Annotated in this window: 55 protein-coding genes, 5 tRNA genes and 2 riboswitches (2 of these 62 running past the window's edge); of the genes, 52 read left to right on the forward strand and 8 right to left on the reverse strand. The window is 69.3% G+C overall.

The features are described 5' to 3' along the window. From ACW9PK_RS11730 to ACW9PK_RS11795, 14 genes are all read left to right on the forward strand, one after another. On the forward strand, positions 1–1757 hold the 3' portion of the coding sequence (locus tag ACW9PK_RS11730; protein ID WP_457015960.1) for an Rne/Rng family ribonuclease. It extends 1579 nt beyond the left edge of the window; 1757 of the gene's 3336 nt are visible here — the last part of the coding sequence; the start codon falls outside the window, past its left edge; the stop codon is at positions 1755–1757. 80 nt (positions 1758–1837) lie between these two features. Next, positions 1838–1933: riboswitch (TPP riboswitch) on the forward strand. After that, positions 1921–3474 (forward strand): bifunctional hydroxymethylpyrimidine kinase/phosphomethylpyrimidine kinase, encoded by a 1554-nt coding sequence (locus ACW9PK_RS11735; protein WP_457015962.1) that lies wholly within the window; start codon positions 1921–1923, stop codon positions 3472–3474. It overlaps the preceding riboswitch by 13 nt. A gap of 237 nt (positions 3475–3711) precedes the next feature. Beyond that, positions 3712–4023: a 50S ribosomal protein L21 gene (gene rplU / locus ACW9PK_RS11740; protein WP_064846154.1), complete on the forward strand. Its 312-nt coding sequence runs from the start codon at positions 3712–3714 to the stop codon at positions 4021–4023. A gap of 46 nt (positions 4024–4069) precedes the next feature. Then, positions 4070–4324, forward strand: coding sequence for a 50S ribosomal protein L27 (rpmA, locus tag ACW9PK_RS11745; protein WP_035962177.1), 255 nt, complete (start codon positions 4070–4072; stop codon positions 4322–4324). Positions 4325–4475: 151 nt separating this feature from the next. After that, positions 4476–6077: a GTPase ObgE gene (obgE, locus tag ACW9PK_RS11750; RefSeq protein WP_457015963.1), complete on the forward strand. Its 1602-nt coding sequence runs from the start codon at positions 4476–4478 to the stop codon at positions 6075–6077. Positions 6078–6126: 49 nt separating this feature from the next. Continuing rightward, positions 6127–7350, forward strand: a complete 1224-nt coding sequence (gene proB / locus ACW9PK_RS11755) for a glutamate 5-kinase (protein ID WP_457017218.1) — start codon at positions 6127–6129, stop codon at positions 7348–7350. A 68-nt stretch (positions 7351–7418) separates the two neighbouring features. Next, positions 7419–8726: a glutamate-5-semialdehyde dehydrogenase gene (locus ACW9PK_RS11760; protein ID WP_457015964.1), complete on the forward strand. Its 1308-nt coding sequence runs from the start codon at positions 7419–7421 to the stop codon at positions 8724–8726. Positions 8727–8805: 79 nt separating this feature from the next. Then, positions 8806–9063, forward strand: coding sequence for a hypothetical protein (locus ACW9PK_RS11765; protein WP_035962170.1), 258 nt, complete (start codon positions 8806–8808; stop codon positions 9061–9063). A gap of 104 nt (positions 9064–9167) precedes the next feature. Next, positions 9168–9854: a nicotinate-nucleotide adenylyltransferase gene (nadD, locus tag ACW9PK_RS11770; RefSeq protein WP_082943274.1), complete on the forward strand. Its 687-nt coding sequence runs from the start codon at positions 9168–9170 to the stop codon at positions 9852–9854. Then, positions 9851–10813 carry a hypothetical protein gene (locus ACW9PK_RS11775; protein WP_457015965.1) on the forward strand — a complete coding sequence of 321 codons (963 nt, stop codon included), beginning with the start codon at positions 9851–9853 and terminating at the stop codon, positions 10811–10813. Before nadD ends, ACW9PK_RS11775 begins: the two co-directional genes overlap by 4 nt. 32 nt (positions 10814–10845) lie before the next feature. Next, positions 10846–11256 carry a ribosome silencing factor gene (rsfS, locus tag ACW9PK_RS11780; protein ID WP_064846159.1) on the forward strand — a complete coding sequence of 137 codons (411 nt, stop codon included), beginning with the start codon at positions 10846–10848 and terminating at the stop codon, positions 11254–11256. 159 nt (positions 11257–11415) lie between these two features. Beyond that, positions 11416–11488, forward strand: a tRNA-Ala gene (locus ACW9PK_RS11785). A 338-nt stretch (positions 11489–11826) separates the two neighbouring features. Continuing rightward, positions 11827–11967 (forward strand): hypothetical protein, encoded by a 141-nt coding sequence (locus ACW9PK_RS11790; protein WP_156960893.1) that lies wholly within the window; start codon positions 11827–11829, stop codon positions 11965–11967. A 139-nt stretch (positions 11968–12106) separates the two neighbouring features. Continuing rightward, complete coding sequence (locus ACW9PK_RS11795) at positions 12107–12340, forward strand: hypothetical protein (protein WP_144996537.1); 234 nt, start codon at positions 12107–12109, stop codon at positions 12338–12340. Between the two features lie 100 nt (positions 12341–12440). Here ACW9PK_RS11795 and ACW9PK_RS11800 read toward each other — a convergent pair whose 3' ends face one another. Then, complete coding sequence (locus ACW9PK_RS11800) at positions 12441–13445, reverse strand: esterase-like activity of phytase family protein (protein ID WP_260850443.1); 1005 nt, start codon at positions 13443–13445, stop codon at positions 12441–12443. Between the two features lie 692 nt (positions 13446–14137). Between ACW9PK_RS11800 and ACW9PK_RS11805 the strand changes: the two genes are divergently transcribed. The 5 genes from ACW9PK_RS11805 (at position 14138) to ACW9PK_RS11825 (ending at position 22685) form a co-directional block, all read left to right on the forward strand. Next, the gene (locus ACW9PK_RS11805) at positions 14138–14797 is read left to right on the forward strand and encodes a TetR/AcrR family transcriptional regulator (protein ID WP_457015966.1); all 660 of its coding nucleotides are present in this window, start codon (positions 14138–14140) and stop codon (positions 14795–14797) included. After that, positions 14794–15741, forward strand: a complete 948-nt coding sequence (locus ACW9PK_RS11810) for an arsenic resistance protein (protein ID WP_457015967.1) — start codon at positions 14794–14796, stop codon at positions 15739–15741. Before ACW9PK_RS11805 ends, ACW9PK_RS11810 begins: the two co-directional genes overlap by 4 nt. Positions 15742–15868: 127 nt before the next feature. Continuing rightward, positions 15869–16816 carry a hypothetical protein gene (locus tag ACW9PK_RS11815; protein ID WP_457015969.1) on the forward strand — a complete coding sequence of 316 codons (948 nt, stop codon included), beginning with the start codon at positions 15869–15871 and terminating at the stop codon, positions 16814–16816. Positions 16817–17205: 389 nt separating this feature from the next. Beyond that, on the forward strand, positions 17206–21255 hold the full coding sequence (locus ACW9PK_RS11820) for a Pls/PosA family non-ribosomal peptide synthetase (RefSeq protein ID WP_457015970.1): 4050 nt from the start codon (positions 17206–17208) through the stop codon (positions 21253–21255). Then, the gene (locus ACW9PK_RS11825; protein WP_082943378.1) at positions 21252–22685 is read left to right on the forward strand and encodes a DUF418 domain-containing protein; all 1434 of its coding nucleotides are present in this window, start codon (positions 21252–21254) and stop codon (positions 22683–22685) included. The genes ACW9PK_RS11820 and ACW9PK_RS11825 overlap by 4 nt, the downstream gene beginning before the upstream one ends. Before the next feature lie 43 nt (positions 22686–22728). On the opposite strand, the gene ACW9PK_RS11830 is transcribed toward ACW9PK_RS11825, so the two are convergent. Further along, the gene (locus ACW9PK_RS11830; RefSeq protein WP_368814442.1) at positions 22729–23511 is read right to left on the reverse strand and encodes a 4'-phosphopantetheinyl transferase superfamily protein; all 783 of its coding nucleotides are present in this window, start codon (positions 23509–23511) and stop codon (positions 22729–22731) included. After that, positions 23508–24272 (reverse strand): thioesterase II family protein, encoded by a 765-nt coding sequence (locus ACW9PK_RS11835; protein WP_085108679.1) that lies wholly within the window; start codon positions 24270–24272, stop codon positions 23508–23510. Before ACW9PK_RS11835 ends, ACW9PK_RS11830 begins: the two co-directional genes overlap by 4 nt. 331 nt (positions 24273–24603) lie before the next feature. Between ACW9PK_RS11835 and ybaK the strand changes: the two genes are divergently transcribed. From ybaK to ACW9PK_RS11855, 4 genes are all read left to right on the forward strand, one after another. Next, complete coding sequence (gene ybaK / locus ACW9PK_RS11840) at positions 24604–25125, forward strand: Cys-tRNA(Pro) deacylase (protein WP_052160699.1); 522 nt, start codon at positions 24604–24606, stop codon at positions 25123–25125. 514 nt (positions 25126–25639) lie between these two features. Beyond that, complete coding sequence (locus ACW9PK_RS11845) at positions 25640–25969, forward strand: enoyl-CoA hydratase-related protein (RefSeq protein WP_260850420.1); 330 nt, start codon at positions 25640–25642, stop codon at positions 25967–25969. Positions 25970–25971: 2 nt separating this feature from the next. Further along, positions 25972–26355 (forward strand): acyl-CoA dehydrogenase family protein, encoded by a 384-nt coding sequence (locus tag ACW9PK_RS11850; RefSeq protein ID WP_144996549.1) that lies wholly within the window; start codon positions 25972–25974, stop codon positions 26353–26355. Positions 26356–26388: 33 nt separating this feature from the next. Then, on the forward strand, positions 26389–26955 hold the full coding sequence (locus tag ACW9PK_RS11855) for an SDR family NAD(P)-dependent oxidoreductase (protein ID WP_368835373.1): 567 nt from the start codon (positions 26389–26391) through the stop codon (positions 26953–26955). Between the two features lie 13 nt (positions 26956–26968). Here the strand turns inward: ACW9PK_RS11855 and ACW9PK_RS11860 are convergent, their stop codons facing one another. Continuing rightward, a complete protein-coding gene (locus tag ACW9PK_RS11860; protein ID WP_206051984.1) occupies positions 26969–27304 on the reverse strand; it encodes a putative quinol monooxygenase in 336 nt (111 codons plus the stop codon). A 329-nt stretch (positions 27305–27633) separates the two neighbouring features. Between ACW9PK_RS11860 and ACW9PK_RS11865 the strand changes: the two genes are divergently transcribed. The 11 genes from ACW9PK_RS11865 (at position 27634) to ACW9PK_RS11915 (ending at position 41364) form a co-directional block, all read left to right on the forward strand. Beyond that, positions 27634–28251: a hypothetical protein gene (locus ACW9PK_RS11865; protein ID WP_457015974.1), complete on the forward strand. Its 618-nt coding sequence runs from the start codon at positions 27634–27636 to the stop codon at positions 28249–28251. Between the two features lie 364 nt (positions 28252–28615). After that, entirely contained in the window at positions 28616–29026 is a 411-nt protein-coding gene (locus ACW9PK_RS11870) for a hypothetical protein (RefSeq protein WP_085108706.1), read from the forward strand. Positions 29027–29128: 102 nt separating this feature from the next. Continuing rightward, entirely contained in the window at positions 29129–32764 is a 3636-nt protein-coding gene (locus ACW9PK_RS11875; RefSeq protein ID WP_457015976.1) for a DNA polymerase III subunit alpha, read from the forward strand. A 173-nt stretch (positions 32765–32937) separates the two neighbouring features. Beyond that, positions 32938–34152 (forward strand): metallophosphoesterase family protein, encoded by a 1215-nt coding sequence (locus ACW9PK_RS11880; RefSeq protein ID WP_368844205.1) that lies wholly within the window; start codon positions 32938–32940, stop codon positions 34150–34152. Positions 34153–34330: 178 nt separating this feature from the next. Beyond that, entirely contained in the window at positions 34331–35401 is a 1071-nt protein-coding gene (locus ACW9PK_RS11885; RefSeq protein WP_085108702.1) for an App1 family protein, read from the forward strand. Positions 35402–35490: 89 nt separating this feature from the next. Beyond that, complete coding sequence (locus ACW9PK_RS11890) at positions 35491–36348, forward strand: NmrA family NAD(P)-binding protein (protein ID WP_457015977.1); 858 nt, start codon at positions 35491–35493, stop codon at positions 36346–36348. 295 nt (positions 36349–36643) lie between these two features. Beyond that, positions 36644–36880, forward strand: a complete 237-nt coding sequence (gene nrdH / locus ACW9PK_RS11895; protein ID WP_035962144.1) for a glutaredoxin-like protein NrdH — start codon at positions 36644–36646, stop codon at positions 36878–36880. A gap of 128 nt (positions 36881–37008) precedes the next feature. Then, positions 37009–37503, forward strand: a complete 495-nt coding sequence (nrdI, locus tag ACW9PK_RS11900) for a class Ib ribonucleoside-diphosphate reductase assembly flavoprotein NrdI (RefSeq protein ID WP_064846809.1) — start codon at positions 37009–37011, stop codon at positions 37501–37503. Further along, on the forward strand, positions 37500–39659 hold the full coding sequence (gene nrdE / locus ACW9PK_RS11905; RefSeq protein WP_144996557.1) for a class 1b ribonucleoside-diphosphate reductase subunit alpha: 2160 nt from the start codon (positions 37500–37502) through the stop codon (positions 39657–39659). Before nrdI ends, nrdE begins: the two co-directional genes overlap by 4 nt. A 186-nt stretch (positions 39660–39845) precedes the next feature. Next, positions 39846–40817 (forward strand): ornithine cyclodeaminase family protein, encoded by a 972-nt coding sequence (locus ACW9PK_RS11910; protein WP_457015978.1) that lies wholly within the window; start codon positions 39846–39848, stop codon positions 40815–40817. Between the two features lie 22 nt (positions 40818–40839). Further along, positions 40840–41364: a MerR family transcriptional regulator gene (locus ACW9PK_RS11915; RefSeq protein WP_457017221.1), complete on the forward strand. Its 525-nt coding sequence runs from the start codon at positions 40840–40842 to the stop codon at positions 41362–41364. Between the two features lie 251 nt (positions 41365–41615). Here ACW9PK_RS11915 and ACW9PK_RS11920 read toward each other — a convergent pair. The 3 genes from ACW9PK_RS11920 to ACW9PK_RS11930 all read right to left on the reverse strand — a co-directional run bounded on the left by ACW9PK_RS11920 (position 41616) and on the right by ACW9PK_RS11930 (position 41921). Beyond that, positions 41616–41690 (reverse strand) — tRNA-Val (locus tag ACW9PK_RS11920). 29 nt (positions 41691–41719) lie between these two features. Then, a tRNA-Cys gene (locus tag ACW9PK_RS11925) sits at positions 41720–41790 on the reverse strand. A gap of 58 nt (positions 41791–41848) precedes the next feature. Further along, a tRNA-Gly gene (locus ACW9PK_RS11930) sits at positions 41849–41921 on the reverse strand. A gap of 243 nt (positions 41922–42164) precedes the next feature. Here ACW9PK_RS11930 and ACW9PK_RS11935 point away from each other — a divergent pair. The 6 genes from ACW9PK_RS11935 to rpe all read left to right on the forward strand — a co-directional run bounded on the left by ACW9PK_RS11935 (position 42165) and on the right by rpe (position 47392). Beyond that, positions 42165–42236, forward strand: a tRNA-Val gene (locus tag ACW9PK_RS11935). Between the two features lie 179 nt (positions 42237–42415). Further along, on the forward strand, positions 42416–43336 hold the full coding sequence (locus ACW9PK_RS11940; RefSeq protein ID WP_457015979.1) for a cytochrome: 921 nt from the start codon (positions 42416–42418) through the stop codon (positions 43334–43336). Positions 43337–43381: 45 nt separating this feature from the next. Beyond that, positions 43382–44041 carry a peptide deformylase gene (gene def, locus ACW9PK_RS11945; RefSeq protein WP_457015980.1) on the forward strand — a complete coding sequence of 220 codons (660 nt, stop codon included), beginning with the start codon at positions 43382–43384 and terminating at the stop codon, positions 44039–44041. Beyond that, a complete protein-coding gene (locus ACW9PK_RS11950; RefSeq protein WP_457015982.1) occupies positions 44038–44988 on the forward strand; it encodes a methionyl-tRNA formyltransferase in 951 nt (316 codons plus the stop codon). The genes def and ACW9PK_RS11950 overlap by 4 nt, the downstream gene beginning before the upstream one ends. Beyond that, positions 44985–46682 (forward strand): transcription antitermination factor NusB, encoded by a 1698-nt coding sequence (locus tag ACW9PK_RS11955; protein WP_457015983.1) that lies wholly within the window; start codon positions 44985–44987, stop codon positions 46680–46682. Before ACW9PK_RS11950 ends, ACW9PK_RS11955 begins: the two co-directional genes overlap by 4 nt. Positions 46683–46726: 44 nt before the next feature. After that, positions 46727–47392 (forward strand): ribulose-phosphate 3-epimerase, encoded by a 666-nt coding sequence (gene rpe, locus ACW9PK_RS11960; RefSeq protein WP_064846815.1) that lies wholly within the window; start codon positions 46727–46729, stop codon positions 47390–47392. A gap of 46 nt (positions 47393–47438) precedes the next feature. Here rpe and ACW9PK_RS11965 read toward each other — a convergent pair whose 3' ends face one another. Continuing rightward, the gene (locus ACW9PK_RS11965) at positions 47439–47795 is read right to left on the reverse strand and encodes an ArsR/SmtB family transcription factor (RefSeq protein WP_457015985.1); all 357 of its coding nucleotides are present in this window, start codon (positions 47793–47795) and stop codon (positions 47439–47441) included. 55 nt (positions 47796–47850) lie between these two features. On the opposite strand from ACW9PK_RS11965, the gene arsB reads away from it, so the two are divergent. From arsB to ACW9PK_RS12025, 12 genes are all read left to right on the forward strand, one after another. Next, positions 47851–48984, forward strand: coding sequence for an ACR3 family arsenite efflux transporter (arsB, locus tag ACW9PK_RS11970; protein ID WP_457015986.1), 1134 nt, complete (start codon positions 47851–47853; stop codon positions 48982–48984). After that, positions 48981–49421: an arsenate reductase ArsC gene (locus ACW9PK_RS11975; RefSeq protein ID WP_085108526.1), complete on the forward strand. Its 441-nt coding sequence runs from the start codon at positions 48981–48983 to the stop codon at positions 49419–49421. Before arsB ends, ACW9PK_RS11975 begins: the two co-directional genes overlap by 4 nt. Before the next feature lie 57 nt (positions 49422–49478). Beyond that, positions 49479–49654: riboswitch (FMN riboswitch) on the forward strand. Between the two features lie 147 nt (positions 49655–49801). Next, entirely contained in the window at positions 49802–50509 is a 708-nt protein-coding gene (gene pnuC / locus ACW9PK_RS11980) for a nicotinamide riboside transporter PnuC (RefSeq protein WP_131332861.1), read from the forward strand. Between the two features lie 95 nt (positions 50510–50604). Then, positions 50605–51774 (forward strand): bifunctional diaminohydroxyphosphoribosylaminopyrimidine deaminase/5-amino-6-(5-phosphoribosylamino)uracil reductase RibD, encoded by a 1170-nt coding sequence (gene ribD / locus ACW9PK_RS11985; protein WP_457017223.1) that lies wholly within the window; start codon positions 50605–50607, stop codon positions 51772–51774. Positions 51775–51862: 88 nt separating this feature from the next. Continuing rightward, positions 51863–53257 carry a 3,4-dihydroxy-2-butanone-4-phosphate synthase gene (gene ribB / locus ACW9PK_RS11990; protein WP_457015987.1) on the forward strand — a complete coding sequence of 465 codons (1395 nt, stop codon included), beginning with the start codon at positions 51863–51865 and terminating at the stop codon, positions 53255–53257. Continuing rightward, positions 53254–53955, forward strand: coding sequence for a GTP cyclohydrolase II (locus ACW9PK_RS11995; RefSeq protein WP_085108532.1), 702 nt, complete (start codon positions 53254–53256; stop codon positions 53953–53955). The genes ribB and ACW9PK_RS11995 overlap by 4 nt, the downstream gene beginning before the upstream one ends. Beyond that, positions 53952–54431, forward strand: coding sequence for a 6,7-dimethyl-8-ribityllumazine synthase (gene ribH / locus ACW9PK_RS12000; protein WP_457015988.1), 480 nt, complete (start codon positions 53952–53954; stop codon positions 54429–54431). The genes ACW9PK_RS11995 and ribH overlap by 4 nt, the downstream gene beginning before the upstream one ends. Before the next feature lie 114 nt (positions 54432–54545). After that, positions 54546–54809, forward strand: a complete 264-nt coding sequence (locus ACW9PK_RS12005) for a phosphoribosyl-ATP diphosphatase (protein WP_035962118.1) — start codon at positions 54546–54548, stop codon at positions 54807–54809. Positions 54810–54878: 69 nt separating this feature from the next. After that, positions 54879–55724, forward strand: a complete 846-nt coding sequence (gene hisG / locus ACW9PK_RS12010; RefSeq protein ID WP_035962116.1) for an ATP phosphoribosyltransferase — start codon at positions 54879–54881, stop codon at positions 55722–55724. Positions 55725–55772: 48 nt separating this feature from the next. Then, complete coding sequence (hisF, locus tag ACW9PK_RS12015) at positions 55773–56537, forward strand: imidazole glycerol phosphate synthase subunit HisF (RefSeq protein ID WP_064846823.1); 765 nt, start codon at positions 55773–55775, stop codon at positions 56535–56537. Next, positions 56537–56941 carry a phosphoribosyl-AMP cyclohydrolase gene (gene hisI / locus ACW9PK_RS12020; RefSeq protein ID WP_457015989.1) on the forward strand — a complete coding sequence of 135 codons (405 nt, stop codon included), beginning with the start codon at positions 56537–56539 and terminating at the stop codon, positions 56939–56941. Before hisF ends, hisI begins: the two co-directional genes overlap by 1 nt. Beyond that, positions 56942–56987, forward strand: the beginning of a protein-coding gene (locus ACW9PK_RS12025) for an anthranilate synthase component I (protein WP_457015990.1). 1544 nt of this gene lie beyond the right edge of the window; 46 of the gene's 1590 nt are visible here — the first part of the coding sequence; the start codon lies at positions 56942–56944; its stop codon lies beyond the right edge, outside the window.

A 56987-nucleotide genomic window follows, 5' to 3' on the forward strand; every position in this document is an offset into this window, starting at 1 on the left:
TCCAGGACAAGGCCAAGTCCACCAAGACGCTGGCCCCGGAGATGCTGTACGCGGAACCGGACCTGACCATCAAGACCGTGCGGGACGTCTTCAACGAGGATTTCACCGCCATGGTGGTCCAGGGCGAGCAGGCGTGGGACAACATCGAGGCTTACGTGACCTACGTGGCGCCCGACCTGCTGGACCGCCTCGAGCGCTGGACCGGCGATGACGACCTCTTCGAGCACATGCGCGTGGAGGAGCAGATCCAGAAGGCCCTCGAGCGCAAGGTCTTCCTGCCCTCCGGCGGATCGCTCGTGATCGACCGCACCGAGGCCATGACCGTGGTGGACGTCAACACCGGCAAGTTCACGGGCTCCGGGGGCAACCTCGAGGAGACCGTGACCAAGAACAACCTCGAAGCCGCCGAGGAGATCGTGCGGCAACTGCGGTTGCGGGATATCGGCGGGATCATCGTGGTGGACTTCATCGACATGGTTCTGGAGTCCAACCGCGATCTCGTACTGCGCCGGCTCGTGGAGTGCCTGGGCCGGGACCGCACGAAGCACCAGGTGGCCGAGGTGACCTCCCTGGGTCTCGTGCAGATGACGCGCAAGCGCATGGGTACGGGGTTGCTCGAGGTCTTCTCCGAGCCGTGCGAGGAATGCGCGGGCCGCGGCGTCGTGGTCCACGACCACCCCTTGAAGGGCCGCTCCGGCGCGGCTCCCTCCGACCAGCGCGGCACTCGACACGAGCGTAAGCGTTCGCGCAACAAGCAGCACAACGGTGCGCAGGACAAGCCCAGGAACGGCAGCCAGCACCACGGTTCGGACGAGCCGGACCAGGCGCGCGTGGAGGCCACCCGCACGGCGTTGGCGAACATCGCCGCGGCCTCCTCCCACGACGAGTCCGACGACGCCGCACGGAATGCTTCCCAGGGCACCGCACCGCAGTCCGGGGGCGGGCAGGCCGAGGACACCGGTTCCCAGGAGCAGCAGACCTCCCGCGGTCAGCAGGGCGGGGAGCACGCGTCCGAGAACTCCCACGGGGAGTCCGAGGGCGGGCGCCGTCGCCGCAAGCGCCGCGGCAAGCGCAGCCGCGGTCGCGGTCAGCAGGGCGAGGACAACGCCGTGCAGAACGACGGTTCCGGCCGGGACGGTTCCGGGAACGACTCGCGCGGGGATTCCCGGTCCGAGGACCGTTCCGGTGGGGACTCGTCCGCGAGCCTCACGATTCACGGCGAGGTCATCGAACTGCCCCACGGGCAGTCTGAGCAGCGGGGGAGCGAGGGCACCCAGGAGGCCCTGTCCCTGGATTCGCTGAGCGCCGCGTTCACGGATGCGGGCGAGGACGAAACCTCGACCGAGGGTGCCGTTCAGGATGCGGACGCCGCGTCCCAGCCGCGGGAGGCGGTGTCGAAGCGGTCGGCCGCCGGACACGCGCCGTCGAACTCCGGGACTGCGCAATCCAGTGCAGGGCAGACGAGTGCCGCGCAGCAGCAGACTTCCGGGGCAGCGTCGTCCGCTGGCGGGAACCGGCCGGCGGAGGCGCCGGCGGCTCCGGCCCGACGGCGTCGTGGGTCGCGGCGTGCCGTGGCGCCGGCGGCCGCGCCCGGAACCGCGAGCGTGGAGACCCACGAGTACACGCAGGAACGGCAGGTCAGCCGTTTCACCGCGGAGGCCGGGGCCGTGGCCCCCGCGGCGTCCGGTGACCAGCCCACCATCGTGGGTGTGGGCATCAAGGCTCAGGACATCACGATGACCGGCAAGCAGGACTGAGTGACCGGCGGCTGGATCCGTCGCCACGCGAGCACCGCAGGGGCACCCGGGATTCCGGGTGCCCCTGTGGCATGATCGGGGACACACACACGGGGTGCTGCGCACTGCGGCTGAGAACACACCCGTCGAACCTGATCTAGCTCGTACTAGCGAAGGGATTGTCGTGGACACCACGCCTTCTACCGCCATACCCCGCGTCCTCTCGATTGCCGGAACCGATCCCACGGGCGGGGCGGGTCACGCCGCGGACCTGAAATCCATCGCCGCACTGGGCGGGTACGGGCTGAGTGTGATCACCGCAGTGGTCGCCCAGAACACCCGGGGCGTCGTGAGCGTACACACCCCACCCGTCCAGGTCCTGCGGGACCAGCTGGATGCGGTCGCCGGGGACGTCACCCTGGATGCGATCAAGGTGGGGATGCTCGGCTCCGTGGAGGTCATCGACACGGTCCGGGACTGGCTCATGGTGGGGCGCGCACCCGTGGTCGTGATCGACCCCGTCATGGTCGCCACGGCCGGTGGGCGATTGCTGCGTCCGGACGCCGAACGGGCCCTGCGGGAGCTGCTGCCCCACGCGAATCTGATCACCCCCAACCTCCCGGAACTCGCGGTGCTGGCCGAGCGCCCCGTGGCCGCGACCTGGGACGAGGCGCTCGAGCAGGGACGCGCGGTCGCGGCGGCGTTCCATACCCGGGTCCTCGTGAAGGGTGGCCACTTGGCCGGGGACACGACCCCGGACGCCCTGTTGCTCCCCGGTCAGGACGAACCCGCCGCGTTGTTCGAGGGTCGCAGGGTGCACACGCGTAACACCCACGGCACCGGGTGCTCGCTGTCCTCCGCGGTGGCCACGGTCGTGGCGCGGACCGGGGACTGGCCCGAGGCGATCCGCACGGCCCGCACATGGTTGCGCGGTGCACTGCGCGGCGCGGACGAGTTGCACGTGGGTCACGGCAACGGTCCCGTGCACCACATGCACCACGTCCAGCACCTCGTCACGGATCCGGCGTTCGTGATGACGGCCGCCGCGGAATCCGAGGGCCCCCGGTTCACCGATGAACTGTGGGAGGAGAGCGCCCCGGTGCGTGAACGCATTGCCGCCCTGGCGTTCATCCGGGGCCTCGGGGACGGCACCCTGGACCCGGGCGAGTTCGAGCTGTACCTGGACCAGGACATGCAATATCTGCAGTACTACTCCCGGGCGCTGGCCCTGCTCGCGGCCTCCGCCCCGGACGAGCGTTCGCGCGAACACTTCGCCGCGGCGTCGGCCTCCGTGGTCTCGGTCGAGTCCGCGCTGCATTGCGCCCGGCTCGGGGACCGGGAGCCCATGCCGCCGAGTGACGTCACGAGCAGTTACGCGGACTTCCTGCTGGCGCGCACGGGTCAGGACGGCTTCGCGGTGGGCTCCGCCGCGATCCTGCCGTGCTACTGGCTCTACGCCCACGTGGGTGCGGAGCTCACCCGTCGTGCCCGCGTCGCGGGACCGCAGCACCCGTTCGCCGACTGGCTCAGCACATACGACGATCCGGACTTCCAGACCGCGACCGAGTCGGTGCGCGAGATCGTGGACCGGGAGGCCGCCCACGCGGACCCGGCCACCAGGGAGCACATGCGCCGCGCGTTCCACCGGGCGTGCGCGCTCGAGCTGGCTTTCTTCGCGCAGACGACCCCGGCGACGTCGGCGGAGGGCGAGCGGCGCGCCGCGGCGCAACTGGCATGACTTCGGGTGATCGGGTAGCCTGGGGTGTCGGTGCCGAGCGCCGGTGTGTGTCATATCCAGTTCACGCACCAGGTTGCGGCACACTCGGGCGGACATCCTGAATCGATGCGATAGCCACGCGGAGAATGCGGTCGGTCATGGATCACCGCGGCGTGATGTCTCGACATTCGCAGTCCTCCAGGAGTACGCCCGACCCACACACGTAGTCCATAGATGTCGAGAGAAGTGAGTTCCCAAGTGGTGTACGCGATTGTCCGCGCAGGCGGCCGCCAGGAGAAGGTTTCCATCGGAGACCTCGTGACCCTTGACCGCGTCGCCGGCGAGGCAGGCAGCACCGTAGAGCTTCCTGCGCTGCTGCTGGTCGATGGGGACAAGGTCACCTCCGACTCCAAGACCCTGGCGAACGTCAAGGTCACCGCCGAGATCGTCGAGGACCTGCGCGGTCCCAAGATCTCGATCATGAAGTACAAGAACAAGACCGGTTACAAGAAGCGTCAGGGCTTCCGCGCCGAACTGACCACCGTCAAGGTCACCGGCATCGACGCCTGAGTATCCGGCTCCCCACATACGTTTTCAACGAAGGTAGGCACACACCATGGCACACAAGAAGGGTGCGAGCTCCACTCGCAACGGCCGTGACTCCAACGCTCAGTACTTGGGTGTGAAGCGCTTCGGCGGCCAGTCCGTTAACGCCGGCGAGATCATCGTCCGCCAGCGCGGCACGCACTTCCACCCGGGCGTGAACGTGGGCCGCGGCAAGGACGACACCTTGTTCGCCCTGGCCGCTGGCGCCGTCGAATTCGGCACCCGCCGCGGTCGCCGCGTGGTCAACATTCAGACCGCCGAGTAATTCTCGTTCGGACCCCTGGGTCCACCCGCCGCCACGACCCCGTGGCGGCGACCACTAGAGGGTGGGCGCTTCACGCGCTCACCCTCTAGTCTTTTCAGAAAACCCCGGTCGACCCGCTCGCAGCAGGTGACCCCTACCACCGAGGAGCCGCGTGGCTAGTTTTGTAGATCGAGTGATCGTGCACGCCACGGGCGGTAACGGCGGCCACGGCTGCGTGTCCGTCAAGCGCGAGAAGTTCAAGCCCCTGGGCGGCCCGGACGGCGGCAACGGCGGCGACGGTGGTTCGGTGATCCTGCGTGTGGACGGTCAGTCCACCACGCTGTTGGGTTTCCACCACGCACCCCACCAGAAGGCCCCCAACGGTGAGCCCGGCAAGGGGGACATGCGCCACGGTTTCAAGGGCCAGGACCTCGTGCTGTCCGTCCCGGACGGCACCGTGGTCAAGGACCGGCAGGGCAACGTGCTCGCGGACCTGCTCGGTGAGGGCAGTGAGTTCGTGCTGGCCGGTGGCGGCCAGGGCGGACTGGGCAATGCCGCACTGTCCTCGCCTAAGCGCAAGGCCCCGGGCTTCGCTCTGCTCGGTGTGCCCGGTGAGGAACACCAGGTCGAGCTCGAACTGAAGTCCATCGCGGACATCGCCCTGGTGGGCTTCCCTTCCGCGGGCAAGTCGAGCCTGATCGCGGCCATGAGTGCCGCGCGCCCCAAGATCGCGGACTACCCGTTCACCACCCTGGTGCCCAACCTGGGTGTGGTCCAGGCGGGTGACACCCGCTTCACCGTGGCGGACGTGCCGGGGTTGATCCCGGGTGCCTCGGAGGGCAAGGGGCTGGGACTCGAGTTCCTGCGGCACGTGGAGCGCTGCGCCGCACTCGTGCACGTGATCGACTGCGCCACGCTCGAACCCGGACGGGATCCGCTGAGCGACCTGGACGCCCTCGAACAGGAACTGTCCCACTACGCCGAGGCCATCCGCGACGACGACCCCACCACGATCCCGCTGACCGAGCGCCCCCGACTCGTGGCCCTGAACAAGGTAGACGTGCCCGAGGCGCGGGAACTGGCCGAGTTCATCCGCCCCGAACTCGAGGAACGCGGTTACCCGGTCTTCGAGATCTCCACGGCCTCGCACGCCGGACTGCGGGAACTGGGCTTCGCGATGGCCGAGCTCGTCTCCCGTGCCCGCGAGCAGGAGGAACAGCGGGAGGAGCAGCGCCGCGCGGAGACCGTGCTGCGCCCGGAACCCGTGCGGCGTCGTCGAGGGAAGGACCGCAAGGAGTTCGAGATCACCCGCGAGGACCGGGCGGGGGAGCCGCTGTACCACGTGCGCGGCGTGAAGCCCGAACGGTGGGTGCAGCAGACCGATTTCAACAACGACGAGGCCGTGGGATACCTCGCGGACCGCTTCGCGAAACTCGGGATCGAGGACGAACTGTTCCGCATCGGCGCCCGCCCGGGCAACGCGGTGCTGATCGGCCCCGAGGACAACGGTGTGGTCTTCGACTGGGAGCCCACCATGGTGGGCGGCGCCGAACTGCTCGGCGGCCCGCGCGGTTCCGACCTGCGCCTCGAGGACACGTCCCGGCCCACGCGCCGCGAGAAGCGGGAACAGTTTTACGACCGCATGGACGCCAAGGCCGAGGCCCGCGCGGAGCTCGAGGAGCAGCGCCGCGCCGGGATCTGGACCGAGTCGGTGGGCGATGCGCGAGATCGACGCCGTACTTCCGAGCCAAAGGAGACGCACGACAGTGAGTGACACGCCCCACGTGGAGAAGACCCCCACCGAGACGATCGACGTCCCGGCCATGGAGCAGCAAGCGGCCAAGTCCGCGATCCAGCTGAGCACCGAGAGCCGGGGGAAGAACCGCCGCTCTCCCATCACCCGCCGTGCGGACCTGCCCATGGCCCGGCGCGTGGTGGTCAAGGTGGGGTCCTCGTCCCTGACCTCGATCGAGAACTCGATCGACGAGAACGCGCTGCGCAGCATCGTGGACGCGCTCGGCCGGGTCAAGGCGCAGGGCGTGGAGGTCGTGTTCGTCTCCTCGGGTGCGATCACCGCGGGGCTGCAGCCGCTCGGACTGTCCCGCCGGCCCAAGGACCTCGCCACCAAACAGGCCGCGGCCTCCGTGGGACAGGGTCTGTTGATCTCGCGCTACACCGACTACTTCACGCGCTACGACGTCACGGTGGGTCAGGTGCTGCTCACGGCCGAGGACCTCATGCGCCACTCGCAGTACAAGAACGCGCATCGCCAGATCGAACGGTTGCTGGACCTGGGGATCCTGCCGATCGTCAACGAGAACGACGCCGTGGCCACCCACGAGATCAAGTTCGGCGACAACGACCGCATCGCTGCGCTCGTGGCGCACCTGATCAAGGCGGACGCGCTGTTGCTGCTCTCGGACGTGGACGCGCTCTACACCCGGCCCCCCAAGGACGGCGGGGAGCGCATCCCCACCGTCGAGGATCCCATCACGGATCTCGAAGGCGTGGAGATCGGCACGATCGGCCGCGCGGGCGTGGGCTCGGGCGGGATGGTGACCAAGGTGCAGGCGGCGCGCATCGCGGCGTCGTCTGGCATCCCGGCGCTCGTGACCTCCGCCGCGAACATCGAGAGTGCGCTGGCCGGCGACGACGTGGGCACGTGGTTCGCCACGACCGGCGGGCGGCGCAACGTGCGGTTGCTGTGGCTCGCGCACCTCGCGGACATCAAGGGCACCCTGACCCTGGACGACGGCGCGGTGGAGGCCATCCGCGGTCGTCGCTCGCTGCTCGCGGCCGGTGTCACCGAGGTGTCCGGGAAGTTCACTGCGGGCGATCCCGTGGCCATGGTGGATTCCCACGGAAAGGAAGTGGCCCACGGGCTGATCAACTACGCCTCGAACGAGGTCCCCGGGATGCTCGGCAAACGCACGCACGAACTGGGGGAGGAGTTTGGTGAGGACTACGCCCGCGAGCTCGTGCACGTGGACAACCTCGTGACCATGCGGCCCCGTTCGGCGAGGACCAAACTGAAACGAACCGTCTGACCGCACGTCCAACCCCCAACCTGAACCGTGGGCGCCGTGCGCCCGCACCACGATCCGCAGGAGGAACAGTGGCCGAGAACACGTCCGTACTGACCGCGCAGGAGACCTTCGGGGACGATCCCGTGGCCGGGGTCGGCCTGATGGCCGACGACGCCCGGGTGGCCGCCCGCACGCTCGCCCGCGCCCCGCGCGCGTGGAAGGACCGCGCGCTGAACATCATGGCCGATCGGATCGAGGCCCGCGCCGACACCGTTCTCGAGGCCAATTCGCGGGACCTGGAACGCGGGCGCGAGTCAGGGATCTCCACCGCGCTGCTGGACCGGCTCAAGCTGGACCGTACCCGCATCACGGGCCTTGCGGACGCGCTGCGGGAACTCGCGGCCCTGCCCGATCCCGTGGGCTCCGTGGTGCGCGGGCAGACGCTCGCGAACGGGCTGCGCATGCGCCAGGTGCGCGTGCCCATGGGAGTGGTGGGCGTGATCTACGAGGCCCGCCCGAACGTGACCGTGGACATCGCCGGGATCGCCGTGAAGTCCGGTAACGCGGTGCTGCTGCGCGGTGGTTCGGCGGCCTTCGACTCCAACCGGGCGCTCGTGGGCATCCTTCGGGACGCTCTCGCGGACGCCAAGCTGCCCGTGGACTGCGTGCAGACCGTGGACGACTACGGTCGCGACGGCGCCAACGCCCTCATGGGTGCGCGCGGGAAGGTGGACGTGCTCATCCCGCGCGGCGGCCGTGGACTCATCCAGTCCGTGGTGACCAACGCGACCGTCCCGGTCATCGAGACGGGCGAGGGCAACGTGCACGTGTTCATCGACGAGTCCGCGCCCGCGCAGATGGCCGCCAAGCTCACGGTGAACTCCAAGACGCACCGCACCTCCACGTGCAACTCCGCCGAGACCCTGCTGCTGCACAGCGGGGCGCCGGAGACATCCCGCGAGGTGCTCGCCGCACTCGACAAGGCCGGTGTGACCCTGCACGTGGACGACCGCGCCGCAGCACTGCTGCCCCCGGGATCTGACCACCTGCAGGCCACGGACGAGGACTGGGCCACCGAGTACCTGGACATGGACATGGCCGTGAAGGTCGTGGACGGCATCGACGAGGCGATCGAGCACATCCGCACGTACTCCACGGGCCACACCGAGGCGATCGTGACCAACGACCTGGCTAACGCGGAACGTTTCACCGCGGAGATCGACTCCGCGGCGGTCATGGTCAACGCGTCCACCCGCTTCACGGACGGCGGCCAGTTGGGGCTGGGTGCGGAGATCGGGATCTCCACGCAGAAGATGCACGCGCGCGGTCCCATGGGGCTGGAGGAGCTGACCACCACCAAGTGGGTCGTCCAGGGTGACGGCCACGTGCGTCCGTGAGACGTACCATGGAACGGACGTCACCCGGGACGTTCGTCGCATTCACCGACCGGCGCCGCCGGCCACAGAAGGGAACCGCATGAGCTCGCTGTACCTGTTGTCCAACGTCACCGTCCTGGCGGCCGAGGAGGGGCACTCCATCAACGAAGAGCTGCACGCCATGGCGCCGGTCTTCGGCATCGTCGCGTTCATCCTGTTCCTGATCATGCTCTTCATCTCCATGTCCTTCGCGCCCCGCGGCAAGGCCCCGGCCGTCGGTGAGTACGAGGACCCCGCGCAGCTGCCCGCGGAAGAGCAGGCCATGCTCGACCGGGTGCACGCCACCCCGCGCCACTGACCGACAGATCGGCACGAGTGAATCCCCTCAGCGCGTCAGTGACCGCGGCCGAGACGGAACTGGACATCCCCCCGCGCAGGCCGGGTGTGATCCGGCTGGGAGTCATGGGCGGGACCTTCGATCCCATCCACCACGGGCACCTCGTGGCGGCGTCGGAGGTCGCCGCGGTCTTCGACCTGGACGAGGTCGTCTTCGTCCCCACGGGTGAACCGTGGCAGAAGGCCGGGCAGGACGTCTCCGACGCCGAACACCGCTACCTCATGACCGTGGTGGCCACGGCGTCCAATCCGCGGTTCACGGTGTCCCGCGTGGACATCGACCGTTCCGGACCCACGTACACGATCGACACCCTGCGGGACCTGCGCACCCTGCGTCCCCACGCCGAGCTGTTCTTCATCACCGGCGCGGATGCCATGGCGGAGATCCTCACGTGGAAGGGCACCGATGAGCTGTGGTCCTTGGCCACGTTCGTGGGTGTGACCCGCCCGGGCCACGTGCTCTCCGCGCCCGTGGGCTCGGAGAGCGTGTCGCTGCTCAACGTCCCCGCCATGACCATCTCCTCCACGGACTGCCGCGCCCGCGTGGCGGCGGGCAAACCCGTGTGGTATCTGGTCCCGGACGGGGTCGTGCAGTACATCAACAAGTACGGCCTCTACCGCGGTTCCACCGATCCCGATGTGGACCCGGAGACCGCCTCCGGCACCCCTGTGGCACAGGATGCCGGCACCCCCTCATCCGCCCCCACGGATTCGCCCGGGGTCCCCGCCCCGGGTCACAGGAGCACCGCGTGAGCACACCCCCCGAGAAGAACCGAGCCGCGAACCCCCAGGAATGCCCGTGGGCCGTCCACCCGGCCACGGGACAGCAGGAGTGGGTGGCCCCGCCGGCTCCCGTGATCGAGTTGGACACCCCCCAGCACACGGGTACCGTCAAGCCCTTGGGGCCCCGGCGACTCGCGCGGCTGCAGCGTGAGATGGTCGAGCACGCCCGGCAGATCCAGGAATCGGAGCGCACGGGCGGGGGAGAGGTCGACGACGCCCTGCTCGCCACCCAGCGTCGTCTCGCGGATCTCGCGATGCGCGCCGCGGCGGCCAATGAACAGGACCGGCAGGCTGCCGAGCGGGCCACCGCTGAAGAGCCCACCGCTTTGGGGAACGGACCCGCAGGATCCTCGGCCGCGGGGAACACACCCGCAGCGAGTAGCCCCGCCGGGGAGGCACTGGCTCGTCCGGCATCCGAGGGCTCCGTGCCAGGGGACACCGTGTCGTCGGGTCACGCTCCCGCCGCACCCGGGATCGGCCAGGCGCCGGTCACCCCGCCGCAACCCGTGCACGACGAGCCGGAGCCGGAGTACTTCACCATCACCTTCCCGCCGGCCCTGATGGCCCAGGCGACGGGGGTGAGCCTGGGGAAGAGTCTCGCGGACCCCGCGTCCCTCCCGGCCTCACCCGTGCGCTACGGACCGGTCACCGAGACCTCCCGGATCCCCGTGATCCAGGCCCCGCACCGGGACCGCACACCCGAGGGGACGCACGAGGCCGCGGCGGGAGCGGCGTCGTCGCCCCCCAAAACGCGGTCCGAGACCGTGGCTCCTCCCGCCGAACCGGTGCGCGCGGTGGACGCCGAGGGACTGACCCTGCTGGAACCCGGGGCGTATTCCCGCGGGACGTCCACGACCCGAGTGGTGCTCGCGCTACTCGTGGCCGTGATCGTGGCGCTCGTGGTGGCCTTCGTGATCTTCGTTCTGTGAAACCGACCCATGTGAAAGGACAGCACACTTCAGTGACTGCAACCACCGAATCCATCGACCTCGTGCGCAGCGCCGCGCGCGCCGCGGACCAGAAGAAGGCCGAGAACGTCGTCGCGTTCGACGTCAGCGAGAGCCTCGCCATCACGGACGTCTTCATGGTGACCTCCGCGTCCAACGAACGTCTGGTCTCCGCCGTGGTGGACGCCGTGGAGGAAGCGCTCATCGAGCAGCACGACCGTCGGCCCCTGCGCCGTGAGGGCAAGGGGGAGGGCCGCTGGGTGCTCCTGGACTACGGGGACGCCGTGATCCACGTGCTCCACGACGAGGACCGTGCCTTCTACGCCCTCGAACGGCTGTGGGGCGACTGCCCGGCGATCGACGTCCAGTTGCCATCGGCTGGCTCCGCGGACATCGACGACGACGCCGCTCCCCGCGCGGTCTGAGCTCGCGCCGCCGGGCAATTTGCGCGAGTTCGCGCAAACTGTCTAGGATGGTCGAGTCGTTCCGGGGAACTGGAAACGTGGCGGTCCCACGAAGTTGTTCGGGAGTGAATCCCGGGTGAACGTGGCAGGCCGAAGCGTGGTAAGGTTTCGGAGTCGTACGGGGCTATGGCGCAGCTGGTAGCGCACCTGCATGGCATGCAGGGGGTCAGGGGTTCGAGTCCCCTTAGCTCCACCGAATGGCCCGTCGGATGGGCGGAGAAACCCGGATCCTCGAAAGAGGATCCGGGTTTTTCGCTGTCCGGGTGGGTTTGTCGTGCCGGGTGTGATTGTCGGTCGAGGGTCCAGGAGGGGCCTCCGCGTCCGTGGCGTGCGCGCCCCACACGCCGGGTACACATATGTGCCGAAAAGACATGGATCCGGGTCCCGGGCGTGCGTATCGCACCACAGATGCACTCCGTGGCCTTTCTCACGCTCGACACGGGGGAAATTGTGTCCGGGCGGTCGTCACATCATGGGCAAGAAGATATGCCCCTCTCTACTCTGGGGGTGGCCCATCGTCGGGTCCCCGGAATGCGACACGAGAACACCCTGTCGACGGATTTCCCCGCCCTTCCCACCTTCCACGGTTTCCTCCCGATGATCGATCCCGAGGACGTCGCTCTACTGCTGGTGGACCACCAGGGCGGCCTGTTCCAGGTCGTCGGGGTCTGAGCGTCCCGGACCTGCGCCGTAATGCGACCGTCCTGGCCAAGGTGGCCGGTAGGACGGGGATGCCCGTGGTCGCCACCGCCTCCGTGCGCGACTGACCGAACCACGCCCACGCCGTCAGATCGCGGACCAGGTCGCCGGGTTGGCAACCGGTGACGACGCCGACGTGGACCTCATTGACCTGACCGAGGTCGCCCTGCCGTTCCTCGACGAGCCGGACATGCCGGCCAGGGGCAATGACGTGGAGGACACCACCAAGGAGTGGGCCCGCGGGGTCACCAAGGAGTGGGCCCGCGGGGTCGTGGAGCCGCACCGCTCCGAGATCAAAGCGGGTTTCGCGGCCCTGCACGCCGCACTTCGCTCCGGGCACGACTGAACGAACGCGCCTCGTGGCGCATCGGCCTGTTTCACGGGCCGCGGCGTGATGGGAGCGAGGGTGGGTGGGGTCCACCGTGGACCCCACCCACCCTCCCCATCTATTTGTGGGTGTTCACCCGGAGCAGGTGGAACACCGTGTCCTGGGTGGCCAGGTTGAAGTTGTCGTCCGCCGCGAGCACGAGGGATGCGTCACCGTCCGCGAAATCCGGGCCGAAACTCACGGCCTCCACGTTTCCGGGGGACATCCCCGATACGACCAGGTCGATGACCAGTTCCTTCTTCATCGGGATTTCCGTACCCGTGAGGGCCCCCGAACGGGACACATCGGTGGCGCCCTTGGTGCTGGCCCGGTAGACCTGGATCTGGTTCTCACCCTCGACGTACTGACGCTCGATCACCAGATAATCGGTCTTGCTCAATTGCAGCATCTCGGAAGCGCCGCGGTCGCCGCCACTCGAACCCCGCGGGACGGACACCGGCTCGGTCTTGTAGACGTACTGGGCCAGGTTGTGACCGGTCCGCCGGTCGAGCTGGGCCAGGCGCAGCGGGCTCCCGGTCTCGGGTGAGGCGACCGGGCCGTCCTGGACCAGGGTTGCCTCGTTCATCACGGAGAACGTGGTGCCGCACGGCCCCAGGGTCAGATTCTCCAGCGCGAGGTTGTTGCGAACGCCCCGGATCTGATTGCCGCTCTGGTCCAACGCTGGGAGGTACTGCCGAGGCACGTCGAACGCGCGAACGAACGCCCCTGTGTCGGTCATCTCCCGAATGGCCGGGGCGAGTCCCTTGGTCACGTCTCCCTCGTCCGTCCAGAGAGCCGTGTGCGAGGTGCGGTCCCATCGGATGGACTCCGGATCCACGGAGTTCTCCGGGTACGGGGAGCCATCTGCGTGCTGGAGCACCGTGGTGTCCGTGACGGAGTACCCCGGTGCATCGAAGCCATCATCGTCGAAGGGTAGGTCCAGGGTGTAGAACCTGGCGGGTGCTTTCTGGGAACGGTCGTCGCTGAGGGCCAGATAGGAACCGTCCTCGGAGCGATAGTCCACCCCGGAGATCCCGCCGAAAGGCACGCCGTTCACGCTGCGCAACTCGTCCGGCAAGACCATGCTGTCCACGTAGCTCACCTCGAAGGCGTGCCCCTTGTGATGCCCTCGCCCCGGGCGGTGCTTTTTCCCGTGGCGACGGTGCCGATCGTGATGGGCCCCCTGATCTCCCCGGTGCTCGCGTACACGGTGTCCCTGCGTGTTGGCTTTACCCTCGTGCGGGTGGGTGCCCGGTGCGGGAGAGCGGTCATGCCCTCCCATGGGGACCTGGACGGCGGAGCCGGTGTTCACCGCCGGCGCCGCGGCCGCGGCCGGTCCCACGGTGAATAGGCCGAACCCCACGGTGATCGCGGCCGCAGAGACGAGTGATCGGTGCATGGCGGTACTCCTCGGTCTGACCCGCGCGGGTCGGCGGTGGGTGTGCCGCAGACCCTACGAGCGTCCGGAAACCGCGAGGTGACCGACCGGTGAACGTCTCTGCGCGACGTCGGGCCCCGGTATGTCCGGGACGGCCGGGCGCCGCGTGGCACGGCCGTCGACAGCGAACGTCGATCGAACCCGTCCGGGCTGGCCAGAAACCGGGCAGGGGCAGGCCTGAGATGGACCCGGGCATGTCACGGGGCGTCGCCGGGGGTATGGGCGCGTAGCCGGAGCCGTTCGGTGACGAGGGGCAGGGACAGCCCAGAATCGTCAGGCATGTCCTTAAACTACTTAGTTCGCGTGCCGGGTGAACAGTGTTCGTTTACGCTGACCCCGTGAGTTACTGGGACCATCGCAAACCGGTGCACCGCACCCGCGCCGTGGACGCGGACGAGATCGGCCGAACCGCCGCCGCTCTGCTGGATGCGGGCGGGCTCCGGGCCCTGACGGTCCGCGCCGTGGCCGGTCGGTTGAACGTGGCGCCGGCGAGCCTGTACTCGCGCGTGTCGTCCGTGGACGACCTGTTCGACCTCGGGCTCGACCACGCGCTCGGCGCCGACCCCGCCATGCGACACGCGGTGGACACCTGCGAGCTCACGGACCTGATGCTCGCCTATTACGCGCACCTCACGCGCCACGGGTGGGCGTGCCTGGTAATCGGGATGCGTGCTCCCAGGGGACCCCACTACCTCCGCTTGTCGGAGCGGATGATCGCTCTCCTGGACGAGCTCGGTGCGCCCGATCCCCTCAGTGCTGCGTACACACTCGCCAACTTCACGCTCGGCAGCGCTCTGACACAGCCGATGGCCCCTTTCGAGCGCGCCGCCCCGGTCGATGCGGAGATCGCGCCGCGCTATGCCCGCCTGTACACCGAGCACCCCGTGGACACCGACGCCGTCTTCCGGCCGGGACTCACGGCCCTGACCGGAACCGCGCTGACACGGGACGACACCGACGGCGCCGGACATGGTGGCGCGCGGCAGGGGCCCCGATGACCCGGTTCATGGAGCGGTTCCAGATACCCCTCTACCTCGCAGCGCTCGCGGTGGGCGCGCTCGCCGGCTGGTGGGCCCCGGGCCTCGGCGGCCTCGCCGCCCCCGCGGTGACCCCGGTGCTCGCGGCCCTGCTGTACGTGACGTTCCTGGGTATCCCGCTGCGCCGCGTGGGCGAAGGTCTGCGCGACCTGCGCTTCATGGCGTGCCTGGTGATCGTCAACTTCGCGGTCGTCCCGGTCATTGTGTTCGCGCTCGTCCGCGCATTCTCCATCGAGGGCCCGATGCTGATCGGGGTGCTACTGGTCCTGCTCACCCCGTGCATCGACTACGTGATCGTGTTCTCGGGCCTCGCGGGCGCCGCGAACGACCGGTTGCTCGCGGCGTCCCCCGTGCTGCTCGTCCTGCAGATGCTGACCCTGCCCCTGTATTTGTGGTCGTTCCTGGCGCCCGACGTCGCCGTGGCCGTGCACTGGGGGACATTCGCCCAGGCCCTCGCGGTGGTGATCGTCATCCCTCTGGTGGCTGCGGCAGTGACCCAGTTGGCCGCAGCGCGGTCCCCGGTGGCCCGGCGGTGGGGCCGGCTCGCCGGCGGTGCCATGGTCCCGCTCATGATGCTCACCCTCGCGACCGTGGTCGCGTCCCAGATCGCCCTCGTGGGTTCACGCGCGCAAGCGCTGCTGCCGCTCGTACCCGTCTACGTGAGCTTCGCAGCGCTCATGACGGCGCTCGGCTGGGCGGCCGGTCGCCTTGCCGGCCTGCGCGTCCGCGAGCGCCGCGCGGTGCTCTTCAGCGGGGTCACGCGCAACTCCCTGGTGGTGCTGCCGCTCGCCCTCGCGGCGCCGGACGGCACGGTCCTCGCGCCGCTCGCCGTACTCACGCAGACCCTCGTGGAGCTGCTCGTCATGCTCGCACTCGTCGGCCTCATGCCCCGTCTGGTGCGCTGAAGCGGACGACGACGCCGCGGCGCCGGGGCGTCGCGCGGACCCGGCCGAGCGACGTCGTCTCACGCCACAGGGGTGTCGCGGGGTGGAAGACCGAGAACTCCCAGCCCGCGGGGGTACGATTCCGGCCATGCCTACCAGTCCCACGAGGACGGGCGCGAGACATGCCTCGTGGCGTGTCGTTCTGGTGCTGGTCCTGCTGCTGGTGCTGGTGGCGGCCGTGGTCCTCGTCAGTGTGAACCCGTTCAAGTCCGCGGATCCGCCCAGGACCGACTGCACCCAGTACGGGCTGCGCGCGGACGACTCCCGAGCCTTCCCCCACACGGTGACCCTGGCCACGCAGCCGACCACCCAGGACCAGACCCAGGCCGGGGCGCTCGGCCACCTGGAGCAGACCTACACGTACCGCGGGACCACGAGTTCCTACCACGTGATCGACGGCGGGGTGGACGTCTCCAAGCCCGTGGGGCTCGTGATCGACCTGCACGGGGACGGCGGGGCGGAGTACTTCGAACCGGGTGGGCGCACCACGTGCCTGTCCGCGATCGCGGCCTCCCACAACGACCTGTTGGCCGTGCCACTCACACCCGACTGCCAGGGCGAGTGCACGTGGTGGCAGGGGATGGGCGCCAACATGCGCTGGTTACGCGCGTTGACCGAGAACCGGCTGCTCGCGGACCTCCCGGTGCAACGGGACCGGGTGTCGTGGTTCGGGTACTCGGGTGGCGCGGAGATGCTCAGCTACGGGGTGCTCAGCGGTGCCCGGGACCTCGTGACCGGCGGTGCGGCCATGGTGGGCGGTGGTGGCGCGCCGGACGGGCTGTCGAAGGTCCCGACCCGCCAGGAGAAGGCCGAGGTGCGTATGTGGTGGTTCACGGGTCTGCTGGACGACGGCTCAGACCCCGCGTCTGATTTCGACGCCGTCACGGCGGCCACGGAGGGTCAGCGCTTCTACGAGAAGCGCGGCTTCACGCGCACCCGCCTGGAACTGATGCCGCACCGCGACCACTTCAACATGCCGGACGCCGAGATCCTGGACGAACTGCTCGCGGCGGACGAACCCACGCCCTCCACGTGATCTACGGAACACGATTCACGGGCACACGGGTGGAAGCCCGTGGGGTGGGTCACGTTGAGTAATTCTTCAGCATGACATCCCCACCTGGGTGATGCCGGGACCGACACCGTAGATTGCATCCAAGTTCATGCTTGTCGTATTCTGGCGACGTAATCTGGGCCAGCAGGGGGATATTTTCGCTGGACACCATTGCGCATCTTCCGGATGTCACGCTGCCGTATCGGTCGGGGGACCCATCGGCATGATCCATACGTTTGCAGCACCGCGCCTCGACCGAGGACGACGTCCGCATCTCCCTGCATCACCGGTCCTTAGCAAGGGGGAGAGTACTAGCAGTGGACAGCCAAGATCTTAGGAACGGAGTCCGAGCGCTCGCGCCGGACAGGGCCGTGTACCCGGTGGAGGAACCACCGGCACCGCGCACCCTCGTCGACATCGTCCTCGAGACGGTCGCGCAGTACCCGGACGCCATCGCCTTGGAAGATGAGAACGAGAGCGTTCCCTACGGGGAACTCGAGGACCGGATCGAGACCCACGTCCAGCGGTTGTGGGACATGGGCATCGGACGCGGGGACCGTGTGGGCGTGCGTGTGCCCTCCGGTGGCGTGGACCTGTACGTTGCCATCCTGGCCACCCTGTTCGCCGGCGCGGCTTACGTGCCCGTGGACTGGGACGACCCCGATGAACGCGCGCGCACCGTGTGGGAGGAAGCCGGCGTGGCCGCCGTGTTCGGTCAGGGGCTCGAACTGACCCGCAACCCGGCCGTGACCACGGGTGAGCAGACCGCCACCCCGCGTACCCGCGACGACGCCTGGATCATCTTCACCTCCGGGTCCACCGGTAAGCCCAAGGGCGTGGCGATCTCCCACCGCTCCGCCGCGGCACTCGTGGACGCCGAGGCCCTCATGTACCTGCAGCGCCGCCCGCTCGGCCCCGGTGACCGCGTGATGGCGGGATTGTCCGTGGCTTTCGACGCGTCCTGCGAGGAGATGTGGCTCGCGTGGCGCCACGGTGCCACCCTGGTGCCCGCACCGCGCAAGATCGTGCGCTCCGGCCCGGACCTGGGCCAGTGGATCGTGGACAAGGAGATCACCGCGGTCTCCACCGTGCCCACACTCGCATCCCTGTGGCCCAATGCCGCACTGGACCGGGTGCGCCTGCTGATCTTCGGCGGCGAGGCCTGCCCCCTGGAACTGACCAAGCACCTGGTGCGCCCGGGCCGTGAGGTGTGGAACACCTACGGACCCACCGAGGCCACCGTCATCGCCACGGGCGCCCTGCTCAACGGGGAGGCCCCAGTGCGCATCGGTCTGGCCGTGCCCGGGTGGGAACTCGCCGTCGTGGACGCCGACGGCCAGCCCGTGGGCTGGGGTGAGACCGGCGAGCTGATCATCGGCGGCGTGGGTCTGGGCCGCTACCTGGACCCCGCCAAGGACGCCGAGAAGTACGCGCCGCTGGAATCCCTGGGCTGGGACCGCGCGTACCGCTCGGGCGACGTCGTGCGCGCGGACCCCGAGGGCATCGTCTTCGCGGGCCGTGCCGACGACCAGGTCAAGGTCTCGGGGCGGCGCATCGAACTCGGTGAGATCGACACGCAGATGAGCGCCGTGCCCGGCGTGAAGCTCGGCGCGTGCGCCGTGCACTCCACCCCGGGCGGTGGCAGCGTGATCGCGGGTTACCTGGTCCCCGAGTTCGAGGGCTCCGTGGATCTCTCCGAGGCGCGGCGTTGGCTCGTGGAACGACTCCCGGGGCAGATGGTCCCCGCGCTGTGCATCATGGACGAACTGCCCATGAAAACCTCCGGCAAGGTGGACCGCAAGGCCCTTCCCTGGCCGCTGCCCACGTCCAACGACGACGGCTCCGAGTCCCTGACCGGGGACCTCGCGTGGCTCGCGGAACTGTGGGCGGACCAACTCGGACCGCTGCCGTTCGGCCCGGACAGCGATTTCTTCGCAATGGGTGGCAGCTCCGTGGCGCTCGCCCGGTTGGTCTCCGCGTTGCGCAAGACCCACCCGGACACCGAGATCGCCAAGATCTACGCCCATCCCACCCTCGAGGGCATGGCCGGTTACCTGGCCACGCTGGGGGAGTCCCACGACGTCAAGCGGGACCCCGAGCCCACCCCCGCGAGCACCGGCTGGCTGCAGGGGCTGTTCATCCTGGCCCTGAACTTCCTGAACGGGTTCCGCTACGTGGTGGGCGCGCTCATCGTGGTGTGGCTGCTGGCCGTGGTCGCGGACGCCGGTTGGGTCCCCACGCCGCCGTTGTGGCCGCTCGTCCTGGGGTGGCTCGTGATGTTCTCCCTGCCGGGGCGCGTGTTCATCGGCGCTGCCGCGGTACGCGCGCTGACCGCTGGGTTGAAACCCGGGCATTATCCGCGGGGGAGCTGGAACCATCTGCGCGTGTGGGCCGCCGAGCGCATCGTGGTCTACAACAAGTACGACGTCCTCACCGGCACCCCCATGGCCCGCGGCCTGCACCGGTTGTTCGGCAACAAGATCGGTAAGGGCGCACACCTCTACAACACCCCGCCCGTCACGGGTCTCGTGAGTGTGGGGGAGCACTCCACCCTGGAGTTCGAATCGGATCTGTCCGGCTACTGGCTGGACGGGGACGTCTTCCACGTGGGCGCCATCGAGATCGGTGACAACGCCCGCGTGGGCACCCGCACCCTCGTGGATCCCGGGATGCGCGTGGGCCACGGCGCTGAGGTGCTGCCCGGCTCGCACGTCAGCCGCAACGTCCCGGACGGCGAGCTGTGGGGCGGTTCCCCTCTGCGCCACCATGGCTCGGCCGGCCTCACGTGGCCGGAGGATTCCCCGGAGGCCACGGGCGGCATGAAGACCTGGGGTTCGGCGACGTCGCACCTCGCGTTCTCCGCGGGCGCCGTGCTCGTGGGGTTGTTGCCCTTCCTCGCCCTGATCCCCGGGGCGCTGATCGTGCTGTCCCAGGTGATCACCATCCAGCAGTACGAGCTCGTCTTCCCGATCGTGGCGGTGTGGGTCCCCGTGTTCACCATCGTGACCGCGGTGGTGTGGTTGTTGCTCGTGGTCGCGCTCGTGCGCCTCGTGGCCGGGATGATCGTGCCGGGGTACTTCCCCCAGAACGGTCCCGTGGGGTGGGCCATGTGGCTCACCGAGACGCTCATGCAGCGCACCCTGATCTCCACCTACCCCGTGTACGCGTCCTGCATCACTCCGTGGTTCATGCGCCTGCTTGGGGCCAAGGTGGGGCGCAACGTGGAGATCTCCACCGCGGAGACCATCCCGCACCTGACCACGCTCAAGGACGGGTCCTTCCTGGCCGACCACGCCCTGGTCACGTCCCACCGCGCCGGGTTTGGATGGCTGCACGTGGGTACCTCCGTGATCGGTGAGCGCACCTTCGTGGGCAACTCCGGGATCGTGGGACCGGACCGGGACCTGCCCGCGGACGCCCTCGTGGCCGTGCTCAGCTCCGCCCCGCACCACGCACCCGCCGGTTCGTCCTGGCTGGGTCGCACAGCCGAGCCGATCGCCCGCGCCAAGACCGAGGCCGACGCCGAGTCCACGTTCCGCCCGCAACGGCGGCTCAAGGCGGCGCGTGCGTTCGTGGAGTTCTTCCGCTTCGTGCCCGCCATGGTCTCGGCCTGGTTGGACCTCATCATCGTGTACGTCCTCACCGAGATCTACATGTCCCACGGGATGGGCGTCACGGGTGTGGTGGCCGCGTTCGCGTGGTCCGGTGTGGTGCTCACGGTCGCCAGTACCGTGGCCTGCCTGGTGCCGGTGCTCGTCAAGTGGGCCCTCGTGGGCCGCTTCCGACCGAGCGAACGGCCGCTGTTCAGCTCATTCGTGTGGCGCAACGAACTCACGGACGTGTTCGCCGAGTCCCTCGCGGTCCCGTCCATGATCCGCCTGAGCGTGGGTTCGCCCATGTTCAACCTGTGGGCGCGCCTGATGGGTGCGCACATCGGTCGCGGCGTGTGGTGCGAGTCGTGGTGGCTGCCCGAGTTCGACCTCGTGCGCCTCGAGGACAACGTGTCCGTCAACCGCGGCACGGTCCTGCAGACCCACTTGTTCCACGACCGGGTCATGCGGATGGAGCCCGTGACCATGCGGCGGGGATCCACGCTGGGCCCCAACAGCTTCGTGCTGCCGGGTGCGACGATCGAGGAGCGCACCACCGTGGGCCCCGGGTCCCTGGTCATGCGGCAAGAGACGGTGCCCCCGGACGGCAACTGGGGCGGTAACCCCATCCGTCACCTCGCACCGGGGGACCAGGCGATCAGCGCCGAGGTCGTGCCCGCGATCGAGTCGGACCACGTGTCCACCGCACCGTTGCTCGGAGCTGCACCGGCGCCGCAGTTGAGCGCGGGATCGTCCGCGATGGCCACGGTCCGCACGGACGTCGTCCCCGCGGGGAAGACCTCCGGTAAGCACGAGGGAGTCACCGAATGACGCAGCAGAGCACGCAAGAAGTCGTCCTGGAGGGTGACCTGCCCGTGGGGCAGCGCCCGCAACCGGGGCGCCGTCCACCGCGAGAGGTGTGGTTGGGCGACCGCGGGGACGAGGGCCGCACCGCGGCGGAGAGCGGTCTGTGGACCGCCGCGACCCCGGTGGTCACCGCACCGCCGCGTTCCACGTCCGCACCGCGTCAGGGTGCGGCCACCCGCAACGTGACGAGCGCGGACGGCCGCCGCACCAAGCGCCGCATCATGGGCGTGGACGTGGCGCGTGGATTCGCGCTCATCGGGATGATCGCGGTGCACGTGCTCTCCGCGACGAACGCCGCGGGGGAACCGTCCCTCGAATGGACCCTGTTCGCCGGGCACTCGGCCGCGCTGTTCGCCACGCTCGCCGGTGTGAGCCTCGCGTTCATGACCGGGGGGCGCACCCCGCGCCACGGTCGTGACGGCTCCCGGGCGCGGTTCTCCATCCTGGTGCGTGCCCTGCTGCTGTTCGCGATCGGTCTCACGGTGAACCTGCTCGAATTGCCCGTATACAACATCCTGATCTACTACGGTCTGATGTTCCTGCTGGCCATCCCGTTCACGCTCATGAGTGTGCGGTGGCTGCTGGCCTCGGCCGCGTTCTTCGCGGTGGTCATGCCGTTCGTGATGCAGTGGTCGCTGTCGGTGCTGCCCGCCCACGTGTACGGCAACCCCAGCTTCTTGGAGATCTTCTCGGACCCGGGATCCGTGTTCGCGGAGCTGTTCCTCACGGGCACCTACCCGGCGCTGCCCTGGATGACGTTCATCTGCCTGGGCCTGGCACTGGGCCGGTTGCCCCTGTCCCGCGACCGGGTGCAGGTGCTGCTCGTGATCGTGGGCGCCGTGGTCGCGGCCCTGTCCCGCGGTATCTCCATGCTCATGCTGCTGCGGTTCGACCTCGAGGACGCGTTGATCAATGCGACCCCGTGGATGACGTCCGAGGACGTGTGGAACATCCAGTACTACGGCCCGGACCCCCAGCTGCCGGACACCACGAACCTGTGGTTGCTGCTCACGGGCCCGCACACCAACACCCCGCTCGCCCTGTTCGAGAGCGCGGGCATGGCTATGATCGCACTGGGCGCGTTCCTGCTACTGTGCCGCGTGATCGGCAAGTGGCTCACGTGGCTGGGTGCCATGGGCTCCATGACGCTGACGCTCTACGTGTCGCACCTGATCTTCATGGCGTTCGTGTGGACGGACGGCACCCCGTGGTTCTGGTACATCGTCCAGATCGTGGTGGCCGCCCTGTTCGCGGTGGCGTGGCAGCACGCCGTGGGGGCGGGTCCGCTCGAGCGGTTCGTGACCCGGGCGTCCAAGGGCGCGGCGGCCGCGGTGATCCGGCCCAAGAAGGCGCTCCCGCGGCGTCGTGCGGAGACCCCGCGGCGTCGCCACTGAGTGATGCCGCTGCCCCGCGGGGCGGATGACGAATGAACGGACCTCAGCCCTGCGGGGCGGGGTCCGTTCGCCATGCCACGGCCAGGCGCGCGTTCTCCCGCGCCGTGGTGCGCACGTCGCTCACGCTCCACCCGCGGCCGTAGTCCGCGCGTGCGGCCGATCCCACGTGGATGCTTGCGGGGTCGCGGGACAGTCCCGTCTGCCAGCCCTTCACCAGCGCTTCCACCCGCACCCATGTGCGCGTCACGGCCACGGCACGACGCCGCCCGCGCACGCGGGAAAGCCGGGCGCGGTCCGCGGGGTGCAGGACGTCGAGCAGCACGTTCGCCTCCACCTCGGACTGCAGACGCTCCACGTCCACGCCCACGGCACGCTGGGCCGTGACGAGAGCGATGACCCCGGCCGTGCGCGAGACCGAGAACCGGACGGGGCGAACGTGACCCAGCGCGGAGGACGCCGCGAGCTCGGGACCGGCGTCACCGCGGGACCCGGTCACCGCCGCCGCGCGACCGTGCACCTCGTGGGGTGCCCCGGTGCGTGGGTCGTGGCTGATCGGGACCTCGTGGGCGGCGCACCCGAGTCGGTGGGCCAGAACGTGGCGCAGAGCGACGCGTGAGACCACGAACAGTTCACGGGTGTGGGAGTCCTGCAGCGCACACGCCCGGGACAGTTCGTCCTCCGTGAGGCAGTCCACGGCGGAGAACGCCCAGGACGAGACGTCCTCGAGGTGCAGGACGTGCAGCGTGAGATCCGCCGGCGCACCGGGCACGCGGCGTCGTTGTGCTGCCCACACGGGCTGGCGGTGCGCGACCGCGTGCGCGCTCATCGGGCGCCACCCGTCGTGCCGTCGACAGCGGACCGCAACGCGTCGTGCAGCTCGCGTGCGTGATCGAACAGCCCGTGATGGCCCCCGGGGATCGTGAGCGTGGCAGTGCCCCCGGTGCTCGTCCACCCCGCCATGGACTCCGCCGACGCCGTGCGGTCCTCCTGTGCGTGGACGAGCAGCAGGGGCGTGGCGAGGTCCGGCGGGGCGGCGTCGTAGCTCAACGACGCCCGAAGATCCGCGCGCAACGGGGCCAGGACGAGCTCACGCAGACCAGGGTCCGTGAGCAGCTCCTCGGGGGTGCCCCCGAGCTCGAGCAACCAAGCGGCCAGAGCGGCGTCGTCCTCGAGGATCGACGCGAGGTGCGGATCGCGATCCGGGGGCGCGGCCTTGGCGGAGAGCACCGTGCGCTCGAGCCGACCCGGGCGCTCGCGGTCCAGGGCCGCGGTGAACTCGGCGGCGAGCAGCGCACCGAAGGAGTGACCGAGCGCGACCGTGGGCCGCTCGTCCGCGTCGAGGATCGGCAGCAGCGCCGCAAGCGCTTCCGCGACGAGCTCCGGGACGTCCACGACAGCGGGTTCGGCCATACGTGATTCCCGGCCTGGACGGCGGTGGGTGAGCACCTCGGTGTCCGCGGCCTGCAGATCGCGGCCGGACAGTGCCCCAGCGCCGGCGTGGGGGAAGACGACGAGGCGCCGTTGCGGGGTGAACGGGCCGGAGAACCACTGGGCGAGGGCCGTGGCGGGGGGTGGGATCGTAGCCAACTTCCCGGACCTCCTGAATCCTGGGTGTGCCGACTGCCGCCGGTGCCGCGCGTGGGCGACGCTCGCTCGGTACAGTGCCGGACTGTTTCACCGGGCGGCCCTGTGGGGCGTTGCGGCGGGTGCTCCGATGCGGGTCCGGGGTGCTGCGAGTGGGCGTCTTACTGCGAGGCGTCCGGGGGAGAGGCTGCGGTGGGGGGACTTCTCGTCCGCGCTGCGGGAGGACCTAGACTCGAGGTAGGGGGCGCCGGCCCTTCCGTGGTGTGGACGTGGTCCCACAGTACCGAACCCGGCTGGGTGTGCTCCCCCGCAATCCGGGAAGTGACCCGGGTGCATGACGGACGCGGCATGGGAGGAACCCGTGGGGAAGAAGACACAACGAGCATCGGCCACGCCCGCCACACTCGCCCTCGAGCGCGCTGGCGTGCAATTCGAGGCCATGGGTTACGAGCACGATCCCCGCGTCACGGCCTACGGGCGCGAAGCGGCCGAGGCGCTGGGGCTGCCGCCGCAGTGCGTGTTCAAGACCCTGGTGGTGCAGACGGATCACGATGGCTTCGGGGTGTGCGTGGTGCCTGTGGCGCAGAGTGCGGACCTGAAAGCGGTGGCCGTCGCGCTGGGTGCCAAGAAGGCCCGGTTGGCGGATCCCGGGGAGGTCCAGCGACTGACTGGCTACGTGCTCGGCGGAGTGAGCCCTCTGGGTCAGCGCACCCGCTTGCCCACGGTGATCGACGACGGCGCTCGGCGGTTGGACCGGATGTACGTCTCCGGTGGCCGACGCGGGCAGGACGTGGGCCTGGCCCCGCGGGATCTGGCCGAGCTCACCGGGGCGGTGTTTGCGGCGATCGCCCGCTGAGGTGGTCGCCGCGATCGCTCGGTGACCGGGCACGGTTTCATTTTCCGACCCTTGACGCGCCATGAAGTGGATCCAGATTTATTCGTGATGAATACTGATTCACTTACCGACACCTCGGCCCTCGCCCCGGAGGGAGCGGCCCGTCGCGCCCGCAAGGAGGCCCGCCGGAACCAGCTGCTGCGTGCGGCCGGTGCGGTGCTGGACGAACTCACCGAACGGGTCCCGGCCGCTGTGGCCGCGGCGGACGAGGACCCGGTGGAGCGGGCGAGCGCCGTCGCGCCCGAGGACCGGCCTCAGGGGAGGCCCGGAAGTCCGCTCGGAGGGCCGTCCCAGAATCCGTCCAGGAGCCCGCTCCTGGACCCAGCCGAGAATCCGCCCCGGAATCCACCAGAGATGAGGAGACGCGTCATGACCGCTGAGCACGAGTTCGAGGACATCCTGTACGAGATCCGCGGCGCCGCGGCCGTGACCACCATGATGACCCCAGCGCTACAACGCGTTCCGGTCGCAGACGGTGTACGAGCTCATCACCGCACTCCGGCTCGCCGGGGCGGACCGGGCTGTGCAATCCGTCATCCTGACCGGTGCGGGCGAGAAGGCCTTCTGCACGGGCGGGGACGTGAAGCAGCGCGCCGAGATCGGCGACTATGGTCCGTCGCCGTCGGGGATGGTCGAGATCGGGAACCTGCACAAGGTCATCCGTGACATCCCCAAGCCGGTGATCGCGGCGGTCAACGGACTCGCGATCGGTGGCGGGCACGTGCTGCACGTGCCGTGCGATCTCACGATCGCCTCGAGCACCGCGCGCTTCGGTCAGTCCGGGCCCAAGGTGGGTTCGTACTGATCGTGGAGGAGATCGCCCGCGGTGACTTCAACGCGGGCTACGTCCAGGTGGTGGGCTCGCTCGTAGGACAGATCCTGGCGTCGTCGGCGTCGCCCAAGACGGCGGAGAAGTACGTGCCGCTCATCACGAGCGGGCGCGGCATCGTGGGCATCGCCCGCTCCGAATCGCACGCGGGCTCGGACGCCGGCAACCCGAGGATGACGGCCCGGCGCACTGACGACGGTTGGGTCATCAACGGCACCAAGGCGGTGGGCCGCGGCCTGATGCGCTGCGAGGACGTCCTGGTCCCGCGCGAGCACCTGATCGGCCCCGGGGGCGCGGGATTCACCCAGGTCATGGAGCTCATCATTTCCCGCGAATCGGCCGGACGCGGGTACGCACCCTGACCGGGATCGACAGCACGACCAGGAGGATTGCCCATGAACGAGCACAACACCGGCACCACCGCACGGGTGGCGATCGTGACCGGCATCGGACAGGGCATCGGGGCGGCCATCGCCGAGCCGCTGCACGAGACCACTGAGGAATGGACCCGCGAGATCGTGACCGTGGAGCGGCTCGGGGTGCTCACCGTGGCTCGCCATGTCCTGCCGCATCTGCGTGCGGGGGGAGCCGCGGGTCGGCGGGCGAGCTTGGTCGTGGTGTCGTCGGACAGTGCCAAGGCGGGCTCGTTCGGGGACGCGGTGTCGTCGGCCGCGCGGGCGGGTGTGCTGGGCATGGTGCGCTCCGTGGCGCGCGAGAACGCCGTGGTACCCATGACGGTCAACACCGTGTGCCCGGGTCCCACGGACACCGCGATGTACCGCGAGCTCGCGGACGCCCAGGGCCTCACGGGGAAGGTCTTCTCCGGGATGACGCGGGGCATCCCCGCGCGCAGGCTCGGCACCCCCGAGGAGGTCGCGGCCACGATCCACTTCCTGCTCTGCCCGGGGACGGCCTACATCACGGGCCAGGCGATCTCGGTGAGTGGTGGGTTGACGATGTGATGGTGGCGCCGGGTCAGCGCGGGATGCCCGCCACGGCTTGCAGCCGGTGGCTGGTCATGCCCTCACGGTCGATGATCGGTAAGGCCCGCTGGATCCGTTCCTGGACGGCCGGGATCTGCAGGGACGCCTGATGGTCCTCCTCGGTGTCCCAGACCTCGGTGACCCACACGGCATCAGGATCCTCGGGATCGGTGGCCACGAGGTAGAGGCGGCAACCGGGCATGGGCTCGGCGGCGTCGTTCTCGGCCAGGATGCCCGCGAGCGCGTGTCCGTTCCCGGGGGTGGAGCGGAGGCATCCGTGGAGCATGAACAGGGCGGTGGTGTCGGCTGTGCCGACGGATGTCGTCATGGGGCCAATCTAACCGCTGTGTGTCGTGGAACACAGGGGTGCTGGCGGACAATGCCGGCGCTCCCGAAAGGGGCACGGACACCATGCCCCGGAACTGCTCCAGGGCATCATCTCCGGGCGCTTCGTCCGGGTGTGCAACGTCCGGACGGTGCCCGAGCGGCGTCGTAGTGTGAAATCATGCGCCAGCGGACGACGACGGACACGGCAGCGCGCCCCGGCGCTGGCAGGGCGCTTTTCGCGGCGATCGCGGGAACGGTTATCGAGTGGTACGACTACGCGTTGTACGGCACCGCGGCCGGGCTCAGCATCGGCCGCTGTTCTTCGCGGGGATGGACTCCGGGGCGTCGCCCAAACGCCGCGGGCTCTACACCTCGTTCGTGCTCTCCGCGCCGCCCGCCGGCATCGTGCTCGCGTGCGTCGCCTTCCTGTGGGCCGCATCCCTGGGCGACGACGCTCTGCTCGCGTGGGCCTGGCGCGTCCCCTTCCTGGTGTCGGTGGTGCTCTTCGCGCTCGCGGTGTTCATCCGGGCCGCGTTCTCGCTGTCGTTCATGACGTCCCCCGAGGTCGGGATGAGCAGGGGCTCCGCGTTGCTGGCCGTGAGCATCGGCGCCGTGGGGGCGTTTCCGCTGTTCTGGGCGCTGTCCTCGGGGGATCTGGTGCTCGCGAGCGTCGCGACCGCCGTGGGGTACGGACTGGTGATCGCGTGCACCTCCGGCTCCCAGGGCGCGCTCCTGGCCGGCCTGTTCCCCACGGCGGAGCGCTTCAGCGGTATCGCGCTGGTGCGCGAGACCAACGGTGCGATCGTGGCGGGTTTCAGTCCGCTGATCGCGGCGGCACTGATCTCCGCGGCCGGCGGCAGCACGTGGGGAGCGGCCTTGTTCCTGGCGGCGTGCTGCCTCAGCCCCGTGCTCGCGGTGCTGCTGATGCGCTCGCGGCAGTATGCATGAGATGCCGGTGGCATGGTCGGCGGGTCCGGGGCGTCGCCCAGGGCGGCGGGCCCGCGGTATTTCCCCGGTCACGGCGCAGAGAATCACCGACCGGGAGGGCCGATAATCGCCTCACGCGTGTTCTGTCATCGCAGCGTGAGGGGTTCCACCGGCTGGCCTGTGACCGCGGCAATCAAGTCGAAGTCCGTGTCCATGGCCAGCACCGTCAGCCCAGCCTTCTCAAAGATCTCACCCACGCCCGTGTGCGGGCATCTCTCCGGTGACCGACACCGCTGTGGCGTCGGTCGCTTATGCGTGTCGGACGATCTTGGCACCGTCTCAGTAGTCGAATAAAGTTTCGAATAATCGGGGAGGGTGAGCCACCATGACGGTGCTGGAGATGACGGAGACCGGGCAGTACGAGGACCCGTGGGACACGGTTCCGGTGATCGGTGCGGGCATGCCGGTGGAGCGTCCCACGGGGCTGGTGGGCGGCTCCACGGACCCCGCCCTCGATGATCTCGCGGTGGTGTGTGACATCACCGGGACGCCGTGTGTGGTGACGTACCGCGGTGAGGAGCATCGCGTCCTGCAGCCCGTCGTTCGCTGGTACGAACGCCGGAATTGGTGGGATGTGGAGGTCCGCGTGCCGCGTGAGAGCCGCACGAGCGCGGTGGATCAGGAGCGGTGGCGGGTGCAGGTCGTCCGGCCCGGGGTGGTTGTCGCACGCACCTTCGAGCTGGTCCGGAACCAGTTCACCGATCAGTGGCGGGTGCTCCGTGTCAGCGCCGCATGAGACCGCCCGTGGTCGCTGTGCGGAGTCCTTCCGTGTCACTTCATGTCGCCCGCGGAGCCGTCCGCGATTGACAGAAGTTCGAATAAAGTTTCGAATATGGGCATGTGGTTCCCCCATCTTCACGTGGCCTCGGCCTTCAGTGCGCACTACGGTGTGGCGCGTCCGGAAGAACTCGCCCGGGCGGCCGCGTCCCAGGGAGCACAGGTCCTCGCGTGCACGGACCGGGACGGCCTCTACGGTGCCGTCAAACACGTGCTGGCATGCCGCGCGCACGGTCTCGCTCCCGTCCTGGGTGTGGACATCGCCCTGCTGCGGACCCCGCGCGCCGGCGCGGGAGGCGCGCAGGGCCGGGCGGCCGGACAGCGACGTCGTCCGGCGGCACCCGTGGTGATCGGCCGGGCGGTGGTCCTGGCCACGGGACGCAACGGGGGAGCCGGGTACGCGGCCCTGTGCCGGGTGGTCTCCGCCGCCCACCGGGCTCATGACCGGCACGCGGCCCACCCCATCGGACTCAGCGCGGAGCAGTTGGCGCGGCACGTGCATCGTGCGGCGCGCCACGGTGATCCCGGGCTCGTGGTGCTGCTCGGCCCGGACTCGGACGTGGGTCGGCTGCTCGTGGGACGGCACTACCACGCGGCGCGCACCGCGCTGAACCGATGGCGTCACGCGCTGCCCGCGGGGACCCTCGTGGTGGAGACGGTGACCCACCTGGCGCCCCAGGGTGCGCCTCTGAGCATGGGGCACGCGGTGCGGATGTTCCAGATCGGGCGGCAGGCGCAGCTGCCCGTGGTGCTCAGCAACGCCGTGCGCTACGCCCACCCGGGGCAGGCCGTGACCGCGGACGTCCTGGATGCCGCCCGGACCTTGATGTCCCTCGACGAACTGGCCGGGGCGGATCGCGGTGTGCTGCAACCCAACGGGCAGGGCTGGCTCAAGGACGGTGACGAGATGAGTCTGCTGGCCCGGGAGATCGCCCTCGCCGCGGACCACGGTCAGGCGGGACACGGCGCGCTGCTCGCGGACACCCACCACCTGGCCCAGCGCTGCCGTCTGGATCCGGAGGGGGATCTCGGGGTGGACCGTCCGGTGATCCCGGAGGCCTCGGTGATCGGGGTGAGCGGTGACCCGGACCGGGAACTGGCCCAGCGTTGCTACGCGGGACTCGCCCGGTTGCATGCCGGCGAGGACTGGGACCGCACCGTGCCCGGACTCAACCGGGAGTCCCTGCGCGGACGGTTGGAACGGGAACTCGCGGTGATCGCCCAGCTCGGCTTCGCCGGGTACTTCCTGACCGTGGGGGAGGTCTCGGAACTGATGAGCGGCATGGGTGTGCGTCACGCCGCCCGCGGTTCCGGGGTCTCGTCCCTGGTGGTCCACCTGTTGGGGATCTCACCGGCGGATCCGCTCGAGTACGACCTCGTCTTCGAGCGCTTCCTTTCCCCGCTGCGCCCCAGCCTGCCGGACATCGACATCGACATGGAGAGCGCGCAACGCCACGCCGTCTACCACCGGATCTTCGAACGCTTCGGCCCCCGCCGCGTCACGCTCATGAGCATGCAGAACGCCTACCGCTCCCGCGGAGCCGTGCGGGACGCCGGACTGGCACTGGGGCTCGAGGCCCAGGAGGTGGACCACGTGGCCACCCAGTTGTGGCGCGTGCCCGGGGGCACCCTGCGGGAGGAGATCGCACGCCGGCCCGAACTCGCCCCGCTCGCGGAGCGGCTGCGCAGCAACCGGCAGTTGGACCTGCTCGTGGATCTCACCGAACGCCTCGACAGACTACCCCGGCACATCTCCATGCATCCGTGCGGGGTGATCCTCTCCGACACCACCCTGTTGCAGCGCACCCCCGTGCAGGCCAGCGGGATCGGGCTGCCCATGTCCCAGTACGACAAGCACGACATGGACCCCATGGGGCTGATCAAACTCGACATACTGGGCGTGCGCATGCAGTCCACCCTGGCCCACGCCGTGGAGGAGATCACCCGGTTGCGACCCCACGAACCCCCGCCCAGCCTCGACACCATGCCCCGGGACGACCCCGACACCTTCCGGCTGATCAGTTCCACCCACACCCTGGGGTGCTTCCAGATCGAGTCCCCCGGGCAGCGGGAACTGATCGGGACCATGGGACCGGAGGAGTTCAACGACCTCGTCGTGGACATCTCCCTGTTCCGCCCCGGGCCCATGCAGGCCGCCATGGTCCGGCCCTACCTCAACGCCCGCCACGGCTGGTCCACGCCCACCTACCCCCACCCGGACCTCCAGGAGATCCTCGCCGAGACCCGCGGGGTGGCCGTCTACCACGAACAGATCATGCGCATCATGGACCGGATGACCGGGTGTGGTCTGGCCCGCGCGGACATCTGGCGGCGACTGCTCGGCTCTGCCTCGGAGGAGCCCGTGGAAACCGCTTTCCGCGACGGCGCCCGCGCTCGCGGCTACGCCCCGGACGTGATCGACACGGTGTGGGGGATCCTGCACGCGTTCGGCAGTTTCGGTTTCTGCAAGGCCCACGCGGTGGCCTTCGCGGTGCCCACCTATCAGTCGGCGTGGTTGAAGACCCATCACCCGGAGGCGTTCATGGCCGGGGTGTGGGAACATGACCCCGGGATGTACCCCGCCCGCCTGCTCGTGGGGGAGGCCCGCCGCATGGGGATCCCCGTGCTGGGCCCGGACGTCAACCGCAGCACGGACCACCACCGGGTGGAGTCGGTCACGCCGCGGCCAGGGACCGTGGTCTCGGGGGACCTGGACCGGGGGATCCCCCACACCCAGGACGGTGCGTGGGGGATCCGCATGTCCCTGGGTTCCATCGCGGGGATCAGCGCCGCGGAGATCGAACGGCTCGTGGCCGCCCAGCCCTACAGCACCCTCGCCGAACTGCGGGTGCGCGCCCGGCCCACCCGGCGCACGCTGCAACGGCTCGCGGAGGCGGGCGCCCTGGACTCCCTGTTGCACCGCGCCGAGACGCGGGCCTCCCACACGGACATGGTCCACTTCCTGCGGGAACAGGCGGATCGGCCTGCGACCGGGCGCGGGACCTCGGCCCGTGCGCAGCCCGGGGAGGGGCAGCTGGCCCTGCCCCTCGGGGACGTGGACCTGGCCGCCCTTCCGGCGCGGCTGCCTGAACCGAGCACGGGGGAGCGGGTCAAAGCGGAGATGGACACCATGCGCATCGAGGTCAGCGCCCACCTCATGGACTCGCACGGTGAGCTCATGCGTTCCTACGGGGCCACCCGCGCCGAGGACCTGTTGGGGTTGCGCAACGGCACCGAGGTGATCGTAGCTGGCGTGCGGGTCTCCACCATGACCCCGCCCATGCGCAGCGGCAAACGCGTGGTCTTCATCTCCTTGGACGACGGCTCCGGGGCCGTGGACTGCACGTTTTTCGACGAGGCCCAGGCCGCCTCCGGTGAGGTACTGTTCGCCCCCACGCTGCTGTTGGTCCACGGCCACACGCGCCGCACGGGCCCGCGGGGGATCGGGATCCAGGCGGCCCAGGCGTGGGACCTTTCCCGCCCGGAGACCCTCCCGGATCCCCGGTCCCTGCTGGGTTCGCGGCCCACACCGTCCCGTCCGCCGCGACCGGAGTCCGCTGAGGGCCCCGGACGACGCCGCAGCCACGGCCCCGAACGGCCCGGTGCCTCCCGGGGCCGCGCTCCCCAGGGGGACAGCGCCGTCGCCGGTGCGCACCCCCGCACCAGAACGGAGGTGAAACCCCAGGTCAGAAGGTGAATAACCGGCGCGCGGCTCGTGCCCCATGGGACACCGGGGCGCCACGTGGCCGTAACGCGGTGACCCTAGCGTGTGACTCACCCACCGCCCGTCGCGGTCGGATGCTCACCGCCCGTAGTAGCCGGACCCCCTCCGCCCGCAGCGGTCGGAACCCTTCGCACCAGGAGCACCACATGACCGAAAACACCTCACGTCCCTCGCGCCGGAACCTGATCACCGGAGGCAGCGCCATCGCGGCCGCCGGTGTGCTCGCCGCCGCGCCGTCGACCGCCTACGCGGCACCGGCGCTTGTGACCCAGCACGGCCACGGTCACAGTCGGATGCCCCTCTCCTTCGGGCGCAACGGCAGGTTCAAGATCGTCCAGTTCAACGACACCCAGGACGGCCCACGCGCCGACCGGCGCACCATCGAGCTCATGAACAAGGTGCTGGACCGGGAGAAGCCCCAGTTCGTGCTGATCAACGGGGACGTGATCGACGGTTCCCCACGCACCGACCGCGAGGTCAAGCAGGCCGTGAACAACGTGGTGCTGCCCATGGAGTCCCGGGGCATCAAGTGGGCGGTGACATTCGGCAACCACGACGAGGACTCCACCGAGGAGCACGGCACCGGGATGCGTGAACCGCAGTTGGTCGAGTTCGTGCGCCAGTACAAACACAACCTCAACCCCGGGGACGACCAGAAGGTCTTCGGCTCGTCCAACGCCCAGCTGTTGATCCGCGGGTCCCGCGGCCACGCCCCCGCGTTTGCCGTGTGGTTGCTGGACTCCGGCCGGTACGCGGAGGAACGCCCCGGCGGGCAGGACCGTGAGGGTCTCATGGGCTACGACTGGATCCGTCCCCAGCAGATCCGCTGGTACAACGACCTCTCGGTGGAGGCCGAGCGCCGTTACGGGAAGAAGATCCCGGGGCTCATGTACTTCCACATCCCCACGTGGGAGCACCACCACATGTGGTTCGGTCAGCAGTTCACTTCGGACGAGTCCGGGCACGCGGCCGCCGTGAAGCGTCACGGGATCGTGGGGGAGAAGCACGAGAACGTCTACACGGGCATGGTCAACTCGGGGATCTACGCCGCGGTCCTGGAACGCGGGGACGTCCTGGGCCTGTACTGCGGCCACGACCACATCAACACCTACATGGGCAACTACTTCGGGGTCGAACTGGGCTACGGCCCCGGCACGGGTTTCGGGACCTACGGGTTCAACGACGGCACCCGTGACGAGCACACCCTGCGCGGTGCCCGCGTGTTCGAGCTCGACGAGCGCACCAAGCGCGTCTACACCCGCACACGCCTGGTCTTCGCCAAGGACCTCGGGATCGACATGAGCCCCGAGACCCAGCCCATCGACCACCCCGAGCGCTTCCCGCGCTACGTGCGCGGCTGAGCCGCGGGCACCGGGGCCGGGCCCCGGGTCCGTCCTCGCGCCCGGGGCCCGACGCCCTGCCCGCAGCCCTGCCAGGGGTTCGACGGCACGGCCCCGCTCCACGACGCCGCGCGCCGTCGTCCGCGGCACGGTACGCCGCGACGTCGTGGGCCGGGAGTGCTGTGCAAAACTGTGAGGCATGGCGAAAAACAGTGGCGGAGGAGATCTGCTGCAGACCGTGGACCAGGTCACGGAAGAGGCGATCAACATCGCGTACCGCTTCGACCAGAAGCTGCAGCGATGGCGTCAGGGACGGGCCGTGCAGCGCGGGGACATCCCCACCATGCTCGCCTTCGACGGCTACGGCAGCCCCCGCTACGTGCGGGCCCTGGGGCGTGTGCTCCTCAAGACGGGCTTGCTGATCGAGGACACCGAGGACGCCGCGGAGTCGATCCGCGGGTGGCGTTCCTTCACGTCCGTGCCCTTCGCGTTCGCCCACGTCAACGTGTGGTTGGGCGAGCACGAGTTCCACCTCGTGGCGGACAAGGGCGGCGTGATCGACGTGGACCTCAAGGTCTCCATGACCCCCGGGGTGCACACCATTTACATGCAGGCCGAGGGCTCGGAGGTCACGGAGGCCAAGGTCACCGTGGTCTCGGACGAGCAGCACGTGGGGGTCGTGTGCGACGTGGACGACACCGTGATGGTCACCGCCCTGCCCCGCCCCATGCTCGCGGCCTGGAACTCGTTCGTGGCCAACGAGCACGCGCGCATCCCCACGCCGGGGATGTCCACCATGATGGACCGGCTGCGCCGCAGCCATCCGCACGCACCCTTCCTCTATCTCTCCACGGGGGCGTGGAACGTGGCGCCCACCCTGCGTCGGTTCCTCACGCGCAACGCGTACCCCGCCGGAGCGCTGCTGCTCACCGATTGGGGGCCCACCACGGAGCGCTGGTTCCGGTCTGGTTCCCAGCACAAGGTGCAGAACCTGCAGCGGCTGGCGCGCAACTTCCCCCACGTGCGGTGGATCCTGATCGGCGACGACGGTCAGCACGATCCGCAGATCTACTCGGGCTTCGCGCAGCGTCACCCGGACTCGGTGGCCGCCATCGTGATCCGCAACCTCTCACCCACCGAGGCCGTCCTGGCCGCGGGCACCCGCGCCTCGGAGGGCCATCACGTGACCGTTCCGGAAGGCACGCTGTGGATCGAGGCCAACGACGGCGCCTCCATCTCGGATCAGCTGAAGGACGCCGGGTTGCTCTGAACCCGCGCGGGCCACGGGGGCGCCCCGATCCGGGCGCCCGTCGACCCGCCCCGAGCACATTGTCGGATGCACCCCCGAACGGAGGAACCATGGCACACACGACCCTCGGCATCACCGGCGCCACAGGACGCATCGGCGGGGCCGTCTCGCGCCGGCTTGAAGAACGCGGCGTCGCCCACCGGCTGCTCGTGCGTTCCCCGCACCGGGTCGCGTCCCACGTGGCCGCAGCGAACGGCCTGCTCGACGCCGCCACCATGGACTTCGCCGACCCGGACGGGGCCGCGGAGTCGATGGCGGGACTGGACACTGTGTTCCTGGTGTCCGCGTCCGAATCGGCGGATCGCAAGCAACAGCAACTGGCCATGGTCGAGGCGCTGTCCCGCGCGGGCGTGCGCCGGGTGGTCTACACGTCCTTCGCTGCACCCGCACCGGACGCGACCTTCACGTTCGCCCGCACCCACTACGCCACGGAGCAGGCCATCGAGCGCGCCGGTCTCGAGTACACCTTCCTGCGGGACAATTTCTACCTGGACGTCTTCCCGGACTTCGTCAGTGCCGACCGCGTCCTGCGCGGGCCCGCCGGGGACGGGCGGGTCGCGGCGGTGGCCCGCGCCGACGTCGTCGACGCCGCGCTCGCGGTGCTGCTGGATCCGCGAGGGCACGAGCGCGCGGCCTACACCCTGACCGGTCCCAGTGCGCTCACCCTGGACGAAATGGCGCGGATCATGACCCGTGTGACGGGGCAGGACCACCGCTACGAGCCCGAGACCCTCGAGCAGGCCCGGGCGTCCCGCGCTGGCTACGACCCCGAGCCGTGGCAGATGGAGGGCTGGCTCTCCACGTACACGGCGATCGCCTCGGGGGAGCTCTCGCGCGTCACGAATGACGTCCAGATACTCACCGGGCACGCGCCCCGCTCTCTCGAGGACGTGCTGCGCGGCGCGTGAGACACGCTGTGCAAAAAAAATTTTCGTGACTTCCCCCGCCCGTCTTGTCCACATGGGCCCCGCGAGAACCGCGTGTTCTCAGGGCTCCCGGACGCGGTCCCTGTGGACAACCCGGGGAAAAGGCGACATCCCCCTGTGGATCACACGACCACATCATGTTGGGTCCTGTTCCGGCACACGACACTAGATGTAGTATTGACGTAGATCTTCAACCACCTGGCGCACCACCCGGATCCAGAGCCGAACGGCCCCGGAAGCGCCCGAAAATTGGTACTTCCCGCAAGGAGAATGGGCTATGTCTGTCACCGTGTATTCCAAGCCGTCGTGCGTCCAGTGCAACGCCACCTACCGTGCTCTCACCAAGAAGGGCATCGACTACACCGTCGTGGACGTCACCGAGGACACCGCCGCCTACGAGCATGTGGTGGGCCTGGGATACCAGCAGGTCCCCGTCGTGGAGACCGCCACCGAGCACTGGTCCGGCTTCCGCCCGGACAAGATCAACTCGCTGGCCCTGCTGCGCTCCGCCTGAGCCGGAAACGGACGGGCCGCCGCGGGCGGCCCGGCACCACCCGGGCGAGTGGCCCCGAACCTCACCGCCAGCCCGCCCCCGGAATCACACGAATTGGTACGACCCCCCCAGAATCGAAGTGACCCGGCATGAGTGCTCTCGCCACGGTTCTCGCCCAGGCGAAGGAGCGGGAACTCCATCGCACACCCGTCGTCGCGGGGGATGATGCACCCCTAGTGGTGTACTTCTCCTCCGTGACGCGCAACACGGACAGGTTCGTCACCAAACTCCCGGTGCGGTCCGTCCGGTTGCCCCTGAAGACCACCGAAACCGCTCCCCGCATTGACGAACCCTACGTGCTGGCAGTGCCCAGTTACGGGCGTCCCGGGGGAGCGGGATCGGTCCCACCGCAAGTCGTGAAGTTTCTCAACGATCCCGTCTCGCGCGCGCACCTGTTGGGGGTGCTCGGCGCGGGCAACACCAACTTCGGCCCCCTGTTCTGCGTCGCCGCGGAGAAGGTCGCAGCCAAGTGTCAGGTTCCCCTGCTCTACAAGTTCGAGCTCATGGGAACCGACGAGGACGTCGAGAAGGTTACCCAAGGATTGGACAAGTTTTGGCAAGCATCCATGCAACCCCGGGCGTGAGCGTCGAACCCGGTCACGAGGATCCCACCTGCCCCGAGAAGTACCGCGGGCTGGGCTACCACGAGCTCAACGCGCTGTTGAACCTCTACGACGCGGACGGCAAGATCCAGTTCGAGGCCGACCGCCAGGCCGCGCGACAGTACTTCCTGCAGCACGTGAACAAGAACACCGTGTTCTTCCACGACCTCGAGGAGAAGCTCAAGTACCTCGTGGACCACCAGTACTACGAGGCCGAGGTGCTCGAGAAGTACAGCTTCGAGTTCGTGAAGGCGCTGTCCAAGCAGGCCTACGGCTACAAGTTCCGGTTCCAGACCTTCCTGGGCGCGTTCAAGTTCTACACGTCATACACGCTCAAGACCTTCGATGGTCAGCGTTACCTGGAACGGTTCGAGGACCGCGTGGTCATGGTGTCCCTGTACCTCGCGGACGGGAACGAGGCCCTCGCGCAGCGGCTCGTGGCGGAGATCATCTCCGGGCGGTTCCAGCCGGCCACGCCCACGTTCCTCAACGCGGGCAAGAAGCAGCGCGGCGAGCTCGTCTCGTGCTTCCTGGTGCGCTTCGAGGACAACATGGAGTCGATCGGGCGCAACATCAACTCCGCGCTGCAGCTGTCCAAGCGCGGCGGTGGCGTGGCGTTCGCGCTGACCAACCTGCGCGAGTCCGGTGCGCCCATCAAGATGATCGAGAATCAGTCCTCCGGTGTCATCCCCGTGATGAAGCTGCTCGAGGACTCCTTCTCCTACGCCAATCAGCTGGGTGCCCGCCAGGGCGCCGGCGCGGTGTACTTGAACGCCCACCACCCGGACATCCTCAACTTCCTGGACACCAAGCGCGAGAACGCGGACGAGAAGATCCGCATCAAGACCCTCTCGCTGGGTGTGGTCATCCCGGACATCACGTTCGAGCTGGCCAAGAAGGACCAGGACATGTACCTGTTCTCCCCGTACGACGTGGAGAGGATCTACGGCGTGCCGTTCGCGGACGTCAACGTGAGCGAGAAGTACCACGAGATGGTGAACGACTCCCGCATCGCCAAGAGGAAGATCAACGCCCGCGAGTTCTTCCAGACCGTGGCGGAGGTGCAGTTCGAGTCCGGGTACCCGTACATCATGTTCGAGGACACGGTGAACCGCGCCAACCCCATCGACGGCAAGATCATCATGTCCAACCTGTGCTCCGAGATCCTCCAGGTCTCCGAGCCCTCCGTGTACAACGAGGACCTCACGTACGCGCAGGTGGGCAAGGACATCTCGTGCAACCTGGGGTCCATGAACATCGCCATGGCCATGGAGTCCCAGGACTTCGGCGCGAGCATCGAAATCGCGATCCGCGGTCTCACGGCGGTCTCGGACATGTCCAACATCGACTCGGTGCCCTCCATCCGGCGCGGCAACGAGATGTCCCACGCGGTGGGCCTGGGGCAGATGAACCTGCACGGGTACCTCGCCAAGGAGCACATCCACTACGGCTCGACCGAGGGCGTGGACTTCACCAACATGTACTTCTACGCGGTGACCTACCACGCGATCCGCGCGTCCAACCTGATCGCCAAGGAGCGCGGCGAGTCCTTCGTGGGCTTCGAGAAGTCGGCCTATGCGAGCGGCACGTTCTTCGACAAGTACGTCGACGGCGTGTGGGAGCCCGCCACGCCGCGCGTCGCCGAGCTGTTCGAGCGGGCGGGCATCGCCCTGCCCACCGCGGACGACTGGCGTGAGCTGCGCGAGAAGGTCATGGCGGACGGGATGTACAACCAGAACCTGCAAGCGGTCCCGCCCACGGGGTCCATCTCGTACATCAACAACTCCACGTCCTCGATCCACCCGATCGCCTCGCGGATCGAGATCCGCAAGGAGGGCAAGCTCGGGCGTGTGTACTACCCGGCGCCGTTCATGGACAACGAGAACCTGGAGTACTTCCAGGACGCGTACGAGATCGGCTACGAGAAAATCATCGACACGTACGCCGCAGCGACCCAGCACGTGGACCAGGGCCTGTCCCTCACGCTGTTCTTCAAGGACACCGCCACCACGCGCGACATCAACCGCGCGCAGATCTACGCGTGGCGCAAGGGCATCAAGACCATGTACTACTCCCGCATCCGCCAGCTGGCGCTCGAGGGTACCGAGGTCGAGGGCTGCGTCTCCTGCATGTTGTGATCCCCGCCGTCTCCTGACGGCACCGCGTCGGCGACGACGCCGCTCCCGCCCCGCCCGGGTCTCTTACCCGGGTGGGGCGGGAGTTTTTCTCTGAAGTCCGGTCCTGGTCGGGGATATGCTGACGGAACAGTCGAGACAGTGAATCGGCCAATGCCGGAGCACCGCATCCCTGGGGGGAACCGCATCATGACCACCGAGGGATCGACCCCCCAGGAGCAGTGCGCGACAGGAATCCAGGGTGCACCCGCGTGGTACACCGAGGAACAGATCGTGCGGGCGGTTCCCGCCGAGCGTGCACGTCGGCTTCTCGAAGCCACGCTGCGTTCCGGATTCCGCCCGGAAGATGACCCCGCGCGCAGCAATGTCCCCGCCGGCGAGGGCCACCTGCTGTTGATGCCGTCGGTCATTGGTGACTGGGCAGGCATCAAGGTCGCATCGGTCTCGCCCGGGAATCCCGAACGCGATCTGCCCCGCATCCAGGCCACCTACATGCTCATGGACTCGGCCACCCTGAGTCTTCGAGCTCTGCTGGAAGGCAACGTCCTCACCACCCTACGGACCCCCGCGATCTCGGCCGTGGCCACCGATTACCTGGCCCCGAAGGAGGCGACCAAGCTCGTGGTGTTCGGCACGGGGCCGCAGGCGCTCGCCCACATCGCGGCATTCGCCGAGATCCGCTCGTTCACGGAGGTCGTGGTGTGCGGCCGGACTCCGCGCAAGGTGGACGCCGCCGTCGACTACGCCCGCACGCTGGGTCTCGCGGCCCGATCGGGGGACGCGAGCGAGGTACGCGACGCGGACGTAGTGGTGTGCACGACGTCGGCGGCGGAGCCCCTCTTCGACGGTGCCCTGGTGTCGGACACCGCGTGCGTCGTGGCCATGGGATCCCACGAGCCGCAGTTCCGCGAGCTCGATTCCGCGCTCATGGGTCGCGCCCAGGTGGTCGTGGAGGACCGGGCCACCGCCATGCGTGAAGCCGGGGACGTGATCCAGGCCGTGGCCGACAGTTCATTACACGAGGATTCACTCGTGGACCTCGCGGACGTCGTCACGGGCGCGGTGGCCCCTGATGAGACGCGGCCCCGCGTGTTCAAGTGCGTGGGCATGAGCTGGCAGGACCTGGTCGTGGCCGTAGGGGTGGTCGATCCGAACGCGTGAGAGGGGAGAGGGCGTCGTGGCCATGGGATCCCACGAGCATGGTCCGCCGGCGCATTCGGACGTCGCCGTGCAGGATCCCCCACATGGCCAACCCCACCGAGAAGAGGGTGAACGCGGCGAGTCCGTGCAGCCACGTCAGGCCGTGGGGGTGGATGAAGGTTGTGGTATCCAGCGCGCCGTCAGGACAGTTGACGCGTCGACGACTATCCGAGGGGGTTGCGTCATTCTGCTCAATGCCCTGGCCGAGGTCAGCAACACCACCACGGCCAGCATTAAGTTCTACCGTCGGGAGGGACTGTTGCCCGCCGGTACCAGGCTCACCGCCACGCGGCAGGACTACGATCAGGGTCACGTGGAACGCCTGCAGCTCATCCGGGTACTGCGGGAGGAGGCCGGTGCCACGATCCCCGACATCCGTGCGCTGGTCACCCTGATCGACGATCCGCGGCGGCCGCTCATGGACGCCCTCGAAATCGCCCAGGCGCTCGCCGCGGGCCGGTCACCTGCCGAGGCCGACGGGCCCCCGGAGACCGGGAGGATCCGATGATCCGGGACATGCTCACGTAGCTGGGGTGGCCGGACGTGGCAAGCGGGCCGCTGGGTCACCGGTGGAGCGGGGGAGACGCCGTCTCGGGACGTCATCGTGGCCCGCGCGGTGCGGGGAATGGTCTCCTACAATCGGCTGACCCGGGTGCTGCGGGCCCTGGGCCATGTCTCCCACTCGGTGCGTACCGCCGGGTCGTAGGTCAGCGGTGGCACGCGGAAGACCCCGGAACGTAGTGTTCCGGGGCCTTTGTCTGGTGCGCGATACTGGGATCGAACCAGTGACCTCTTCCGTGTCAGGGAAGCGCGCTACCGCTGCGCCAATCGCGCTCAATCTCTTGAACGAGGTGGTTGCACCGAGGTGGAGACGGGATTCGAACCCGCGTAGACGGCTTTGCAGGCCGCTGCCTAACCACTCGGCCACCCCACCGGGGACCAGATCCTTGAAAGGACAAGGTCTCAGGTCTCGACCAGGGTCGAAAACTGCGAGCGGACGACGGGAGTCGAACCCGCGACCCTCACCATGGCAAGGTGATGCTCTACCAGCTGAGCTACGTCCGCATTGTCGGTCGATCGAGGCCCTGGAACTCAGTACTCCGTTCTTCCGAGCGGAAACTTTATCACAAGACTTCATGCCCTTTCGTGTTTGTCCATCCGGGGTGTTGCCACCGGAGGACTCCGCTTTCGGGGCGTTGCCAACGAGCAAGAACATTACCCACCGGAACGGGTCCGGGCAAATCGATCGCGGACGCCGAGGAATTTGCCGTTCCCGGACGAAGTGTTCTAGAGTCTTCAACGTTGCAAGCGCGATTGGCGCAGCGGTAGCGCGCTTCGTTCACACCGAAGAGGTCACTGGTTCGATCCCAGTATCGCGCACGGTAACGAGGAACCCGGTCCCTGGAGGGGCCGGGTTCTTTCGCGTCCAAGGCCGATCGGACCGGTCGGTCCGGCCCCGGCCGCGTGAAGTCCGGCTCCTGGACGGACGTCCGAGCCCACTCCGCCCGGGTGAGTCGGTGATCGTTGTCCGTGTCTGGACCCCTTCCTACGCTGAGCCCATGACTCAACCCCGCTTGGCCCAGCAGACCGCCACCGGCCGGATGTACACCCGGAGTGAGGGCGGGGACCTCGAGGTCCCCTCCATCACCACGGTCATCGGGTGCGAGGCCAACGACCTCGGGGGCTGGTACGCCTACACCGCAGCGCAGGCCCTGGCCACGGATCCCCAGTTGCCGGACGCGCTCCGGGACACGCGGCGTCGTCGTTCGCTCGTGAACCACGCGGCCAAGGCGGCGGAGCGGCACCGGGACCACGCGGCGCAGCGCGGTGACCGCGTACACGACTACTGCGAGCAGCTCGCGCTGCGGGCCATGGGCCGCGACCACGAGGTGGACCGGGCCCGGGACACGCTCGCAGAACACCACGAGACCCGATTCGCGGACAGTGCGGACCAATGGTGGCAGTTGTTCCGCCCCGAACCGCTGGCCGCGGAGATCACGGTATGGAACTCCACGGTGGGCTACGCCGGCACGCTGGATCTCGTGGCGCGCATCGGCGGCAAGGTGTGTCTGATCGACTACAAGACCCGCGGGACCGACCGCGCCGGGCGGGTCAAGGCCCCGGACCCCAAGGTGGTGACCCAGTTGGTGGCCGGGCTCAAGGCCGAGGAATCCCTCGTGGACGCTACGGCGGGGGAGTGGGAACCGTGGCGCTACCGGGACGCGGAGGTCTTGATGGCCGTGGCGATCGGTGAGACCGAGGCGCTCACCGTGCAGGCCGCGCCCGAGCACCTCCCCGTGCACTGGTACAAGTTCTGCGCCCTGGCCAAGGTGTGGGCGCGCAATTCCCAATTGGCCACCGCCGGGGCGCAACTGCGCAGCATCGCGCCCCCGCCCCTGGATTCCTCCCCCACGGGTCGTGTGGCGGGCGGCACGCAGGTCGTGGCGGCCGAGACGGTCGCGGGCCCCGCCGTAGACTGACAGGCACACCCCGTCCCACGACCCCCATGAGGAGTGCACTCCGCGGTGAGTATTTTGCGCATTCGTACCATCGGTGACCCCGTCCTGCGCACCCCGGCCCAGGAGGTCACGCAGTTCGACGACACCCTGGCTGCCCTCGTCCGGGACATGCTCGAGACCATGTACGCCGTGGGCGGTGTGGGTCTGGCCGCACCGCAGGTGGGCGTGGGATTGCGCGTCTTCACGTGGGGCATCGACGGGGACGAAGGGCACGTGATCAACCCCCAGCTGAGCATGGGGGAGGAGCCGCAGGAAGGCGGCGAGGGCTGCCTGTCGGTCCCGGGCCTGTCCTACGAGACCCCCCGCGCCGAGCACGCCGTCCTCACCGGGGTGGATTGCAACGGCGAGCCCGTGCACCGTGAGGCCACCGGCCTGTTGGCCCGCTGCTTCCAGCACGAGAACGATCACCTGGGCGGCATGCTCTACGTCGACCGTCTCGTGGGTGACGAGCGCAAGGACGCCATGCGGCAGTTGCGCGCGCAGTCGTTCACGGACACGACCACCCGTGTCACGCGCGAACGCGAGGCGCAGCGCGCGAGTCACTCAACACCGGACGCACACGACGCCGCTGGGTCGGCTTTCGGTGCGGCCCGCACCTCGGGAGCCGCATCCGGCGCCGCACACACGGCCGGTTCCGCGTTCGGCGCGGCGGGTGATGCCCGATGAGCCCCGACACGAAACAGCAGCCCCTCAAGATCCTGTACGCAGGAACCCCGGAGACCGCCGTCCCCCCGCTCGAGGCACTGCACCAGGATCCCCGGATCGAGATCACCGCGGTGCTGACCCGTGAGGACGCCCCTGTGGGCCGCAAGAAGGTCATGGCCCCGTCCGCGGTGGGTCGTCGGGCCGATGAGCTCGGACTGCCCGTGATCAAGGCCAATCGGGTCCGGGGTGAACTCCTGGACACCCTGCGTGACACCGGCGCGAGCATCGCGGCGGTCGTGGCCTACGGCGCCCTGCTGCCGCGACCGGCCCTGGAGGTCTTCGAGGACGGGTGGATCAACCTGCATTTCTCCCTCCTGCCCCAGTGGCGCGGCGCCGCCCCGGTGCAGCGGGCCCTCATGGCCGGGGACTCCGTGGTCGGGGCCACCACCTTCGTCCTGGACGACGGCATGGACACCGGCCCCGTGGTAGGCACCCTTACGGACGAGGTGCGTCCGGAGGACACGTCCGGGTCGGTCCTGGATCGGCTCGCACATGAAGGTTCGCCCCTGCTCGTGGAATCCTTGCTCGGTGTGGCCTCGGGCCGCGTGCACCCCACGCCGCAACGCGGTGAATCCACCGCTGCCCCTAAACTCACGGCCCAGGACGGGCGCGTCGATTGGTCACATCCCGCCGTGGCCGTGGCTCACCGGGTGCGCGGTGTGACCCCCGAACCCGGTGCGTGGACCGAACTCGACGGCCAGCGCTTCAAGCTCGACCGCGTGATCCCCGCCCCGGAGATCACCGGGATCGCCCCGGGCCACGTGGAGCTGCGGGAGAAACGGGTCTTCGTGGGCACCGGGTCCTACGCCGTGGAGCTGACCCGCGTGCAACCCAATGGCAAGAAACTCATGGCGGCCCTCGACTGGGCGCGCGGCAAGCAGAACACGGAACAGGTGGCCTTCGGATGAGTCGGGACCAGCAGCACCGCGGCCACGCCGGTAGCGGCAACGACCGGTCTGGGGGGAACAACCGCCGTCGTGACGATCGTCCGTTCTGTGATGCCAGCGGCCGGGGCCGCGACGACCGCTCGCCCAGCGGCTCCGGTGGGCGCCGTGGTGACGACCGCTCGCCCCGGGAGGCCGGCGGGAGGGATCGGCGAGCGGGGGACGGCTCGCGTCGCGACGCCCAGGGCCACGAGCGCAACCGCCGGGCCCAGCACGAGCGCTCTTACTCCGCGCACGCGCCCTCGCAGCGTCGCAAGCGCTCCGATCCCGCACGGCTGACCGCATATCAGGCCCTGCGCGCGGTCAACTCGGAGGACGCCTACGGGAACCTCGTGCTGCCACGCCTGGTCCGTGAAAACCGCCTCGACAAGCGGGACGCGGCGTTCGCGACCGAGCTCGCCTACGGGGCCATGCGGTGGAGTGGCACGTGGGACGCCGTGCTCGAGAAGTGCGTGGACCGCCCGCTGGACCAGTTGGACCCCGCGGTGCTGGACGCCCTGCGCCTGGGCGTGCACCAGTTGCTCGCGATGCGCGTCCCCGATCACGCCGCGCTGGACGCGACCGTGGGTCTGGTGCGCGGGGAGATCGGGCAGGGACCCTCGGGACTCGTCAACGCCGTCCTGCGCAAGGTGACCCGGCGCAGCCACGACGAATGGCTGGACGCGCTCGCCGCCGAGCACACCGACGAGCTGCGGCAGCTCGGTGTCCGCCACGCCCACCCGGTGTGGGAGGTTCGCGCGTTGCGCCGGTCCCTGCGCGCCAACGGCCGAGACACCGCGGAGATCGAGGCCCTGTTGGAAGCGGACAACGAGGCGCCCCGTGTGCACCTCGTGGCCCTGCCCGGTATCGGCTCGCTCGAGCCCGCACTCGCAGCAGGCGCCGAACCCGGTGACCTGGTCCCGAACAGCGCGGTCAGCGCCGGGGGAGACGTCCACCGCGTCCCGGGCACGCGGGAGGGAACGGTGCGTGTCCAGGACGCCGGTTCCCAGCTCGTGGCCCGCGTGCTCGCACAGGCGCCCGTGGCCGATGACGCCGGCGCGTGGGCCGACTTCTGCGCCGGACCCGGCGGCAAGGCGGCGCTGCTCGCGGCATTGGCCCACGAGCGCGGTGCCACGTTGCTGGCCAACGAGGTCAGCGAGCACCGTAGCGACCTCGTGCGCCAGGCACTGTCGGCCGTGGACCACGAGGCGTGGCACGTCCGCACCGGCGACGCCCGGCAGATCCCGTCCGGCCAGGACGCACGTTTCGATCGCGTGCTCGTGGACGTGCCGTGCACCGGACTAGGCGCGCTGCGGCGTCGTCCCGAAGCGCGGTGGCGGCGCACGCCGTCGGACGTCGCGAATCTGACCCCGCTGCAGCGTGAGCTGCTCGACGCCGCGCTGGACGCCACCCGCCCCGGCGGCGTGGTGCTCTACGCCACGTGTTCGCCGCACACCGCCGAGACGCATGACGTGCTCCAGGACGTCCTGGCGCGGCGCGGCGACGTGTCGGTCCTGGATACCGCGCAGCTCGCCGTGGATGCCGCCCTGCCCGGCGCGCTCGACGACGCTCGGGCGGCGGGGCACGACGTCCCCGGCGGGGGTACGAGTGTGCAGTTGTGGCCGCACGTCCACGGAACCGACGCCATGTTCATGGTCGCGCTGCGCAAGAGCGCGTGAGCCGCGGCTCGGTCATTGATCCGGAACTATTCCCAGGAGGAACCATGTCCCGCTGTGACATCCACCCGTCCATCCTCTCCGCGGACTTCTCCCGGCTCGCGGAGGAACTCCAGCGCATCTCGAACGCGGATGCGGCGCACGTGGATGTGATGGACAACCACTTCGTCCCCAATCTGACCCTGGGGTTGCCGGTCGTGGAACGATTGCAGGCCGTCTCCCCGATCCCCCTGGACCTACACCTGATGATCGAGGACCCGGACCGGTGGGCCCCGGCGTACGCGGAGGCAGGGTGCGCGTCGGTGACGTTCCACGCGGAAGCCGCCACGGCGCCGATCAAGCTCGCGCGTGAACTGCGCGCGGCGGGTGCCCGAGCGGGACTCGCGGTGCGTCCGGCCACGCCGATCGAGCCGTACCTGGACCTACTGCCGGAGCTGGACATGTTGCTCATCATGACTGTGGAACCCGGCTTCGGCGGCCAGAAGTTCCTGGACGTGACCCTGCCCAAGCTGCGCCGCGCCGCGGCGGCGGTCAAGGCCCACGGGGGCACGATCGCGCTGCAGGTGGACGGCGGGATCACGGAGGAGACCATCGTGCGCGCCGCGGAGGCTGGGGCGGACACGTTCGTCGCCGGTTCCGCGGTCTACGGCCAGGACGACCCCGCCGCCGCGATCGAGGCACTCCGCAGGACCGCGCGGGAGCACCGGGCCTGAATTTATGCGCGCCCCGATGACGGGTCCGCGGAGAACGCCCTGCCTGTCAGCGCAGGTCCAGGAGTTCACGCAGTTCCGTGAAGGCGCCGCGCACCACGGTGTAGTGCGCCCACTTGCCGCGCTGCTCGCGTGTGAGCAGTCCGGCGTCCACCAGCTTCTTGAGGTGATGACTCACGGTGGGCTGGCTGATGTCGAGGACGTCCAGCAGGTCGCAGGCGCACACTGTGTCGCAGCCCTGCACGGCGATGTGGGAGAGCAACCGCAGGCGCGTCGGGTCGGAGAGCGCCTTGAGCTTCGCGGTCATGCGCTCGGCCTCGCCGGCCCCGAGCGGCGAGGAGGCGAGCGAGCAGCACTCGGTTGCTTTCTCATCGATCAGCTCGGGTCGTTGCGCGGGTGCTTTCATACCGAGATTTTACATTGACGGACATCTATATGACCTCGTAGCGTGTGTCCCATAGATGACCGTCGATACGAGGAGCTCGCCGCCCGTGAGTACCACCATCGCCTCCGCACCGGTGAGGCAGAGCATGTCGTTCCTGGACCGGTGGCTGCCGGCCTGGATCCTGCTGGCCATGGGCGTGGGCCTGCTGCTGGGCCGGCTGGTGCCGGGGCTGAACACGGCCTTGGAAGCCATGACGATCGGACAGGTGTCGCTGCCGATCGCAGTCGGTCTGCTGGTGATGATGTATCCCGTCCTGGCGAAGGTGCGCTACGACGAGACCCGCCGCGTGACCGGCGACAAGCGATTGCTGGGCCTGTCGCTCGTGCTCAACTGGGTCGTGGGACCGGCGGTGATGTTCGTGCTCGCCTGGGTGTTCCTGCCCGATCTGCCCGAGTACCGCACCGGGTTGATCATCGTGGGCCTGGCCCGGTGCATCGCCATGGTCCTGATCTGGAACGACCTCGCATGCGGCGACCGGGAGAGTGCGGCCGTGCTCGTGGCCATCAACTCCGTCTTCCAGGTCGTAGCCTTCGGCGCTCTGGGGTGGTTCTACCTCCAGGTCCTGCCGTCGTGGCTGGGGCTGCCCACCACCACGGCCGAATTCTCCGTGGGGGCGATCGTGGGATCCGTCCTGGTGTTCCTCGGCATCCCGCTGCTCGCAGGCTTCCTCACCCGCGTCCTGGGTGAACGGGCGAAGGGCCGGGACTGGTACGAGGAGAAGTTCCTCCCCGCGATCGGCCCGTGGGCCCTGTACGGCCTCCTGTTCACCATCGTGATGCTCTTCGCGCTCCAGGGGGACGCCATCACCTCACAGCCCCTCGACGTGGTCAGGATCGCGCTGCCATTGCTCGTGTACTTCGCTCTGATGTTCGTCATCGGCCTCTTCGCCTCGAAAGCGGTGGGGCTCGACTACGGCAAGTCGGCCACGGTGGCTTTCACCGCGTCGGGCAACAACTTCGAACTGGCGATCGCCGTGGCCATCAGCACCTTCGGCGTCACCTCCGGGCAGGCACTGGCCGGCGTCGTGGGGCCGTTGATCGAAGTGCCCGTCCTGATCGGCCTGGTCTACGTGGCCCTGTGGGCCGGCCCGCGCGTGTTCCCGAACGATCCCTCCGTCCCCACCCACCGAACCCGGGAGACCGCATCATGAGCGCACCATCACCCACGAAACCGACCGTGCTCTTCGTCTGCGTCCACAACGCGGGCCGCTCCCAGATGGCGGCGGGCTACCTGGCCGCGATGTCAGGCGGGAGCATCGATGTCCGTTCGGCCGGGTCCGAACCGGCAGAGAGCCTGAACCCGGTGGCCGTGGAGGCAATGGCTGAGGAGGGCATCGATATCACCGCAGCCGTGCCCACGATCCTGCGGACGGAGCAGGTCAGGGCCTCCGACGTCGTCATCACCATGGGCTGTGGGGACACCTGCCCCGTGTTTCCGGGCAAGCGCTACGAGGACTGGGACCTCGACGACCCGGCCGGTCAGCCCCTCGCGGACGTGCGCAGGATCCGCGACGACATCAAGGCCCGCGTCACCGGACTGCTCTCGGATCTGCAGGGCCGGGAGAACGGCCAGAAAACCAGGACGTGACCGCCCGGTGCCCCCGATCACGGGCATGGTGAGGCCGCGTGGCATAATGAGCGCAGCAACGTGTTCCGGGGTCGGTGCAATTCCGAACCGGCGGTGACAGTCCGCGAACCGTGAACACCGTGCACAGCACCGAGCAGGTTCCCGTGGGAACCACCGGGGATGCGCACGGAGGGATCGGCCGAACCGGTGGAAATCCGGTACCGACAGTACAGTCTGGATGGTAGGCACACGTGAGCGTCACGGCGTCCTGACCGTGCGCGGTCGCACGCGATCGCGGTCCGTCGGGTGGTGCTGTGACGTGCTCCGCCGCGCGATCGTTTTCGACGCGTGTGCGCATTCCTCCCCGGGACCACCGACAGTGGCGGGTGAGAGGAGACACCGTGGACGTCCTGCGTTGGTTGTTCGACGCGCAGTTGCGGGTGGGCGACGGTTTCATCCTGTGGCGCGAGGTGCTCGGCAACGTGTTCGGGCTGCTGTCCGCGCTGGGCGGAATGCGCCGCAAAGTGTGGGCGTGGCCCGTGGGGATCGTGGGCAACGCGATCCTGCTGACCGTCTTCCTGGGCGCGGTGTTCGACACCCCCAACCCCGTGAACCTGTTGGGCCAGGCCGGCCGTCAGGTCATGTTCATCGCGGTGTCCGTGTACGGCTGGGTGCAGTGGCGCCGGTCCCGCGGGGCGTCCGAGGAGGCCGTGTCCCCGCGTTGGGCCACCGCCCGCGAACGCGTGTTCCTCGTGGTCGCCCTCGTGTTCGGGACGGCACTTCTCACACCCATCTTCCGCGCCCTGGGCTCGTACGAACCCGTGTGGGCGGACGCCTGGATCTTCATGGGCTCGCTGCTCGCAACGCTCGGGATGGCCAAGGGCTGGGTCGAGTTCTGGCTGTTGTGGGTCGCCGTGGACATCGTGGGCGTGCCCCTCCTGTTCTCCGCCGGTTACTACGCCTCGGGCTTGATGTACGTGTTCTACGGCGCCTTCACGCTCGCCGGGTTCTTCGTGTGGTGGCGCGTGAACACGCGCCAGCGCCGTCGCGCGACGATCGAGACGGGCTTCCCGGACCTGCGCCTGTCCGTGGGTGAGGACGAGAAGTGACGGCGTACGACGACGCCGCTGCGCCGGGGCCCACGCCCCGCTCCCGTCCGGGGGCGGAGCCGTCCCACGACTTCTCGGCCGCGGAACACGAGGCGATGCGCGCGGCTCTGGAAGCGGCTCGGCGGGGGATCCGCGGGGCCAATCCCGTGGTGGGCGCCGTGATCCTCTCCGCCGCGGGGGAGATCCTGCACGTGGGTCATCACCGCGGGGCGGGCACCCCGCATGCGGAGGCGGACGCCCTGCATCTGGCCCGTGAGGCGGGGACACCTCTCGAGGACACCACCATGGTCGTGTCCCTCGAACCCTGCAACCACACCGGACGCACCGGCCCGTGCTCGCGCGCGATCCTCGACGCGGGGATCCCCCGGGTCATTTACGCGGTGGCCGACGGCACGGACACCGCCCGCGGGGGCGGCGCGTTCCTCGCCGCACACGGGGTGGACGTGCGTCAGGGGCTGCTCGCGAGGGAAGCCCACGATCTCAATGACCGCTGGTTCATTGCCCAGCATGATGCGCGACCGTTCGTGACGCTGAAACTCGCTCAAACGATCGACGGCCGCGTGGCCGCCGCGGACGGGACGAGCCAGTGGATCACGGGTGCACCCGCTCGGGATCAGGGCCACGCCCTGCGCACCCGGGTGGACGCGATCCTGGTGGGCGGCGGGACCCTGCGCGCGGACGACCCGACCCTGACCGCGCGGGATGCCGCGGGTGAACCCCTCGCGCGGCAACCCCTGCGGGCAGTCATGAGCACCCGCCCCGTGCCCGCGGATGCCAAGGTCCGGCGCGGCGTCGTCGACCGCGCGCCCCGGGAAGACACCGAACGTGGAGCCCCGGGAGACACCGGAACGGATCACGGAGAGGTCGCATGCGCCGACCGCGGGCACGACGGGCGGTTCATCCACCTCACCACGCACGATCCCGCCGAGGCGTTACAACACCTCCGTGAACGCGGGGTTTCCCACGTGCTCGTGGAAGGCGGGCCCACGGTGTCCGCCGCGTTCCTCGCCGCCGATCTCGTGGACGAGCTGTGGTTGTACCAGGCCCCACTGATCCTCGGGGACGGCGCGGCGTCGGTCGCGTCGCTCGGGATCGGGACGCTTGCCGCGGCGTCGTCATGGCGCGGTGACCCTGTGCGGCACCCGGCGGAGCTCGCGCGCCCCGGCCACGAAGAGGCCACGGAGCAGATGGAGGCGATCAGCCGCGTGGGCGTCGATGGACGGTGGCACTTGCGGCCCACGGGTCCCGTACCCGACGCCCCATGACACGTCCCTGAACTGACACAGCACACCAAGACCTCGCGCCGGGAAGTTCCCGAGAACCCCGCGCACCCCGGATCCCCAAGGAGAATCAGTGTTCACCGGAATTGTCGAAGCCCAGGCCACCGTGGAACGTGTGGAACGGTTGGCGCAGGACGCCGCCCGGCTGCACGTGTCCGCGGGGCCACTCGTCGCGGACCTGCCCCACGGCGGCTCACTCGCGGTCAACGGGGTGTGCCTGACCGCGGTCCCCTCGGGCGCGGCGGGGGACTTCACCGCGGACGTCATGGGCGAGACACTGCGCCTGACCACCCTGGGGGCGCTCGGACACGGTGACCTGGTGAACGTGGAACGCTGCACCGCAGCCGGGCAGCGCCTGGACGGGCACGTGGTCCAGGGGCACGTGGACGGCGTGGGCACCGTGATGCAGCGCACGTCCCACACCGGATGGGAGACCGTGCGGATCAGAGTCCCCGTGGCACTTGCGCGCTACATCGCGGTCAAGGGCTCGATCGCCGTGGACGGCGTGTCCCTCACGGTCACGGCGGTGAACTCCACGGACGAACCCGAGGCGTGGTTCGAGGTGGGGCTGATCCCGGAGACCCTGCGCGCGACCACGCTCGGCGCTCGCACGCCGGGTTCCACCGTCAACCTCGAGGTGGACGTGCTCGCCAAGTACGCCGAGCGCCTGGCCTCGTACGCGGCACCCGCGACACCGCGCGGCGTCGCCCTCGATCCGGTCGCGGACGCCGTGGTCGCGATGGCCTCGGGTGCCGCGGTCGTTGTCGTGGACGACGAGGACCGGGAGAACGAGGGCGACCTGGTGTTCGCGGCCCAGCACGCGACCCAGGCCCTCATGGGCTTCACGATCCGGCACAGCTCCGGGGTGGTGTGCGTGCCCATGACCGACGAGCGCGCGGACCGGCTTGCCCTGCCGCCCATGACCGAACACAACGAGGACGCCAAGGCCACGGCGTACACCGTGACGTGCGACGCCCGCACCGGGATCACCACCGGGATCAGCGCGCGGGACCGGGCGCTGACCACACGACTGCTCGCGCTGCCCGGCACCACCGCGGCCGAGCTCACGCGGCCCGGCCACATCCTGCCGCTGCGCGCGGTCCCTGGCGGGGTGCGCGAACGCGCGGGGCACACCGAGGCCGCCGTGGAGCTCGCGCGGCTCGCGGGGTGCGAGCCCGTGGGTGCGATCGCGGAGATCGTCGACGACGCCGGGCAGCCCCTGCGCGCCCCCGCCCTGCGGCGGTTCGCGGACGAGCACGGGCTCGTAATGATCAGCATCGCCGATCTGATCGCCCACCTGGACGCGACGGATGCCGCTGAGGACGCCGTCCCGCGGGCGGCCGCGAACGACGCCGGTGCCGCGGCTCAGGACGCGAAGGGCACAACTCGACCGAGCGCCGTCGACGTCGCCGGGGGCGCCACCGCGCCGTCGGTGGACACCACGGGGGAGGGAGACCGCATCGCATGAGCGTTTTCGACCACGGTGAGATCCCCGAACACGCGTCACCGGCCGACAATCACGCGGCTCCGGGAGCGGAGCCCCTGCACCACAGCGACCCCGTGACCGTGCCCTCCGAGTACGGCACGTTCTCGGTGACCGGTTGGCGCGTTCCGGAGCCGTCGGGGATCCCCGCCGCCGAGCACGTCTCGCTCACGGCACCCCCGCCCGCCGACGAAGCCGCTCTGCCACCGTTGCTGCGGCTGCATTCCGAGTGCCTCACCGGGGACGTCTTCGGCTCGTGGCGCTGTGACTGCGGACCGCAACTGCACCTGGCGCTGGAACGGATCTCCCGCCACGGGGGCACGGTGCTGTACCTGCGCAACCACGAGGGCCGCGGGATCGGGCTGATCAACAAGCTGCGCGCCTACAAGCTCCAGGACGGCGGAGCGGACACCGTGGACGCCAACACCATGCTCGGGCTGCCCGCGGAGGCCCGGGACTACACCGCCGCCGCCCGGATCCTCGCGGCCATGGGCCTGACCACGGTGCGGCTGCTGACCAACAACCCGGACAAGGTCGCCAAGCTCGAGGCGCTCGGGATTACCGTGGCGGACGTGATCCCCCACGAGGTCCACGCGCGCACCGAGAACCTGGACTACCTGCGCACCAAGCGCGACCGCATGCACCACCACCTGACCCACCTCAACCCAGGAGAAACATCATGAGCGGACACGGCGCCCCGACCACCCTCGCCTCGGACCTCGACGCCTCGGACCTGACCGTGGCCGTGGTCGCCGCGAGCTGGCACACGACGATCATGGACGGGCTGCTCGACGGCGCCCTGCGCGCCCTCACGGAAGCGAACACCGGCACGGTCGTGCGGGTGCGCGTGCCCGGGAGCTTCGAGCTGCCCGTGGCCGCCCGCCGCCTGGCGGAGGCGGCGGACGCGGTGGTCGCGCTCGGCGTCGTGATCCGCGGCGGCACCCCGCACTTCGACTACGTGTGCCACGCCGCGACCTCCGGACTCACGGACGTGTCCGTGGCCACCGGGACCCCGGTGGGTTTCGGCGTACTCACGTGTGACACGGAGGAACAGGGTCTGGACCGCGCCGGCCTCGAGGGCTCGCACGAGGACAAGGGCTACGAGGCCGCCCACGCCGCCCTGAGCACCGCCCTGACCCTGCGCGAGCACGGGGTCTGAACGGAGCAGACGCTCGCGGCCGGTCCGCCACGCTCGATCCGCGGAGGCCGGCCGCGAGCGGCGTGCATGTGCCACGCGTTCGGGACGGGCACGCGCACCCATTACCCTGAAGGGGTGAAAACCTTCGAAGACCTCTTCACCGAACTGCGCACCAAGGCCGAGCAACGCCCCGAGGGATCCAGGACCGTCACGGAACTGGACTCCGGGATCCACGGCATCGGGAAGAAGGTCGTCGAGGAGGCCGCCGAGGTCTGGATGGCGTGCGAGTACGAGTCCGACGCCGAGGCCGCGGAGGAGATCTCCCAGTTGCTCTACCACGTGCAGGTCATGATGATCGCCAAGGGTATGAGCCTCGAGGACGTCTACAAGTACCTCTGAGCCCCGCGCGTCACCCGCTCCGGGCACCGCCCCGATCCCCGTTATCTGCGCCCCGCGGAAAGGAATCCCATGCTGCGAGTAGCCGTGCCCAATAAGGGCGCGCTGTCTGAAGCCGCCATCACCATGCTCACCGAGGCCGGTTACCGGCAGCGGCGCAGCACCCGGGAACTCGTGCTGGTGGACAACGACAACCACGTGGAGTTCTTCTACCTGCGCCCGCGGGACATCGCGATCTACGTGGGTGGCGGCACCCTGGACCTGGGGATCACCGGACGGGACCTGCTGCTCGATTCCGGCGCGGAGGCCGAGGAAGAGCTGGGCCTGGACTTCGCCCGTTCCACCTTCCGGTTGGCCGGCCCGCGCGGCCAGTTCGAGTCCGTGCAGGAACTCGAGGGCAAGCGGATCGCCACGAGCTACCAGTTGCTGCTGGAGCGTTACCTCGCGGACCGCGGCGTGGATGCCGAGGTCGTGCGCCTGGACGGCGCCGTAGAATCCTCCATCCGGTTGGGTGTCGCGGACGCGATCGCGGACGTCGTGGAGACCGGCAACACCCTGCGCGCGGCGGGCCTCGAGATCTTCGACGAACCGATCATGACCTCCGAGGCGCTGCTCATCCGCCGCGGCGACGAACCGGAACCCGAGGGACTGCGCGTGCTGCGACGTCGTCTGCAGGGTGTGCTGGTCGCGCGGCAGTACGTGATGATGGACTACGACATCACCGAGGACCTGCTGGCCGCCGCCACCGAGATCACCCCGGGTATGCAGGGCCCCACGATCTCCCCGCTCGGTCACGACGGCGCGGTGGCCGTTCGCGCGATGGTGCGCAAGAGCGACACCAACAAGGTCATGGACGCGCTCTACGAGGTGGGGGCCCGGGCCATCCTGGTCTCACCCATCCAGGCCGCGCGGATCTGACGCGGGCGCGGGCGAAGAGAAGTCGAGAGCAGTGAGGACGGTGGCGTAATGGGTGTGGCCGTACGAGTCATTCCGTGTCTGGATGTCGATGCCGGGCGCGTGGTCAAGGGCGTGAACTTCGAGAACCTGCGGGACGCGGGGGATCCTGTGGAACTCGCGGCGCGCTACAACCTGGCCGGCGCGGACGAGCTCACGTTCCTGGACGTGACCGCGTCCTCGAGCGAGCGGGACACCATGTTCGACGTCGTGGCCCGTACTGCCGAGAAGGTGTTCATCCCCCTGACCGTGGGCGGCGGCGTGCGCACGGCGCAGGACGTGGATCGGTTGCTGCGCTGCGGCGCGGACAAGGCCTCGATCAACACCGCGGCGGTCACGCGCCCGGAGGTCATCGACGAGATCACGAACCGCTTCGGCAACCAGGTGCTCGTGCTGTCCCTGGACGCGAAACGCACGGGCAACACCCCGTCCGGTTTCGAGGTCACCACGCGCGGTGGGCGCACGCTCACGGGCCTGGACGCGCTCGAGTGGGCCCGGGAGGCCGAGGAACGCGGGGTCGGGGAGATCCTGCTCAACTCGATGGACGCGGACGGGACCCGCGAGGGCTTCGACCTGGAGATGATCTCCGCCGTGCGGGATCGGGTAAACGTTCCGCTCATCGCGTCGGGCGGGGCCGGGGCACCCGAGCACTTCCCGCCCGCGGTCGCCGCCGGCGCGGACGCGGTGCTGGCGGCCTCGGTGTTCCACTTCGGCCCGGACGACGCGATCGCGGACGTCAAGAACGCCCTGCGTGCCGCAGGTTACGAGGTGCGCTGATGTCCCAGAGCCAGGAGACCCGGATGAGTACCGCCACGGACGAGTTCACGACCCACAACCTGGACCCCCGCATCGCCGAGCAGCTCTCGCACAACGAGGCGGGACTCGTGGCGGCGATCATCCAGCAGTACGACACCAAGGAGGTGCTCATGCTGGGCTGGATGAACGACGAGGCCCTGCACCGCACCCTGACCGAGGGTCGCGTGACCTTCTGGTCGCGGTCCCGCCAGGAGTACTGGCGCAAGGGGGACACCTCCGGGCACTACCAGAGCGTGCACTCCGTGAGCCTGGACTGTGACGGGGACGCCCTGCTCGTGCAGGTGGACCAGCACGGCGCGGCATGCCACACGGGCTCGCGCACGTGTTTCGACGATCGAGACCTCCACGCGGAACAGGCGGTTTAAATGCACGAACTCGGCAGTATCACCCCCACCCTTGAGGAGTTCCGGC

Source organism: Kocuria sp. MNB10 (assembly GCF_054073685.1).

Excerpts from the sequence above, each read along its gene's own strand:
- rpmA (WP_035962177.1), top strand. The coding sequence starts at position 4,070 with ATGGCACACAAGAAGGGTGCGAGCTCCACTCGCAACGGCCGTGACTCC.
- proB (WP_457017218.1), top strand. The coding sequence starts at position 6,127 with ATGGAGCAGCAAGCGGCCAAGTCCGCGATCCAGCTGAGCACCGAGAGC.
- ACW9PK_RS11765 (WP_035962170.1), top strand. The coding sequence starts at position 8,806 with ATGAGCTCGCTGTACCTGTTGTCCAACGTCACCGTCCTGGCGGCCGAG.
- nadD (WP_082943274.1), top strand. The coding sequence starts at position 9,168 with ATGGGCGGGACCTTCGATCCCATCCACCACGGGCACCTCGTGGCGGCG.
- ACW9PK_RS11790 (WP_156960893.1), top strand. The coding sequence starts at position 11,827 with ATGCGACACGAGAACACCCTGTCGACGGATTTCCCCGCCCTTCCCACC.
- ACW9PK_RS11800 (WP_260850443.1), bottom strand. The coding sequence starts at position 13,445 with ATGGTCTTGCCGGACGAGTTGCGCAGCGTGAACGGCGTGCCTTTCGGC.
- ACW9PK_RS11810 (WP_457015967.1), top strand. The coding sequence starts at position 14,794 with ATGACCCGGTTCATGGAGCGGTTCCAGATACCCCTCTACCTCGCAGCG.
- ACW9PK_RS11815 (WP_457015969.1), top strand. The coding sequence starts at position 15,869 with ATGCCTACCAGTCCCACGAGGACGGGCGCGAGACATGCCTCGTGGCGT.
- ACW9PK_RS11825 (WP_082943378.1), top strand. The coding sequence starts at position 21,252 with ATGACGCAGCAGAGCACGCAAGAAGTCGTCCTGGAGGGTGACCTGCCC.
- ACW9PK_RS11830 (WP_368814442.1), bottom strand. The coding sequence starts at position 23,511 with ATGAGCGCGCACGCGGTCGCGCACCGCCAGCCCGTGTGGGCAGCACAA.
- ybaK (WP_052160699.1), top strand. The coding sequence starts at position 24,604 with ATGACGGACGCGGCATGGGAGGAACCCGTGGGGAAGAAGACACAACGA.
- ACW9PK_RS11855 (WP_368835373.1), top strand. The coding sequence starts at position 26,389 with ATGAACGAGCACAACACCGGCACCACCGCACGGGTGGCGATCGTGACC.
- ACW9PK_RS11860 (WP_206051984.1), bottom strand. The coding sequence starts at position 27,304 with ATGACGACATCCGTCGGCACAGCCGACACCACCGCCCTGTTCATGCTC.
- ACW9PK_RS11865 (WP_457015974.1), top strand. The coding sequence starts at position 27,634 with ATGGACTCCGGGGCGTCGCCCAAACGCCGCGGGCTCTACACCTCGTTC.
- ACW9PK_RS11870 (WP_085108706.1), top strand. The coding sequence starts at position 28,616 with ATGACGGTGCTGGAGATGACGGAGACCGGGCAGTACGAGGACCCGTGG.
- ACW9PK_RS11875 (WP_457015976.1), top strand. The coding sequence starts at position 29,129 with ATGTGGTTCCCCCATCTTCACGTGGCCTCGGCCTTCAGTGCGCACTAC.
- ACW9PK_RS11880 (WP_368844205.1), top strand. The coding sequence starts at position 32,938 with ATGACCGAAAACACCTCACGTCCCTCGCGCCGGAACCTGATCACCGGA.
- ACW9PK_RS11885 (WP_085108702.1), top strand. The coding sequence starts at position 34,331 with ATGGCGAAAAACAGTGGCGGAGGAGATCTGCTGCAGACCGTGGACCAG.
- ACW9PK_RS11890 (WP_457015977.1), top strand. The coding sequence starts at position 35,491 with ATGGCACACACGACCCTCGGCATCACCGGCGCCACAGGACGCATCGGC.
- nrdH (WP_035962144.1), top strand. The coding sequence starts at position 36,644 with ATGTCTGTCACCGTGTATTCCAAGCCGTCGTGCGTCCAGTGCAACGCC.
- nrdI (WP_064846809.1), top strand. The coding sequence starts at position 37,009 with ATGAGTGCTCTCGCCACGGTTCTCGCCCAGGCGAAGGAGCGGGAACTC.
- ACW9PK_RS11910 (WP_457015978.1), top strand. The coding sequence starts at position 39,846 with ATGACCACCGAGGGATCGACCCCCCAGGAGCAGTGCGCGACAGGAATC.
- ACW9PK_RS11915 (WP_457017221.1), top strand. The coding sequence starts at position 40,840 with ATGGGATCCCACGAGCATGGTCCGCCGGCGCATTCGGACGTCGCCGTG.
- ACW9PK_RS11940 (WP_457015979.1), top strand. The coding sequence starts at position 42,416 with ATGACTCAACCCCGCTTGGCCCAGCAGACCGCCACCGGCCGGATGTAC.
- ACW9PK_RS11950 (WP_457015982.1), top strand. The coding sequence starts at position 44,038 with ATGAGCCCCGACACGAAACAGCAGCCCCTCAAGATCCTGTACGCAGGA.
- ACW9PK_RS11955 (WP_457015983.1), top strand. The coding sequence starts at position 44,985 with ATGAGTCGGGACCAGCAGCACCGCGGCCACGCCGGTAGCGGCAACGAC.
- rpe (WP_064846815.1), top strand. The coding sequence starts at position 46,727 with ATGTCCCGCTGTGACATCCACCCGTCCATCCTCTCCGCGGACTTCTCC.
- ACW9PK_RS11965 (WP_457015985.1), bottom strand. The coding sequence starts at position 47,795 with ATGAAAGCACCCGCGCAACGACCCGAGCTGATCGATGAGAAAGCAACC.
- arsB (WP_457015986.1), top strand. The coding sequence starts at position 47,851 with ATGACCGTCGATACGAGGAGCTCGCCGCCCGTGAGTACCACCATCGCC.
- ACW9PK_RS11975 (WP_085108526.1), top strand. The coding sequence starts at position 48,981 with ATGAGCGCACCATCACCCACGAAACCGACCGTGCTCTTCGTCTGCGTC.
- ribD (WP_457017223.1), top strand. The coding sequence starts at position 50,605 with ATGCGCGCGGCTCTGGAAGCGGCTCGGCGGGGGATCCGCGGGGCCAAT.
- ACW9PK_RS11995 (WP_085108532.1), top strand. The coding sequence starts at position 53,254 with ATGAGCGTTTTCGACCACGGTGAGATCCCCGAACACGCGTCACCGGCC.
- ribH (WP_457015988.1), top strand. The coding sequence starts at position 53,952 with ATGAGCGGACACGGCGCCCCGACCACCCTCGCCTCGGACCTCGACGCC.
- hisG (WP_035962116.1), top strand. The coding sequence starts at position 54,879 with ATGCTGCGAGTAGCCGTGCCCAATAAGGGCGCGCTGTCTGAAGCCGCC.
- hisF (WP_064846823.1), top strand. The coding sequence starts at position 55,773 with ATGGGTGTGGCCGTACGAGTCATTCCGTGTCTGGATGTCGATGCCGGG.
- hisI (WP_457015989.1), top strand. The coding sequence starts at position 56,537 with ATGTCCCAGAGCCAGGAGACCCGGATGAGTACCGCCACGGACGAGTTC.